52 protein-coding genes (2 of these 52 only partly in view) are annotated in these 57671 nt (G+C 67.8%); 25 read left to right on the forward strand and 27 right to left on the reverse strand.

What is annotated here, in order from left to right:
* The 7 genes from EEB19_RS10865 to EEB19_RS10895 form a co-directional block, all read right to left on the reverse strand.
* On the reverse strand, positions 1-630 hold the 5' portion of the coding sequence (locus EEB19_RS10865) for an MFS transporter (protein WP_187586038.1). It extends 747 nt beyond the left edge of the window; 630 of the gene's 1377 nt are visible here — the first part of the coding sequence; its start codon is at positions 628-630; its stop codon lies beyond the left edge, outside the window.
* A 115-nt stretch (positions 631-745) separates the two neighbouring features.
* Positions 746-1111 (reverse strand): L-rhamnose mutarotase, encoded by a 366-nt coding sequence (locus EEB19_RS10870; protein WP_187586040.1) that lies wholly within the window; start codon positions 1109-1111, stop codon positions 746-748.
* A gap of 147 nt (positions 1112-1258) precedes the next feature.
* Positions 1259-2365 (reverse strand): acyl-CoA dehydrogenase family protein, encoded by a 1107-nt coding sequence (locus tag EEB19_RS10875; RefSeq protein ID WP_262365571.1) that lies wholly within the window; start codon positions 2363-2365, stop codon positions 1259-1261.
* A complete protein-coding gene (locus EEB19_RS10880) occupies positions 2362-3327 on the reverse strand; it encodes an acyl-CoA dehydrogenase family protein (RefSeq protein ID WP_187586044.1) in 966 nt (321 codons plus the stop codon). Before EEB19_RS10880 ends, EEB19_RS10875 begins: the two co-directional genes overlap by 4 nt.
* Before the next feature lie 5 nt (positions 3328-3332).
* Positions 3333-4499, reverse strand: a complete 1167-nt coding sequence (locus EEB19_RS10885) for an acyl-CoA dehydrogenase family protein (RefSeq protein ID WP_187586046.1) — start codon at positions 4497-4499, stop codon at positions 3333-3335.
* A 1-nt stretch (position 4500) separates the two neighbouring features.
* Positions 4501-5406: an enoyl-CoA hydratase gene (locus EEB19_RS10890; protein ID WP_187586048.1), complete on the reverse strand. Its 906-nt coding sequence runs from the start codon at positions 5404-5406 to the stop codon at positions 4501-4503.
* 59 nt (positions 5407-5465) lie between these two features.
* Positions 5466-6539 carry a beta-galactosidase gene (locus EEB19_RS10895; protein WP_262365572.1) on the reverse strand — a complete coding sequence of 358 codons (1074 nt, stop codon included), beginning with the start codon at positions 6537-6539 and terminating at the stop codon, positions 5466-5468.
* A 241-nt stretch (positions 6540-6780) separates the two neighbouring features.
* Between EEB19_RS10895 and EEB19_RS10900 the strand changes: the two genes are divergently transcribed.
* The 5 genes from EEB19_RS10900 to EEB19_RS10920 all read left to right on the forward strand — a co-directional run bounded on the left by EEB19_RS10900 (position 6781) and on the right by EEB19_RS10920 (position 9462).
* Positions 6781-7092: a WXG100 family type VII secretion target gene (locus EEB19_RS10900; RefSeq protein WP_187586051.1), complete on the forward strand. Its 312-nt coding sequence runs from the start codon at positions 6781-6783 to the stop codon at positions 7090-7092.
* The gene (locus tag EEB19_RS10905) at positions 7092-7388 is read left to right on the forward strand and encodes a WXG100 family type VII secretion target (RefSeq protein ID WP_187586052.1); all 297 of its coding nucleotides are present in this window, start codon (positions 7092-7094) and stop codon (positions 7386-7388) included. The genes EEB19_RS10900 and EEB19_RS10905 overlap by 1 nt, the downstream gene beginning before the upstream one ends.
* Entirely contained in the window at positions 7388-8668 is a 1281-nt protein-coding gene (locus tag EEB19_RS10910; protein WP_187586054.1) for a colicin D family protein, read from the forward strand. Before EEB19_RS10905 ends, EEB19_RS10910 begins: the two co-directional genes overlap by 1 nt.
* A gap of 36 nt (positions 8669-8704) precedes the next feature.
* Entirely contained in the window at positions 8705-9061 is a 357-nt protein-coding gene (locus EEB19_RS10915; RefSeq protein WP_187586056.1) for a hypothetical protein, read from the forward strand.
* A 92-nt stretch (positions 9062-9153) separates the two neighbouring features.
* Entirely contained in the window at positions 9154-9462 is a 309-nt protein-coding gene (locus EEB19_RS10920) for a hypothetical protein (protein WP_187586058.1), read from the forward strand.
* Between the two features lie 155 nt (positions 9463-9617).
* Here EEB19_RS10920 and EEB19_RS10925 read toward each other — a convergent pair whose 3' ends face one another.
* Both EEB19_RS10925 and EEB19_RS10930 read right to left on the reverse strand, forming a co-directional pair.
* A complete protein-coding gene (locus EEB19_RS10925) occupies positions 9618-10088 on the reverse strand; it encodes a hypothetical protein (protein ID WP_187586060.1) in 471 nt (156 codons plus the stop codon).
* A 227-nt stretch (positions 10089-10315) separates the two neighbouring features.
* A complete protein-coding gene (locus tag EEB19_RS10930) occupies positions 10316-11227 on the reverse strand; it encodes an IclR family transcriptional regulator (protein ID WP_187586062.1) in 912 nt (303 codons plus the stop codon).
* A gap of 50 nt (positions 11228-11277) precedes the next feature.
* Here EEB19_RS10930 and cysD point away from each other — a divergent pair, with 50 nt between their 5' ends.
* The 3 genes from cysD to EEB19_RS10945 are packed head-to-tail and all read left to right on the forward strand — an operon-like array spanning position 11278 to position 14828.
* Positions 11278-12222, forward strand: coding sequence for a sulfate adenylyltransferase subunit CysD (gene cysD, locus EEB19_RS10935; protein ID WP_262365573.1), 945 nt, complete (start codon positions 11278-11280; stop codon positions 12220-12222).
* Positions 12222-14060, forward strand: a complete 1839-nt coding sequence (gene cysC / locus EEB19_RS10940; RefSeq protein WP_187586064.1) for an adenylyl-sulfate kinase — start codon at positions 12222-12224, stop codon at positions 14058-14060. Before cysD ends, cysC begins: the two co-directional genes overlap by 1 nt.
* Positions 14061-14069: 9 nt before the next feature.
* Positions 14070-14828, forward strand: coding sequence for a 3'(2'),5'-bisphosphate nucleotidase CysQ (locus tag EEB19_RS10945; RefSeq protein WP_187586066.1), 759 nt, complete (start codon positions 14070-14072; stop codon positions 14826-14828).
* Positions 14829-14918: 90 nt separating this feature from the next.
* Here the strand turns inward: EEB19_RS10945 and EEB19_RS10950 are convergent, their stop codons facing one another.
* The 3 genes from EEB19_RS10950 to eccA are packed head-to-tail and all read right to left on the reverse strand — an operon-like array spanning position 14919 to position 17630.
* On the reverse strand, positions 14919-15404 hold the full coding sequence (locus EEB19_RS10950; RefSeq protein ID WP_187586068.1) for a GAF domain-containing protein: 486 nt from the start codon (positions 15402-15404) through the stop codon (positions 14919-14921).
* 52 nt (positions 15405-15456) lie between these two features.
* Positions 15457-15855 carry a hypothetical protein gene (locus tag EEB19_RS10955; RefSeq protein ID WP_187586071.1) on the reverse strand — a complete coding sequence of 133 codons (399 nt, stop codon included), beginning with the start codon at positions 15853-15855 and terminating at the stop codon, positions 15457-15459.
* Positions 15852-17630 carry a type VII secretion AAA-ATPase EccA gene (gene eccA / locus EEB19_RS10960; RefSeq protein ID WP_187586073.1) on the reverse strand — a complete coding sequence of 593 codons (1779 nt, stop codon included), beginning with the start codon at positions 17628-17630 and terminating at the stop codon, positions 15852-15854. The genes EEB19_RS10955 and eccA overlap by 4 nt, the downstream gene beginning before the upstream one ends.
* 137 nt (positions 17631-17767) lie before the next feature.
* Here eccA and purL point away from each other — a divergent pair, with 137 nt between their 5' ends.
* Positions 17768-20089, forward strand: coding sequence for a phosphoribosylformylglycinamidine synthase subunit PurL (gene purL, locus EEB19_RS10965; RefSeq protein WP_187586075.1), 2322 nt, complete (start codon positions 17768-17770; stop codon positions 20087-20089).
* Positions 20090-20105: 16 nt separating this feature from the next.
* On the opposite strand, the gene EEB19_RS10970 is transcribed toward purL, so the two are convergent.
* Positions 20106-20960 carry a glycerophosphodiester phosphodiesterase family protein gene (locus EEB19_RS10970; RefSeq protein WP_187586077.1) on the reverse strand — a complete coding sequence of 285 codons (855 nt, stop codon included), beginning with the start codon at positions 20958-20960 and terminating at the stop codon, positions 20106-20108.
* A 108-nt stretch (positions 20961-21068) separates the two neighbouring features.
* On the opposite strand from EEB19_RS10970, the gene EEB19_RS10975 reads away from it, so the two are divergent.
* Positions 21069-22148, forward strand: a complete 1080-nt coding sequence (locus EEB19_RS10975) for a diacylglycerol kinase (protein ID WP_187586079.1) — start codon at positions 21069-21071, stop codon at positions 22146-22148.
* Between the two features lie 46 nt (positions 22149-22194).
* On the opposite strand, the gene EEB19_RS10980 is transcribed toward EEB19_RS10975, so the two are convergent.
* Together EEB19_RS10980 and EEB19_RS10985 are read right to left on the reverse strand one after the other, a co-directional pair.
* Positions 22195-25257, reverse strand: a complete 3063-nt coding sequence (locus EEB19_RS10980) for an MMPL family transporter (RefSeq protein WP_316245467.1) — start codon at positions 25255-25257, stop codon at positions 22195-22197.
* A gap of 143 nt (positions 25258-25400) precedes the next feature.
* Positions 25401-26909, reverse strand: a complete 1509-nt coding sequence (locus tag EEB19_RS10985) for a glutamate-cysteine ligase family protein (RefSeq protein ID WP_187586083.1) — start codon at positions 26907-26909, stop codon at positions 25401-25403.
* 25 nt (positions 26910-26934) lie between these two features.
* On the opposite strand from EEB19_RS10985, the gene EEB19_RS10990 reads away from it, so the two are divergent.
* Entirely contained in the window at positions 26935-27321 is a 387-nt protein-coding gene (locus EEB19_RS10990) for a sterol carrier family protein (RefSeq protein ID WP_262365574.1), read from the forward strand.
* A gap of 79 nt (positions 27322-27400) precedes the next feature.
* Here EEB19_RS10990 and EEB19_RS10995 read toward each other — a convergent pair whose 3' ends face one another.
* The gene (locus EEB19_RS10995) at positions 27401-28168 is read right to left on the reverse strand and encodes a CPBP family intramembrane glutamic endopeptidase (RefSeq protein WP_187586085.1); all 768 of its coding nucleotides are present in this window, start codon (positions 28166-28168) and stop codon (positions 27401-27403) included.
* Positions 28169-28363: 195 nt separating this feature from the next.
* Between EEB19_RS10995 and purF the strand changes: the two genes are divergently transcribed.
* A complete protein-coding gene (gene purF / locus EEB19_RS11000; RefSeq protein WP_187586087.1) occupies positions 28364-29950 on the forward strand; it encodes an amidophosphoribosyltransferase in 1587 nt (528 codons plus the stop codon).
* A gap of 206 nt (positions 29951-30156) precedes the next feature.
* Positions 30157-31278 carry a phosphoribosylformylglycinamidine cyclo-ligase gene (gene purM, locus EEB19_RS11005; protein WP_187586089.1) on the forward strand — a complete coding sequence of 374 codons (1122 nt, stop codon included), beginning with the start codon at positions 30157-30159 and terminating at the stop codon, positions 31276-31278.
* Between the two features lie 56 nt (positions 31279-31334).
* Here purM and EEB19_RS11010 read toward each other — a convergent pair whose 3' ends face one another.
* The 4 genes from EEB19_RS11010 to EEB19_RS11025 form a co-directional block, all read right to left on the reverse strand.
* Positions 31335-31478: a hypothetical protein gene (locus tag EEB19_RS11010; protein ID WP_187586091.1), complete on the reverse strand. Its 144-nt coding sequence runs from the start codon at positions 31476-31478 to the stop codon at positions 31335-31337.
* A gap of 354 nt (positions 31479-31832) precedes the next feature.
* Positions 31833-32012, reverse strand: coding sequence for a DUF3073 domain-containing protein (locus EEB19_RS11015; protein WP_187586093.1), 180 nt, complete (start codon positions 32010-32012; stop codon positions 31833-31835).
* Positions 32013-32182: 170 nt separating this feature from the next.
* Positions 32183-32833 carry an MOSC domain-containing protein gene (locus EEB19_RS11020; protein ID WP_187586095.1) on the reverse strand — a complete coding sequence of 217 codons (651 nt, stop codon included), beginning with the start codon at positions 32831-32833 and terminating at the stop codon, positions 32183-32185.
* Entirely contained in the window at positions 32830-34014 is a 1185-nt protein-coding gene (locus tag EEB19_RS11025; RefSeq protein WP_187586097.1) for a folate-binding protein YgfZ, read from the reverse strand. Before EEB19_RS11025 ends, EEB19_RS11020 begins: the two co-directional genes overlap by 4 nt.
* Positions 34015-34096: 82 nt before the next feature.
* On the opposite strand from EEB19_RS11025, the gene EEB19_RS11030 reads away from it, so the two are divergent.
* The 6 genes from EEB19_RS11030 (at position 34097) to EEB19_RS11060 (ending at position 43420) form a co-directional block, all read left to right on the forward strand.
* Complete coding sequence (locus EEB19_RS11030) at positions 34097-34966, forward strand: aminodeoxychorismate lyase (RefSeq protein ID WP_187586099.1); 870 nt, start codon at positions 34097-34099, stop codon at positions 34964-34966.
* Positions 34967-35221: 255 nt separating this feature from the next.
* Positions 35222-36787 (forward strand): cytochrome ubiquinol oxidase subunit I, encoded by a 1566-nt coding sequence (locus EEB19_RS11035; RefSeq protein WP_187586101.1) that lies wholly within the window; start codon positions 35222-35224, stop codon positions 36785-36787.
* 11 nt (positions 36788-36798) lie between these two features.
* Positions 36799-37881 carry a cytochrome d ubiquinol oxidase subunit II gene (gene cydB / locus EEB19_RS11040; protein WP_187586103.1) on the forward strand — a complete coding sequence of 361 codons (1083 nt, stop codon included), beginning with the start codon at positions 36799-36801 and terminating at the stop codon, positions 37879-37881.
* On the forward strand, positions 37878-39614 hold the full coding sequence (cydD, locus tag EEB19_RS11045) for a thiol reductant ABC exporter subunit CydD (protein ID WP_187586105.1): 1737 nt from the start codon (positions 37878-37880) through the stop codon (positions 39612-39614). Before cydB ends, cydD begins: the two co-directional genes overlap by 4 nt.
* The gene (locus EEB19_RS26890) at positions 39604-41601 is read left to right on the forward strand and encodes an ATP-binding cassette domain-containing protein (RefSeq protein WP_262365575.1); all 1998 of its coding nucleotides are present in this window, start codon (positions 39604-39606) and stop codon (positions 41599-41601) included. The genes cydD and EEB19_RS26890 overlap by 11 nt, the downstream gene beginning before the upstream one ends.
* 484 nt (positions 41602-42085) lie before the next feature.
* Entirely contained in the window at positions 42086-43420 is a 1335-nt protein-coding gene (locus EEB19_RS11060) for a hypothetical protein (RefSeq protein WP_187586107.1), read from the forward strand.
* A gap of 16 nt (positions 43421-43436) precedes the next feature.
* Here the strand turns inward: EEB19_RS11060 and EEB19_RS11065 are convergent, their stop codons facing one another.
* On the reverse strand, positions 43437-44102 hold the full coding sequence (locus EEB19_RS11065; protein ID WP_187586109.1) for an FABP family protein: 666 nt from the start codon (positions 44100-44102) through the stop codon (positions 43437-43439).
* Between the two features lie 163 nt (positions 44103-44265).
* On the opposite strand from EEB19_RS11065, the gene EEB19_RS11070 reads away from it, so the two are divergent.
* A complete protein-coding gene (locus EEB19_RS11070) occupies positions 44266-44712 on the forward strand; it encodes an SRPBCC family protein (protein WP_187586111.1) in 447 nt (148 codons plus the stop codon).
* Between the two features lie 109 nt (positions 44713-44821).
* Here EEB19_RS11070 and EEB19_RS11075 read toward each other — a convergent pair whose 3' ends face one another.
* From EEB19_RS11075 to EEB19_RS11085, 3 genes are all read right to left on the reverse strand, one after another.
* The gene (locus tag EEB19_RS11075) at positions 44822-45127 is read right to left on the reverse strand and encodes a DUF1416 domain-containing protein (protein WP_187586113.1); all 306 of its coding nucleotides are present in this window, start codon (positions 45125-45127) and stop codon (positions 44822-44824) included.
* Positions 45128-45132: 5 nt separating this feature from the next.
* Entirely contained in the window at positions 45133-45972 is an 840-nt protein-coding gene (locus EEB19_RS11080) for a sulfurtransferase (RefSeq protein WP_187586115.1), read from the reverse strand.
* A gap of 342 nt (positions 45973-46314) precedes the next feature.
* Positions 46315-47235, reverse strand: coding sequence for a DUF2993 domain-containing protein (locus EEB19_RS11085; protein ID WP_187586117.1), 921 nt, complete (start codon positions 47233-47235; stop codon positions 46315-46317).
* A 150-nt stretch (positions 47236-47385) separates the two neighbouring features.
* On the opposite strand from EEB19_RS11085, the gene EEB19_RS11090 reads away from it, so the two are divergent.
* The 5 genes from EEB19_RS11090 (at position 47386) to EEB19_RS11110 (ending at position 52598) form a co-directional block, all read left to right on the forward strand.
* The gene (locus tag EEB19_RS11090; RefSeq protein ID WP_187586119.1) at positions 47386-48180 is read left to right on the forward strand and encodes a response regulator transcription factor; all 795 of its coding nucleotides are present in this window, start codon (positions 47386-47388) and stop codon (positions 48178-48180) included.
* On the forward strand, positions 48158-49084 hold the full coding sequence (mshD, locus tag EEB19_RS11095) for a mycothiol synthase (RefSeq protein ID WP_262365576.1): 927 nt from the start codon (positions 48158-48160) through the stop codon (positions 49082-49084). The genes EEB19_RS11090 and mshD overlap by 23 nt, the downstream gene beginning before the upstream one ends.
* A gap of 68 nt (positions 49085-49152) precedes the next feature.
* Complete coding sequence (locus tag EEB19_RS11100; RefSeq protein ID WP_187586124.1) at positions 49153-50106, forward strand: endonuclease/exonuclease/phosphatase family protein; 954 nt, start codon at positions 49153-49155, stop codon at positions 50104-50106.
* A 162-nt stretch (positions 50107-50268) separates the two neighbouring features.
* A complete protein-coding gene (locus EEB19_RS11105) occupies positions 50269-51336 on the forward strand; it encodes a glycosyltransferase family 2 protein (RefSeq protein WP_262365577.1) in 1068 nt (355 codons plus the stop codon).
* A gap of 281 nt (positions 51337-51617) precedes the next feature.
* Positions 51618-52598: a glycosyltransferase family 2 protein gene (locus EEB19_RS11110; protein ID WP_262365587.1), complete on the forward strand. Its 981-nt coding sequence runs from the start codon at positions 51618-51620 to the stop codon at positions 52596-52598.
* A 51-nt stretch (positions 52599-52649) separates the two neighbouring features.
* On the opposite strand, the gene EEB19_RS11115 is transcribed toward EEB19_RS11110, so the two are convergent.
* The 3 genes in view from EEB19_RS11115 to EEB19_RS11125 are tightly spaced (at most 10 nt apart) and all read right to left on the reverse strand, a layout consistent with a single transcriptional unit that may run on beyond the window.
* Positions 52650-55313: an alpha/beta fold hydrolase gene (locus EEB19_RS11115; RefSeq protein WP_262365578.1), complete on the reverse strand. Its 2664-nt coding sequence runs from the start codon at positions 55311-55313 to the stop codon at positions 52650-52652.
* Complete coding sequence (locus tag EEB19_RS11120) at positions 55310-56743, reverse strand: lipopolysaccharide biosynthesis protein (RefSeq protein ID WP_262365579.1); 1434 nt, start codon at positions 56741-56743, stop codon at positions 55310-55312. The genes EEB19_RS11115 and EEB19_RS11120 overlap by 4 nt, the downstream gene beginning before the upstream one ends.
* Positions 56744-56753: 10 nt before the next feature.
* Positions 56754-57671, reverse strand: the 3' portion of a protein-coding gene (locus EEB19_RS11125) for an LLM class flavin-dependent oxidoreductase (protein ID WP_187586186.1). 267 nt of this gene lie beyond the right edge of the window; only the last 918 of its 1185 coding nucleotides appear in the window; the start codon falls outside the window, past its right edge — the gene reads right to left on this strand; it ends in the stop codon at positions 56754-56756.

The following is a 57671-nucleotide window of genomic DNA, read 5'->3' on the forward strand; positions in this document are numbered from 1 at the left end:
CGAGGAGCGGAGCGCGCGGGTCTCGTCGACCGCCTCGTCCTTCCAGATCTTCGATTCCGCCAGGCCTTGGCGAATCCACCACACGACGGCGGCGACGACGAACAGATGCAGGAAGATGAGTCGCGACCCGAGTAGGCCCAACGGAGCAAGAGCGGCGGCGAGGGCGAACCCGATCAATGGGCCGACCGACCAGGCCAACTGGGCCGTGCCGACGTGCTTTGCCCGTTCGACGGACGGGGCCTGTTCGGCGATGTAGGTCCACGACGCCGGGACACCTGCGCCGACGGCGAGTCCGGTGATGATGAACGCGATCAGCAGCATCGTGAAGTTCAACGCGAAGGCCGCGATGAGCACGCCGACCATGTAGACCAGCAGGTCGTAGGTGTAGATCGCCTTGCGGCCGAAGCGGTCACACAGTGGACCGCCGACCGCAGCGCCGACGGCCGCACCGAAGGCGTTGGCGCTCAGTGCGGCGAGCAAGCCCACGGCGAAATTGCTGATGCCGAACTCGTCCTGCCAGAACGCCAGGCTCGTGGCGATGGCGATGATGGATCCGGCCTCGATGTAGTTCGACATGGCGACCGAGATGGTCGCCCGCCAGCCGGTGGTGGAGCGCGCTCCTACTTTCATGGTGCTTCCTTGCGTCGGTTCTCAGTAGAGAGGGTGTGGATCGGTGAGGTCAAGCCGTGGGGGCGGGTATGGGGTCCTCCGATCGAGGCGGGGCGGATCTCGGGTCGGGATCTCATCAGTCGAGGTGGAAGTACTCGATGAGCTCGGTGCGGATGGTGTCGGGGTTGGCCCCGGCGGCGGAGGACGCCGGGTCGGATGCACCGCCGGCGGGCGGGAGGAAGAACTCCGCCATGTGTGCCTGCCAGCGTGCGTTGACGTCGGTGGCCTCCATGGCCTTGGTGGTCCGTTCGAAATCGTCGGTCTCCACGTAACCGATGACCATGCCGTCCTCGGGGCGCAGGAACAGTGAGTAGTTGTGCCACCCGGTGTCGCGGAGTGCGTCGAGCATCTCGGGCCAGACGGTCGTATGAGCGTCGAGGTAGTCGTCGACCCGATCGGGACGGAGCTGGAGGACGAAGCACGCGCGCTGTCGGTCGGTCATGAGCGCTCCTTCGGGGGTAGCGGCGTTCACAGAGCCGAAAACGGTCGCTTGAAACGTTTCAATTTGTGATTGCGGCAACAGTAGATGCAAAGGTGTGAGCGAGTCAAGGGCTCGTGCGGATGCCGGGTTGGCGGTGCGGGTGTGATCTCAGCCGAATGCGTGTGCCGAGAGTTCGGCGACCACCTCGTGCGGCTGGCCGAAGAGCTGGGCCGATCCATGGGCCCGCTTGAAGAACAGCTGGATGTCGTGCTCGGCGGTGATGCCGATGCCGCCGTGCAACTGGATGCCTTCCCCGGTCACCGAGGTGAAGGCCTCCGAGCAGTAGACGTGCGCGGCGGCGGCGAGGTCACCGGCGTCGGCTGAGCCGGTGGTGGCCGCAGCCACGGCGGCCCGTGAGATCGACCGGGCGGTCTCGACCGACGCGTACATGTCGGCCATCCGGTGTTTGAGCGCCTGGAAGGACCCGATGGTCCGTCCGAACTGTTTGCGTGATCGCGTGTAGTCCACGGTGAGTTCGAGAGCCGCGGTGGCGCCCCCGACCTGCTCGGCGGACAGCAGCGCCCAGCACAGCGAGCGCAACCGCGTGGACAGGTCCGAGTCCGAGGCGATCGCGATGCCGGATGCCTCGTCGAAGGCGACCCGGGCCAGCGGCCTACTGGGATCGACGACGGGCAGCGGCGTGACCGTAACGCCCTCGGCATCGGCGTCGACGGCGTGCAGGGTGAGCGCCCCGCCGCCGCCCGCAAGCACCAGGAAGAGATCCGCATTCTCGCCGTCGATGACGTATTCCGCTGTGCCGGAGAGAAGTCCGGCGTCGGCGGTCACACCGGGAGTGATCCACCCGGTATCGCCCGCCCAGCACAGCGTCGCGATGCGCTCGCCCGCGGCCATCGCGGGCAGGAGCTGCCGGTTGACCTCCTCGTCGTCGGCGAGCAGCAGCGCTGCCGTGGCGAGTGCGGTTGCGAACACGGGTACCGGACTCAACGTGCGGCCGAGTTCCTCGAGAACGGCGGCGGTCTCGGCGAACGTGGCGCCCGCCCCGCCGAACTCCTCTGGTATCGGCAGCGCGGCGACGCCGATCTCGCTGCACAGGGTCTGCCAGAGCTGGCGGTCGATGCGCGGGGTGGCGCGCATCGCTGCGCGGGCGGACGCGGGGTCGGCGCGACGACGGACGAGGTCGCGGATGGCCTCGGACAGCGCCTCGCGTTCCTCGGCCGAGATGGCGGATGGCGCGGCGGCGGGGGAAATGGTCACAGTGACTCCAGAACTCGCTGTCGCAGGGCGGCGGGGGTGCCCCATGCGGTCAGCAGTGCACGCGTCTTCGTCAGGTAGAGCGACAGGTCGTGTTCGGTCGTGTAACCGATGGCGCCGAGCACCTGCAGGGCCCGACGTGATGCGAGGTGGGCGGCGTCGCCTGCGGCGACCTTTGCTGCTGCGACATCACGGCGGACGTCGGTGCCCTCCGGCACGAGTCCGTCGATTCCGAGGGCGGCCGCGTGGACGAGTGGCCGTGCCATCTCCACCGCGATCGCGACGTCGGCGAGGTGATGTTTGACCGCCTGGAACGATCCGATCGCGCGACCGAACTGGTGGCGGGCCTGCGCGTAGTCGGCGGCCAGGGTGAGCATGGCCCCGGCCATGCCCAGGAGCTGGGCGGCAGTCGCCAGGGTGCCGATGTCGAGGGCGTCGTCGACCGGGACGCCCTCGGCGATGGTCTCGGCGGGATCGAGTTCGGCGACGTGCCGTGTCGGGTCGACGGTGGCGACCGCGGCGGCCGCAGTCGCCGTGCTGAGCACACCGTCCTGCACGAGATAGGCGATGTCGGAGACCGGGGCGAGCGGGGCCACCGGTGGGATCGCGCACGTCGCGAACGCGCCCTCGGCCAGCGCCGACAGCCGCTCGCCGGTGATCCCGCCCGATCGGAAGAGCACCGGGAGGACGGCGATGCTCTCCACCACCGGCCCCGGCAGCGCATGACGCCCGATCTGCTCGAGCGCGACCACCATCTCGATGGCGCCGGCCGACGAGCCGCCCGACGACTCGTCGATCAGGAGGCCGTTGACGCCGGTCTGGGCGAGCGCGGTGAAGACCTCCTCGACCGGCCCGCGATCGCCGCCGATCCACGCGCGTGTGCGGGCGGGCACGTCGGCCTTCGTGAGCAGCGCATCCACCGTCGACGCGAGGTCGTCGTGTACATCGGAAAGCAGGAACTCCATGCGTCTCACCTGTCCCCACGCGGCAGGCCGAGCAGGCGTTCCGCGATGACGTTGCGTTGGATCTCGTTGGTACCGGCGTAGATCGGGCCCGACAGGGAGAAGAGGTAACCGTCCATCCAGGCGTCGTCGAGCTCGGCGTCGGTGCACTGCAGGTCCAGTGCCGTCTCGTGCGCGGCGATGTCCCACTGTGACCAGAAGACCTTGTTGATCGACGATTCCATCCCGAGTTGTCCGCCGGCCGCCAGTCGGCTGACCGTCTGATACGTCGACAGCTCATAGGCTCGTGCACCGATCCACGCGTCGGCCACCCGGGCGTCGGCGTTGGCGGTCGGCCACACGCCGTCGCGGTTCTGCTTCCACAGCCGGACCAGGCGGTCGGTGGTCGCCAGGAAGCGTCCGGGTGACCGCAGTGAGAGTCCGCGTTCGTTGGCCGCGGTGCTCATCGCCACCTTCCAGCCGTTGTCGACGGCCCCGATCACGCCGGAGTCCCCGCGGTTGTCCGGGTCGTCGGGCACGAAGACGTTCTCCAAGAACAGTTCGGCGAAACCTGCCTCGCCGTCGAGTTGGGCGATCGGACGTACCGTGACGCCCGGGCTGCGCAGATCGAACATGAAGTAGGTCAGGCCGCGATGGCGCTGGGCCTCCTTGTCGGTGCGGAACAGCCCGAATGCCCAGTCCGCGAAGCTCGATCGCGAACTCCACGTCTTCTGTCCGTTCAGCAACCAGCCGCCGTCGGTGCGGGTGGCCGTCGACCGCAGGGAGGCCAGGTCGGACCCGGCCTCGGGCTCACTCCACGCCTGACCCCAGATGTCGTCGGCGCGCGCCATCCGAGGCATGATCCGGGCCAGCTGATCGGGGTGGGCGTGCTCGAACAGGGTTGGGGCCAAGAGGAAGATCCCGTTCTGACTGACGCGCCCGGGCGCGCCCGAACGGTAGTACTCCTCCTCGAAGATCACCCAGTGCAGCAGGGGGACGTCGCGACCGCCGTACTCCTGCGGCCAACTCACCACCGACATCCGGTCGGCGGCCATCGTGCGCTCCCATTCGCGGTGAGCCTCGAATCCCTCGGCGGTGTCCATCGAGGGGAGTGGTTGCGCGGGAACGTGTTCGGCCAGCCACGACCGGATCTCGCCGCGAAACTTCTCGGCTGCGTCGTCGAAGAAGAGATCCATGTCAGCTCCCCTGTCCGGACGAGGCCTTCATCGACTTGGCATCCATCCCGCCGAGCGAGTCACCACCGGATTCGGCGTTGGCCGCATGGGCGAAGTGGTGCCAACCGAACACCGAATCCATCGAGTTGCGCAGTCCCATCTGGTCTTCGCAGATGTTGACCGCCTTCTTGCTGAGGAACAGGCCCTGCAGGGGCATCGCGACCATCTTCTCCGCGATCGCATCGACCTTCGCCGACAGATCGTCGCGCGGGACGACGTGGTTGACCATGCCCCACTCGGCGGCCTGCGCTGCGGTGAACCGTTCGCCGGTGAACAGGATCTCCTTGGCGCGACGGGTGCCGAGCGCATAGGCGTGCGCGAAGTACTCGACTCCCGGGATGCCCATGCGCGCGACGGGATCCGAGAAGAACGCGTCGTCGGAGGCGACGATGAAGTCGCAGACCCAGGCCAGCATGAGCCCGCCGGCGATGCAGGCCCCGTGCACCTGCGCGATCACCGGCTTCGGGATCTCTCTCCAGCGGCGGCACATGCCCATGTACACCTCGGTCTCGCGGGCGAGACGCTGATCGGCACCGGACTTGTCGGTGTGATCCCAGTGCAGTGAGGCGACGTTGTCGTAGTAGGTGTCGAAGTCGCGCTCGGGGGTGCCGATGTCGTGGCCGGCCGAGAAGTGCTTGCCGTTGGCGCGGAGGACGACGACCTTGACGGCGGGGTCGTCGACGGCCTTACGGAACGCCGCGTCGAGCGAATACGTCATCACCGAGTTCTGCGCATTGCGGTACTCGGGGCGGTTGAGCGTCACGTAGGCGACGGCGTCGTCGGGCCCACCGACCTCGTAGGCGATCGGGGCGGTGTCCGGGCCGAGGTCGTCGGGTCCGAGTGCAGGCGGGATGACGGCATCACTCATGCGATCGAGAGTAACCTAGCAAGTGCTTGGTTGGTAGGGAGGGCTGCGTCGGGGCGGGATCACGACGCCATGTGTTCGAAGAACGTCTTCCGTTTCCAGTCGGTGGTGTACAGCGCCCCGAAGTTCGCCTCACCCTGCGTGCTCCGCGTGTTGGTGTCGCGGATGGAGTAGACGAACGCGGGGCCCGCGTACTCGAGGCCGGCGATGGCGCTCATCACCAGCTCGATCTGTCGTGCCTGCTCGGCCTGGGTCACGTTGAACGCGCCGCCGAGTGTCGCCAGCCAGGCGGGACCCCACCGCGGCCCGGTCGGCGCACCGAACTCGGTGAACCAGATCTTCTTCGACGCGTCGCCCCTCGCGACCATGAGCGAGCGCACCGACGCGACGTCGAGCCAGCCTCGTGATCTCGCCCCGGCGAGGGTGCCGTCGCCGCCGGCGATATAGGGATGCATGGCCAGGGCGTCGAAGAACCCGTGTGCGCCCGCGGCGTACATCGCGGTGACGAAGGCAGGCGGGGCGTCGGCACCGTCGCCGCGCGACAGCCCGGCGGCGATCACCGGTGTCGTCGGCGCGACGGACTTCAGAGCCGGATATGCCGCTCGGAGGATCTTGGTGTAGCTCGCCGCACGATTCGACCACTGCCCGCCAAAGAAGGTCGGCAGGTTCGGTTCGTTCCAGATCTCGTAGGCATCGGTCTGGGAGCCGTAGCGCTGTGCGTACTGACGGGCGAAAGTCGCGAATGTGGCGGGATCGCGTGGCGGCGCGGTACGGCCGACGACGCCGGCGCGGCCGTTCGCCCACGTCGGGGCGAACGTCAGGTTGGCGAGGATCCTGATGCCGCGGGCCTGCGCCTGGTCATAGATGTAGTCGAGGGTCGACCAGTTCGGTTTGCCCCGCTGCGGCTCGATCCGACTCCAGTCGACGCCGAGCCGCATCCACGAGCCCCCTGCCTCCCGGATCGCGTCGAGTTCGCGTGTCGTGTCGGCGCGTCCGTTGGTGAAGATCATCGCGCCGCCGTCGCTGAACCCGTATCCGGCGGCCGGGATCGTCGGCCTGGCCTGGGCGGGAGCCGCCGACCACGACACAATCGCGAGCGTCATCGCGATCACGAAGATCAGACTTCTGCTTCTCATGGAGCTCCCCGACGTCGGCACCGTCTGCTGTGCAGGTCACCCGCCATGCCAGCGGTTCTCCGGCCGTTGCGCGAGGGATGTCGATGATCTGTGACGAAGACGTGATGGTGGGGCAGGTGTCCTTCGGGTGATCGATGTCTCATTTCGAGAGTGGAACCTGCGCGTGTTGTGCCGCGTCCAATGTGTGACCGGCCATTGAGAGCCATGCTGTCGAACCAATGATGTGGGGGCGTTGAGTCAGATGGGTTCACCGGATTCAGAGGTCTCGGTCGACCTCGATGATGTCGCGACGATCGCCAGGGTCCTCGCCTCGATGGGGGAAACCTCGCGGGATGGATGGAACGTCCTGCACAAGACCGCGGACCTGTTGCGCGAGGGGTGGATCGGTCGACGCGGAGATACTTTCGAGACCGAGTTCGCCGAACTGCGCAAGCGTGTGGAGAGTGCGCTCACTCGGCTCGACGAGATTCCTCCAAAGTTGACGAACGCGGCCCGGACCTTCGAAGCGGAGGACTCTCGCTCCGCCTACGAACTCGAACGACTGGTGTTGTGATGGCCGGCCGGTTGGTCTTCGATCTCGAACAGATCCGCGACGGCAAGCGGCGATTCGACTCATTCCGGTCGGAACTCGAATCGGCGACGAAGCGGGTACGGGGAGAGTCGGTGCGGTCTGAGGTCACTTTTCGCGGTGAGTCGGGCGACAGATTCCGCGAACTGGCCGAGGAGTGGCTCGGTTTCTCCAAGGAGCTCGACGCGGCGCTGGGCGCGCTGTCGGATTGGCTCGGCGACGTCGGCGACGGTTACGAGAAGGCGCACAAGATCAACCGTTCGATGTTCGGCGGTAGCTGATGCCAACGGACATCGTCTACGAGCGGTACTTCCAGATCGCACGCGCAGCCGATGACGCCTCCAGGCATCTTGCCGATGGCGCAGCGGTTCTGACCTTGTCACTCGCGGGAACCGGGTCGATGGCGGGCTCCGACGTCGCAGGCAGGCAGTGGGGGACCGAGTACGACGCCGGCGCAAGGACGATGATGTCCGGGATCACCGGCACGTCAGCCGCACTGGTGTCGTTCTCCTCCAGGGTGAAGCAGACGGCCTACAACTGGGCGGAGTCGGACGGCCTCACCGCGGCGCCGGGTGAACACCATGTCACCGGTGTGACACCGATCGTGGCGGATTCGCTGCCACCGCCGAGTGCTGTCGGTGACTCGGGCGCGGGATTACAGGGTGTGATCGATCTGGTCGGTGAGATCGGTGTACCGGTTCCGAACGGCGACACCGGAAAGCTCGTCAGTGCTGCCGACGCGTGGAACGCGTATCTCGGAGGCGGTGTCGCTTCGGCGATTCGCTCGATGGAGAGCGGGAGCCGCGTCATCGCGGATGATCGGAGCCCCGAGATCGACCTGATAGAGGGGGAGTTCACCACTCTCACGGCCGCGGTCGCCGAGGTCGACGCCGGCGTACGGCACCTCGGGGTGGCGAGCGGCGAGTTCAAGAAGACACTCGACGACCTTCGCAATGACATCAAGGACGCCGTCGAGCAGATGATCGTCGAGCAGGTGGCGGCCACCGCGGTCGGCATCGCGCTCAGTTTCGTGACTGCCGGTATCGCGACTGCGGCGGGTGTCGGAGTGGCAGCGTCGAGAATCGCGTCCACCGCACGCAAGATCAAGGGCTTTATCGACCTGATAAAGAACACCGCCAAGCTCTCGAAGACCGGGAAGAAGGTGGGGCACGGGCTGTCTGAGCTCAAGACCAAGATCGACGAGATCGCAGGGCGATCCCCGAAGACCCTGAGTGGGAAAGCAGACGATCTGCCCAAGCCGGTTCCGAAGTCGGTGCAGGACACGATCGACTATGCGCGGAACCCGAACAATTACAAGCACGTGACCGACAACCCGGAGCACGGATTGCAAGACCTGATTGCGCAGTACTCGTCGCCGGCCGACTTTGTCGAGGAGTTGTCGGTGAAGGCTCGAGAGCTGCCAGGCCTTACGCCGGGGACACCGTATGGTAGGTCGAACCCGCTGACCGTGGTCATGAACGGGACACCAGTCACGGTGCGTGGCTATCTCGATCCGACAGGCGCTTTCAAGATAAGTACCGCGTTCATTCCACCCGCATGAGTATGACGAACATTCGCACCGAGGGAGAGAGGGAACATGGCTGCACGGCCGCTCGACGCTCGTGAGGCAGCGATCCTTGATCGGATCGTCCAGTTGGTGCCAGGCGGCGCCGGAAAGGATCTTGCAGCGCAACTCGGTGGACTGAGAATTGTCGAGAGCGAAGATCCGACGCACCGCTTCTGGCAGTTCGACAATAATGCGACTCGGCGTGCCGAGATCTCTGATGGGCCGCTGCCGGTGTCGGCTGAGGTGTGGGAGGCGCAGACGTTTGAGGGAGAGATCATTGTGTTCGTGAGGGAGGGACTTCTCAGTTCATTCGAGTTTGCCTGGGTCACACAAGATCCACCCAGTGGCCTGCCCGATGCAGATTCTGTCAGGTACTACGCGGGATGAAACGAGAACCTGCGCCAGAACCGAGGCGAAGGTGTGGAGTCATCGACCGCACACGTGAACTGACTCCCGACAAAAGGCGTCTGGTCAACTGATTGATCGACGTGCTGCGCCAGTCGGAGCGTGGTGTGCTTCGAAATCAGCTGGCAGAGGCGTCGGTGGTCGGCGGCGATTCGCCGGTTCAGCTGCCGATCGCCGTCGACTCGGTTGACGAAACTGACTCGTCGTCCGACGGACTGTTGCCGGTCGCCGCTCAGGTCCGTGATGGAGGGCGCTACCTCGGCGATGTGCTGCTGTACGTGATGGATGGTCGGATGTCGTTACTGGAGTTCGCCTGGGTGACCGATGTAAGGCCCTCCGCCTTCCCGCGTCGCGACTCGATTCTCATCGAGGCTGCGAAGTAGCTCGTCCTCGTCCGGTCGCCCGCATGAGGATCACCCCAGAGCGGAGGTAAGTGGATTATCCACTTATCGGCGCTCTCTGGTGACTCTCATGCGGCCGATGGGTTGCCCTCACTTCGTCGACGTATCGATGAGGGAAGTCGGCCCTGCAGCTCGGGTCACCCCACCCGCATGGTGCCGCTGCACGCTGTACTGGGGATGGCCCACAATGCATTCCGGTTCACGGCACTGAACGTGACGCGTACTGTGCCCGGTCCGGTGTTCACATGGAACGTCGGGCCGCCGACGTAGAGGCCGATCGATGCGGCGTTGACGGAGGTGCCCTTGCGGCCAGTGGTCAGGTTGTGCCAGTCCAGCCGTCCGACCGACTGATAGCCGCCGGTGGGAATCCAGAAGCTCGACACATCTCTCACTCGGGCGACGACCCGGCCACGGCCTTCCGGACTGACGAAGAGGCGGGCCGTGCTGAATGGCTGGTCGACGATATTCGGGCTGACTCCCCAGCAGCGCTCGAGGGGGACCACGGTCTCCGCGGACGCGGTACCGGTCCCGGCCGTGGCGAGGCCGATCGCCGCGGTGGCGGCCAGTAGGGCGCCGGCGAGCCGGGTGCGGGTGGGCCGTGATCGCATGTCTGTGTCCTTCCGTGGGAACGGGTGCTGCCCAACGATTCGTGACGGATGCGTCCCATGTTTCACGACTGCCGGAAACGTGATGCTTCTGTGGCCTGGATGTCGTCCTGTTGACGGACACGGTCATGCGATGTGCATCTGTCCCAGATGACACGTCGGCGAGGCGCCAGGCCCGCACCGTGCGCCGATCGGTCGCTGAGGTGTCAGTGGGGACAGCGGCGTCCCTGTCACGCCAGGTGCGCGGAGATCTCGTCGGCCGCCGACCGTGTCGCGGCGGCGAGGTCGCCGAGGTCGCCGACGGACAGGGTCGTGTTGGGGCAGGCGACGATCGACGCCACCACCCGCTGCGTGGCGTCGACAATGGGTGCGCCGACGGTCACCGCAGCGATGTCCCCGTGGAGTTCGTCGGGCAGGTAGTCGGTGACCGACAGCTCGGTCAACAAGTCACCGACCCGCGCGCGCAGGCTCTCCGACATCGTGTCCAGCGAACTGAGGGCCTCCACCATGGCGACATGATCGTCGGTCATCCGCTCGATCGAGTAGCCGCGCTCGGCGATCACATCGAGGACCATCCGCAAGCGGGTGCGCGTCGGCTCCGGAGCCTGTGCGATCCAATCAGCCCGGGCCTGCGCCGGCTCCCAGGCGATGAACTCACGGCAGATGGGTGGGCGCAGTCGGATTCGGCTCCCGTGACGGAACCACGGCGAGGGTTCGGAGCCGTCGGACAGATGTGCCGGCACCGCGTGCGCGGCGACGGTGATCATGTCGGCCGAGGTCCGTCGCGCCACGAAGCAGGCGATGCCGAAGCGGTCGCTCAACTCGTGTGCGGCCGACGACGCCCAGCGGTTGAGGAGATCCGCGCTGCCGGCGGTCCGGGCGAGGGCGACGAATCCCGGTCCGATGCCGAAGGTCCCCGCCGCCGGTTCGCGGATCAGCCAGCCCCTCTCGACGAGTTCGCCGACGATCGCGTGTGCAGTGGCGCGCGAGAGTCCGGTCTGACGGACAATCTCGGCAAGGGTCAGCGACGGCTGGTCCGCACCTGCCAGGAGTTCGACGATGCGCACGACCCGGGTCGTCGGAGGTGAGGCGGCGCGCGATGGTTGACGCGCGTCGGAGGAGTCACCTACGGTTTGTGTCACATAGTCAATACTTAGTGTCGAATATTCGACATGTCAAGGAGATGGTCACGGTGCCGAGCACGACCGACGCGGGAGATCACCGCGTGCACCACGGGTATGAACTGACGCACCTGGCGGCCCTCGAGGCCGAGTCCGTGCACATCATGCGAGAGGTCGCGGCGACCTTCGAGCGGCCGGTGTTGCTGTTCTCCGGCGGTAAGGACTCGGTGGTCATGTTCCACCTGGCGCGCAAGGCCTTCTGGCCGGCGCCCGTCCCGTTCCCGCTGATGCATGTCGACACCGGCCACAACTTCGACGAGGTCATCGAGTATCGGGATCGAGTCGTCGAACAGACCGGTGTGCGTCTGGTCGTCAGTTCAGTGCAGGACGACATCGACGCGGGTCGCGTCGTCGAGGACACGGGGCCCGGCGCCAGCCGCAATCGTCTGCAGACCACCGCCCTGTTGCGCGGGATCACCGACAACCGGTTCGACGCGGTGTTCGGCGGCGCGCGCCGGGACGAGGAGAAGGCCCGCGCCAAGGAGCGGGTCTTCAGCTTCCGCGACGAGTTCGGCGCCTGGGACCCGCGTGCGCAACGACCGGAGCTGTGGCGGCTGTACAACGGGCGCCATCACAAGGGTGAGCACATCCGGGTCTTCCCGTTGAGCAACTGGACCGAACTCGACATCTGGCAGTACATCGGCACCGAGGACATCGAGCTCCCGCCGATCTACTACGCGCATGAACGCGAGGTGATCCCCCGGGACGGCATGTTCCTCGCGAAAACTCGTTTCCTGCAGCAGTATCCGGGTGAACAGGTGCAGACGGCGACGGTCCGGTTCCGCACCGTCGGTGACGCGACGTGCACCGGCTGTGTGCTGAGTGACGCAGATACCAATGACAAGGTGATCTCGGAGATCGAGATCACCCGGGTCACCGAGCGGGGGGCGACACGCGCCGACGATCGGATCTCGGAGGCGGGTATGGAGGATCGCAAGAAGGAAGGCTACTTCTGATGCCGAAGGAACTGTTGCGGCTGGCCACGGCGGGGTCGGTCGACGACGGCAAGTCCACTCTCATCGGACGCCTGCTCTTCGACTCCAAGAGCATCTTCACCGATCAGCTCGAGTCCATCGAACGGACCAGTGCCGAGCGTGGCGACGAGTATGCCAATCTGGCGTTGCTGACCGATGGGCTGCGTGCCGAACGGGAGCAGGGCATCACGATCGATGTCGCCTACCGGTACTTCACCACGCCCCGACGCAAGTTCATCATCGCCGACACCCCTGGTCACGTGCAGTACACGCGCAACATGGCGACAGGGGCGTCGACCGCGGATCTCGCGATGATCCTCATCGACGCCCGCAAGGGTGTGCTGGAACAGACCCGGCGACACGCCTTCCTGTCGTCGCTGTTGGGCATTCCGCACCTCACCATCTGCGTCAACAAGATGGACCTGGTCGATTGGTCGCAGGATCGGTTCGATGAGATCGTCGACGACTTCGTCTCGTTCGCAGCCAAATTGAACGTGACCGATCTGACCTTCATCCCGTTGTCGGCGCTGGCGGGGGACAATGTCGTCGAGCAGTCGGTGAACATGCCGTGGTACGAGGGCCGACCGCTCCTGAGTCACCTGGAAAACGTCTACATCGCGTCGGACCGCAATCTCATCGACGCCCGCATGCCCGTGCAGTACGTGATCCGTCCGCAGCGCAGCGACGGCGCAGACCACCGCGCGTACGCGGGCACGGTTGCGGGCGGGGTGTTCGCGCGCGGAGACGAGATCGTCGTCCTGCCAGGTGGTTTCAGCACCACGATCACCGAGATCTGGGGCCCGGGCGGTACGAAGGTCGACGAGGCGTTCGCGTCGATGGCGGTCTCGATGGAACTCGCCGACGAGATCGACATCGTCCGCGGTGACATGCTCGCGCGCCCGAACAACCGCCCGTATGTGGGCCGCGACCTCGACGCGATGGTGTGCTGGTTCTCCGACGACACGGAACTGCGGAGCGGTAACCGTTACCAGCTGATGTGCGGGACCCGGCTGACGAGGGCGCAGATCGGCGGGCTCAACTACCGCCTCGACGTGAACAGTCTGCATCGTGACGAGTCGGCGGACTCGTTGAAGCTCAATGAGATCGCCCGGATCACCCTGCACACGCAACAGCCGATGCTGTTCGATGCCTACCGCAAGAACCGTGAGACCGGGAGCTTCATCCTGATCGACGAGGCGACGAACAAGACCGTCGCCGCCGGGATGATCACGGCGCCGGTCAGTATGGACAGTCATGTGGTGTGGCAGACGACGAAGGTGGCCCGCGATCAGCGCGCGCACCAGGGCGCGACGATCTGGCTGACCGGTCTGTCGGGGTCCGGGAAGTCGTCGTTGGCCACCGAACTCGAGCGGCGGCTGGTCGCCGAGGGGCGCCCCGCATATCTGATGGACGGGGACAATCTGCGTCACGGCCTCAACTCGGATCTCGGCTTCTCCGACGACGACCGGCGCGAGAACATCCGACGGACCAGCGAGGTCGCCGCCCTCTTCGCAGACTCGGGAAGTGTCGCCATCGTCTCGCTGATCAGTCCCTTCGCCGAAGAGCGTCAACGCGCTCGGGAGATCCACGCGGAGCGGCGCCTGCCGTTCTTCGAGATCTTCGTCGACACCCCGCTCGACCTCTGCGAACAGCGTGACCCGAAAGGGTTGTATGCCAAGGCTCGTCGTGGTGAGATCAGTCAGTTCACCGGCATCGACTCGCCATACGAACGGCCGCAGAATGCCGACATCGTCGTGTCGCCGTCGGATGGATCACCCGCGGAGGTGGCCGACTCGGTCATCCGCAATCTGGGACTGTAGAGGAGAGACGTGGCGACCGACCGTGCACTCGCCGGTGAACTGGCAACGGCTGCAGGCGAATTGTTGATGGACATCCGCGCCACGAGCGGGCTGACGGGCAAAGAGCTCGGCAAGGCCGGCGATCTGCGGTCCAATGAGCTGTTGCTGGAGAGACTGGCTGCCGAGCGGCCCGACGACGCGGTGCTGTCGGAGGAGTCCGCCGACGACAAGAACCGGCTGTCGGCGGACCGTGTGTGGATCGTCGACCCGGTGGACGGCACCCGCGAGTACGGCACCGACGGCCACACGGACTGGGCCGTGCACGTCGCACTCTGGTCCGCGGCCGACGGCCTCATCGCGGGGGCGGTCGCGCTTCCGGCCCTGGGCATCACCTATCTCGACGACGACACGACGGTCGCTCCGGTGGAGGGGCTCGCGGCCTCACCCCGGACCGACCGGCCCCGTGTGGTGGTGAGTGCCTCTCGGCCACCGGCGTTCTCACAGGCGGCCGCCGACGCCATCGGGGGCGAGGTGCTGCAGATGGGATCGGCCGGCGCGAAGGCGATGGCCGTCGTCCGCGGTGAGGCCGACGCCTACGTCCACGCGGGCGGTCAGTACGAATGGGATTCCGCTGCACCGGTGGCCGTCGCGCAGGCCAAGGGCCTGTGGTGTGGTCGCATCGATGGTTCGCCGCTGGTATACAACCAGGACGACACCTACTTGCCCGATCTCGTGATCTGCAGGCCGGAGTACCGCGACGCGATCATCGCGGTCACCGCCGCGGGGTGATCGGGTCTGGGGCGGGACCCTTCGTGACAGCCCTCCGCTGGCGCTTCGGGCTTCCTCAGGGATCGGGTTGGGCTGCTGGGGAGCGGGCGGTCAGCTGATCGACTCGACGAGAATCTGCGCGATCGATTCGAGGCCGCGCTGATCGCTCTCGAAGAACCGGTCCGTGATCGGGCTGTCGAGATCGAAGACGCCGATCAGCTCGTCGCCGCGCACCAGCGGGACGACCACCTCGGAACGGCTCGCCGCGTCGCACGCGATGTGGTCGGGTACGGCATGGACGTCGGCGACCCGTTGTGTGGCGCGCGTCCGGGCCGCGGCTCCGCAGACTCCGCGGTCGAGTGGGATCCGTACGCACGCGGGCTGTCCCTGGAAGGGACCCACGACCAGCTCGGTGCCGTCGAAGAAGTAGAAGCCCACCCAGTTGACCTGCGGCAGAGCGTGATACACGAGGGCTGACAGATTGGCGGCATTGGCCACGAGATCGGTCTCGCCGGCCACCAGGGCGCGTGCGGCGTCGGCGAGTTCGGTGTACTGCGCGCTCGGGTTCCCGGCGAGGGTGGGGACGTCACTGCTCATGGGACCAGGGTAATCATCTCGATCATGCCCGGGACCGTTGTGTGCGCGGTGATCAGTTCGGGCCGCCACGGCGGAGCATGTCCGCGAGGGTGGTGTCCGGCTGCCCGGTGCACAAGACCGAGAAGATCCGGGCGACGGGAACGAAGTTGCGCGTCGCACCCAGCGCCTTCAGCACGGCGACCTGCGTGGACAGGTCGAGGTCGACGAACTCGCGGCAGGTCATCGTCGCCGAATTGGCCGGAGCGGGTACGTCTCGCACCGTGTCGTCGGGCGGCGGTGCGAACGACGGCGGCCGGGTGGGATAGCTGGGGTTGGAATAGCTCGGAACAGACGAGTATGTCGTCGTGGAGGTCGGCGGTGCCGGGTCGGCGATTGGCGTGCCGTCGACGGTGCACCCCGCGATCAGCAGGGCCATACCGAGAGCGGACGTGAGCGCCGCGCCGCGCCTCATCGCTGCAATCCCGACAGCACGCTGCGTATCGCGGTGCGCACGTCGTCGACCTCGATACGCATCAGGTCGTCCTGGGTGAGCGACTCGAGGTCGCCCATCGTGGAGAGTCGGTACTCGCGCTCCTCCTCCGCCGCCTCCACGACGTTTCGGATGAAGCGTCCGTTGCCCGCGATGTCGGTGGCGCGTCGGGAACCTGAGATGTCTTCGCGCACATCGTGGTACAAGGGAGTGCAGGCCTGTTCGAGCTCGCTCATCGCCTCGGGTGTGAGGAGTGAGTCCCGTCGCTTCGCGATGAAGTCGCCGATCCGTGCCAGTTCGTCGGGGGTGTAGGACTCGAACCGCACCCGGCGGGCGAACCTCGAGGACAGTCCGTCGTTCGAGCGCAGGAACCGGTCGATCTCCCCGTCGTACCCGGCGATGATCACGACCAGCCGATCCCGGTCGTCCTCCATCCGCGCCAGCAGCGTGTCGACCGCCTCCTTGCCGAAGGCGTCACCGCCGGTCAGTCCCTGCTGGATCAGCGTGTAGGCCTCGTCGATGAACAGCACCCCGTCCATCGCCGAGTCGATCACCGCCGACGTCTTCGGGGCCGTCGAACCCAGGTGCTCACCGACCATGTCGCGTCGCGTCGCCTCGATCACCTTGTCGGTCTTGATGAATCCGAGTCCGCAGTAGATCTTGGCGACGATGCGCGCGACCGTCGTCTTGCCGGTGCCGGGCGGTCCGGTGAACGCGAGGTGCAGGCTGCGGGCCGAGGTGGTGAGTCCACGGTCGGCGCGCACCTTGGCGAGCGTGGCCGCCGACTGCAGTTTGGCCACCTGCTCCTTGACGGAGTCGAGGCCGATCTGGTCGGCGAGCTCGCGCTGGGCCGCGGTGACCATCTCGGTCATCTCTGGCCCACCGGCGTTGTCGGCGACGAGGGTGTCGGCGGCGTCGGCCGCCGATGTCGGGTCCCATGGATCGCGACGGTCGGCGATCTGGTCCGGGGTGGTGATGACGAGGCGGAAGCTGGGAGACTTCAGCGCCTGGCCGGCCGCCGAGTTGGGGTTGCGCGCGTACGCCTGCTCGAACATCATCCGGGCTTTGTCTTCCTGACCTTGTTCGCGGAGCGCCATGCCCATGACGAACATCGCGTCACCGACGAGCGAGGGCAGTGGACCGTCGATCGCGGTCTGTAGGCGGCGCGTCGCCTCACCGAACATCCCGAGTTGCGCGCACGCCGCTCCGGCCATGAAGTCGGCGGCCACACCGAGGAAGCCGTCGTCCCATCGATCGGAGCGGTGCAGAGCGGTCAGGACGTCGGGCCATCGCTGTGCACGCGTGAACAGATACCCCTGCACGTACTCCACGATCGGAACCCGGTGCGCGGCCGGGATCTCGTCGAGCACGTCCTGGGCGCCGGCGAAATCCTCCCCGCGTGCCAGCGACGATGCGTACGCCGCGGTCGCGGTGGTGGCGTCCGACAGCGGGTAGGTGATGAACGGGTCCACCGTCCACCGGCCCGCCAACGTCCGCTGCGGCAGCCCGAGACGACGCTGCTCGTGCCCTATGCCCGATCGGGTGCGGTAGAGGGCCAGCAACACCTCGTCGGTGTTCTCCCCGCACGCCAGACGTCCCAGCCAGGCGTCGGCCATCGACGGGTCCCACTCGCTCGCGCGGGTGAACGCCTTCGCCGCCTGTTGCGGGTTGTTGACCGGCTCCTGACCCTCGACGGCGATGCCCAGCGACAGCACACCCAGTTCGAACAGTTGCCGGGCCTTGCGGACGTCGGCCATCTATGGTCCCCCCAGACGCATCTTTCGTGCAGGTCACGTCGTCACCGGCGACCTGACCGTGTCAGGGGCCCAGCCTAGCGTCGAGCCCGATCACGCCACCACACGGCCATGCGGGTGCCTCACCTACACTTGTCAGAGTGAGTGCGCAGGTGGATACCGTTTCAGCCGCAGCCGGCAGCCCCGATCAACCCCAGCCGTTCCGAGAACTCGGACTGAAGGACGACGAATACGCGCGGATCCGTGAGATCCTCGGCCGTCGACCCACCGACGCCGAACTCGCGATGTACTCGGTGATGTGGTCGGAGCATTGCAGCTACAAGTCGTCGAAGGTGCACCTGCGGTACTTCGGTGAGACCACCACCGAGGAGATGCGTGCGAGCATGCTCGCGGGCATCGGTGAGAACGCCGGCGTCGTCGACATCGGCGACGGCTGGGCGGTCACCTTCAAGGTCGAGTCGCACAATCATCCGAGCTACGTCGAGCCGTATCAGGGCGCGGCGACCGGCGTCGGCGGCATCGTCCGCGACATCATGGCGATGGGCGCCCGCCCGATCGCGGTCATGGATCAGCTGCGGTTCGGTGCGGCGGATGCGCCGGACACGCGTCGTGTCGTCGACGGCGTCGTCCGCGGCGTCGGCGGCTACGGCAACTCCCTCGGCCTGCCCAACGTCGGCGGCGAGACCGTCTTCGATCCCAGTTACGCGGGCAACCCGCTGGTGAATGCGCTGTGCGCAGGCGTCCTGCGCACCGAGGATCTCCACCTCGCATTCGCCTCGGGCGCGGGCAACAAGATCATCCTGTTCGGTGCGCGTACCGGACTCGACGGCATCGGCGGCGTGTCGGTGCTGGCGTCGGAGACGTTCGACGACGCGGACGCCGGGAGCGAAGCGAGCGGGTCCAATGACGCAGGGAGAACTCGACCTAGTCGCAAGAAGCTGCCGAGCGTGCAGGTGGGCGATCCGTTCACCGAGAAGGTGCTCATCGAGTGTTGCCTCGAGCTCTACCACGCCGGGCTCGTCGTCGGCATCCAGGATCTCGGCGGTGCCGGTCTGTCCTGCGCCACATCTGAGCTGGCCGCCGCCGGCGACGGCGGCATGCACATCGACCTCGAGAAGGTGCCCATGCGCGCCGAGGGCATGACCCCCGCCGAGGTGCTCTCGAGCGAGTCGCAGGAGCGCATGTGTGCGGTGGTGACGCCGGAGAACGTCGACGCCTTCCTCGCCGTCTGCCGGAAGTGGGATGTGCTCGCGACCGTGATCGGTGAGGTCACCGACGGCGACCACCTCGTGATCACTTGGGACGGAGAGACCGTCGTCGACGTGCCGCCCCGCACCGTTGCGCACGACGGCCCCGTCTACGAGCGGCCGGTTGCCCGGCCGGAGTGGCAGGACGGCGTCATCGAGTCGACGTCAACCCCGCTGGAGCGGCCCGACACCCCGCACGCGCTGCGCGACACCGCCCTGCAGATGCTGGCCTCGCCGGCACTGTGCAGCCGCAAGTTCATCACCGAGCAATACGACCGCTACGTCCGCGGCAACACCGTGCTCGCCGAGAACGCCGACTCCGGCATGGTCCGCATCGACGAGTCGTCGGGACGCGGCATCGCACTGGCCACCGACGCGTCGGGCCGCTACACGTTCCTCGACCCGTATCGCGGTGCGCAGCTCGCGCTCGCGGAGGCCTACCGGAACGTCGCGGTCTCGGGTGCCGCGCCCAAGGCCGTCACCAACTGTCTCAACTTCGGGTCACCGGAGGACCCGGCCGTGATGTGGCAGTTCCAGCAGGCCGTGCGGGGACTCGCCGACGGTTGCGCGCAGTTGGGCATCCCGGTCACCGGCGGCAACGTCAGCTTCTACAACCAGACCGGTTCGACGGCGATCCTGCCGACGCCCGTCGTCGGAGTGCTCGGTGTGATCGACGACGTGCACCGTCGCGTACCGACCGGATTCGGCACCGAACCGGGGGAGACCCTGATCCTGCTCGGCGAGACGCGCGATGAGTTCGACGGGTCGATCTGGGCGCAGGTCGCACACGACCACCTCGGCGGCGTTCCGCCGCAGGTCGATCTCGAGCGTGAGCGGCTGCTCGCCGACATCATGGTGGCGGCCTCGCGCGACGGACTCGTCTCGGCCGCGCACGATCTGTCCGAGGGCGGGCTGTTCCAGGCTGTCGTCGAGTCGGCGCTCGCCGGTGAGACCGGCTGTCGCATCCTGCTTCCCGAGGACGCCGACCCGTTCGTGTGGCTGTTCTCGGAGTCGTCGGGACGTGCGGTCGTCGCCGTCCCACGCACCGAGGAGTCGCGGTTCACGTCCATGCTCGACGCCCGCGGGATGCCGTGGGTCCGCATCGGTGTCGTCGACCAGGGCAGCGACTCGGTGTCGGTGCAGGATCAGTTCGAGGTCACCCTCGACGAGCTCCGCGAGGTCCACGAGGCCACCCTGCCGGCTCTGTTCAGCTGAGTGCGGTTCGCCACGCTCAGGCGATCAGCGGCTCGACCGCGGCGAGAATCCCCTCCGCGTCGTCGGTGGTGATCTGGTCGACGCGCAGCTCGACGAGCCGTAGCACGTCGCGGATCGACGCGTCGTCGGCGGCGTACACGGTGTAGGCATCGACCGTGCGTCCGCGGCCGTGGAACGCCTTCACGAGGTCGTGCCCACGCCGGTCGGCGTCCAGGACGAGCCGTCGTTCGAGATAGACCATCTCCGCACGGGGCGAGGCGGCCACCGCCGCGTCGGCGAACTCGTCGAAGCGTCCGGAGCGCAGCACGCGGTCGACGGCACCGCCGTGGCACGGGTCGAAGCCGATGCGGATGTCGGGGACGGGGTCGGTGAGCAGGGCGACGGCCTCGGCGTCGCCGCAGGACAGTATCGCGCTGCGTGCGAAGGGTGTGACGGCGTCGGCGAACGTCGCGATCGCGCGCTCGTCGAGGTCGGCTGCGGTCTCCTTGAAGTCCAACTGCAGCAACGCATCCCGATGCACGTCGACGTCGGACAGGACCTCGGCGAGGTCCTCGATGAGCAGCACCGGCTGGTCGAGGGGAGTGCCGTCGTCGGACCGGAGGAAGAGCGCTCGTATGTGGTCGGCGGAGAGCTGCGAGATGGTGCCGCGGCCGGTCGTGCCGTGGGCGACGTCGCGGTCGTGGAGGACGGCGAATCCGCGGCCGGCGTGGATCACGAGGTCGATGTCCACGGAGGCGCCGACCGTCATGCCCTCGACGATGCGGCGCGTCGTGAATGCCGGGTCGCCGGCCCGACGACGGGCACGGTGCCACTTGAGTGCGGTCGAGTGGCCGTCGCGGACGATCGCCACCGGAGCAGAGGAGTCGGTCACGGTCCTCGACGCTACGTGAGCTCGGCGAACAGCGGGTGTCGTGGAAGGGCAGTCGTCGACCGCGCGAAAACACCTCCCGAGAATTGAAACATGTTCTACTTTGGGGGCATGACTCTTCGTGTTGTCGAGTGGTCGACAGGAACCGTGGGACGCCATGCCATCGCCGGAATCGACGCCCACCCCGATCTGGAACTCGTCGGCGTGTGGGTCTCGGACCCCGCGAAGGTGGGCCGGGACGCCGGGGATCTCGCCGATCTGGGGCGCGAACTGGGCGTGACGGCCACGAATGATCGCGACGAGCTGTTGGCGCTGCGGCCGGACTGCATCGTGCACACCGCGATGACCGATGACCGCATCTTCGAGGCCATCGACGACCTGATCTCCTTCGTCGAGGCCGGGATCAACGTGGTGTCCAGCGGTCCCGTCGTGCTGCAGTTCCCCCAGGGCATCCTGAACCAGGACCTGCTCGACCGCGTGGCCGCCGCCGGGCGGACGGGCAACGCGAGCCTGCACGTCAACGGGATCGATCCCGGATTCGCCAACGACGTCCTGCCGCTGGCGATGACCAGCCTCTCGCAGCGCATCGACGAGATCCGATGCCTGGAGATCGCCGATTACTCCACCTATTACCAACCCGTGGTCATGAAGGACATCTTCGGTTTCGGGCAGCCGATGGACGCCACGCCGCTGCTCCTGTTGCCCGGGGTCCTGTCGATGGGCTGGGGCAGCGTCGTCCGTCAGCTCGCAGCCGGGCTCGGCCTGACGCTCGACGAACCGCTGATCGAACGGACCGAGCGCGTGGCCGCCGACCGCGACTACCCGACGGTGTCGGTGGACATCGCCGAAGGAACCATGGCCGCTCTGCATTTCGAGGTCGTCGGACAGGTCGACGGTGTCGATCGCATCGTGCTCGAGCACTACACACGCACTCACCCCGATCAGTGTCCGGACTGGCCGACGCCGGCCGAGGGCGACGGCTGTTACCGCATCCTCATCTCGGGCGAGCCCGAGATGAAGGTGGAGTTCTCCCACCACGGCGAGAACGGTGACCACAACGTGTCGGGCATGATCGTGACCGCGATGCGGCTGGTGAATTCGGTTGCCGCGGTGGTGGATGCCAAGCCCGGACTGGTGACCGCGCTGGACCTGCCGATGGTGTCGGGGCGGGGGTTGGTCGCCGGCGGGTGAGGCCGTTGCCGGCGTAGCGAATATCGTCGCCCGCAGACGGTTTCCGCTACGTCTGGCGGGGCGCTGACGTCGACGGCCACCAGATCCGGTCACCGACGACGGCCATCGCGGCCGGAACGAGGATGGTCCGGACGATCGCGATGTCGAGCAGCAGTCCGACGGCGATGGTGAAACCGATCTGCACGAGGTTGAGCACGGTGCCGCTCATGAGTGCGAACATGGTGAGCGCGAACACGATTCCGGCGGTGGTGATGACGCCACCGGTGCTGCCGAATCCGCGGATGATCCCGCGGACCATGCCGCCACGCGCGGACTCCTCCCGGATGCGTGAGGCGAACAGCATCGAATAGTCGGCGCCGACCGCGATCACCGCCATGAACGACACCGGGATCACCGACCAGTCCAGGTCGACACCGATGATGTGCTGCCACACCAGGACACTCACGCCGACCGCCGATGCGAAGGACAGGATCACCGTGGCCACCAGCAGGACCGGGGCGAGCACACTCCGGAGCAGCACCATCAGGATGAGCAACACGGCCAGAACGGCGACGGTCGCAAAGAGGAGGAAGTCGCGTCGTACCTGATCCTGCATGTCGGCAGACAGCGATGCCAGACCTGCGGTGGAGACGTCTGCGTCGTCGAGGACCGTCCCGGACAGCGCGCGCGCCGCGACGACAGGCAGTTCGCGGCTGGCCCGAAGTGACTCCTGCCCATACGGATTGACATTCCAGGTGACCAGCATGCGGGCGGTGCGGCCGTCCGGGGAGATCAGCAGTTTGCTGCCCTCGACGAATCGTGGATCGGTCAGTGCCTCGGGTGGCAGATAGAAGCCGGCACCGGGCCCGGACCGGGTCGCGTGCCCCATCGTCGACAGGTACTCCGATGCGCGCCGCAATCCGTCGTTCAGCTGCCCGGTCAGGGCCACGGTCTTGTCGGTACCTGCCTTCACCTGCCGCAGTCCGTCGGCGAGACGGCCCATGCCGCCGGCGAGTTCGGAGACACCCGCGGACAGGCGGGTCAGATCGGCGCGGATCTCGGTGCTCGAACGTCCGCCGAGCTGTCGCGTCAGGGAGTCGACTGTCTGCAACCCCGCCCGCAGCTCGGGCAGTAGCGCTCGCAGGCGTTCCACTGTGGTCGGTGCGGCATCTGCTGCGACGTCCAAATCGGTGAGCGCGGCCGACGCGCGACCGCCCAAGGCACGGTCGAGGGCGGCGAACGCCACGCGCGCCGCCATGCACTGTGCGTCGGAACGACATGCCGCCGTGGGACTCCCACCCTGAAGAGGACCGAACGTCGTCTGCACCTGACGGAGCGCCGAAGTGGCGACTCGATCACGCCCGTCGAGTGCCGCCACGATCGTGGCCAGCGATCCCAGCGTGGTCCGCAGGGTCGGCAGGACCTCACTCAGCGACTTCCCGTCGGTGGAGAGGGCGACGATGCGTTCGGTGCGGTCGAGTCCGTCGAGCACGGTGGACGCCATCGAGGTGACCTCGCGAGTGCCGTCGACGAGTTCCGGCATACGCGTGACGGCCGACTCGGCGCCGGTCGCGAGTTCGTCGACTCCCGCCGCGAGACGCTTGAGTTCCGGTGTCGCGGCGGTCATCTGACGATGTGCGTCGCCGAGTTGGGCGCCGACGACCCCGCTCTGGAACCCGGTGGCGGCCTCGGGAAGAGGCTTGCCGTCGGGTCGGGTGATCGAGCGCACGATCGCCACCTCCGGCATCGACGCCACGGACATCGCTGCCAGCTCGAGTGCGGCCAGGTCGCGGGTGTTGCGGACGTCGTGATCGGCTCGCACGGTGAGGTAGTCCGGCGCGATCTCGTTGTGGCCGTAATGCTGGGTCACAGCGTCATAGCCGCGCGTCGAGTCAGTCGGCCGGATCGGCATCGCCGACTCGTCCCAGTTCATCCGGTAGGTCGTGCTGATCAGGGCGGTCCCGATCAGGAAGAGCAGGGCCGCGGCGGTGTACACCCCGGCATGCCGGATCACTCGGGCACCTCGACGGCGCCAGGCGCGCTCGGTCGACGCCCGGGGTTCGGCCCAGCCGCGTCGCCCGGCGAGTGAGAGCAGTGCCGTGGGCAGGGTCAGGGCGATCGCCAGGGTGATCAGGACCGCCAGCGCGGTCGGCGGCCCGGCCGTGGTGAACATCCCGATCTTGGTGAAGATCATCGACCCGCACGCCGCGGCGATGGTCAGTGCCGAGGCGATCAGGATGGGTGCGGTCCGCCCAGAGCTGCGGGCAACGGCGTCACCGACGGAGGCGCCCGCCCGACGCCCCTCGTGATAGTTGGCGATGGTGAAGATCGCGTAGTCGGTTCCGGCGCCGAGTACCAGGGCGGTCATGATCGCGATCGTGAAGTTCGAGATCGACAGTGCGCCGGTCGAACCCAGCGCAGAGATGATCGGTCTCACCACCGCCAGGGTGATGCCGATCGTCGCGAGCGGGATGAGCGCGGTCACGAGGTCGCGGTAGGCGACGAGCAGCAGCAGGGTGATCAGCAGGATCGAGACGCCGGTGATGATCAGCAGTGACACGTCGATGGCGCTGAAGAGGTCGGCGAGCGTGGCGGTCGGGCCGCTGTAATGGACCCGGAGCGATTCCGGCTTTCCGATGGCCTCGATGTGCGCCCGGATCCCGTTGGTGGAGTGATGCGCCCGCGTCGAGCCCACCGAGCCCTCGGAGGCGATGAAGAGGGTCACGGCCTTGCCGTCGGGACTCAGCGCGATGCTGCGCGTGACCGGGTTGCCGAACGTGTCGAGGACATAGGCGACGTTCTCCTTGTCACTCACCAGGCGCGCCAGCAACTCCCGGTAGTAGCGCTCGTCGTCGGCGTCGATCCCGCTCTCGTCGACGAGGACGACGCTGCTGACCGCATTCGACGGCGGCACACCGAAATCGGCTGCCATGCGTTCGAGGCTCTGATTGGCGGGCAGGTCGCGCGGCAGGAAGTCGGCGGACCGGCTCGCCACGGTCTGTTCCAGTTGCGGCACGGCGAGGTTGAGGCCGGCGGCGACGGCGATCCAGAGGAGTAGGACCATCCCGGCGTGCCGGTGAATCCATCCTCCCGCGACGGTCAGTGCGCGACTCTGTGTCGATGCTGCCACCTGATCTCCCCTCCGCGGACTATGTATGCAGGACGACATAGTCGATAGAGGCAAGCTATCTGTGACTCGAAGTAACGGTCAACCACCTCGGGGTGGATGGCGTTGTGCGTTGCGCTACCGCAGGGGAGGCGATGTGGTGCAGGTCATATCGACCAGGTATGCACTGGTTCGCCCTCGTGCATGAGGTCGACGTAGTCGCGCAACATCCCCGTGAGCGCGGCCTCGCGGCTGTCGCCCGCCGTCTCGCGGGCCAGGACGGCCTTGCGCTGCCAGGCCGATCCGGTCTGCCGGTTGATGCAGCGGCCCTCGATCACCGACAGGTAGCGCGAGCGCGCCTTGCCGGACACCCCGAAGGACTGGAGGCCGGCGTCGGCGAGGGGGAGCAGTCGGCGCAACGTCAACTCGTCGGGCCGTACCCAGCCCACATTCGGCCAGTAGAGCTGGGCCTCCAGTCCGGCACGGGCTCCCGACTGCAGGTTCTCCGCTGCGGCGTTGAACGACATCTGCGACCACAACGGGCGATCGGATTCGACGAGCCCGCGGACCGCCCCGTAGTAGAACGCCGCGTTGGCCATCGTGTCGACGACGGTCGGACCGGCCGGCAGGACCCGGTTCTCCACCCGCAGATGTGCATGCCCGTCGACGACGTCGTAGACGGGCCGGTTCCATCGGTAGACGGTGCCGTTGTGGAGTCGCAGCTCGTCGAGGGTCGGTGTGCGGCCCGAGTCGAGTTCCTCGATCGGATCGATGTCCGAGCAGACGGGCAGCAGTGCCGGGAAGTAGCGGGTGTTCTCCTCGAACAGGTCGAAGATGGTGTTGATCCATCGCTCGCCGAACCAGACCCGCGGTCGCACCCCCTGGTTCTTCAGCTCCAACGGTCGGGTGTCGGTCGCCTGCTCGAAGACGGGGATGCGACTCTCGTGCCACAGGGCCGTGCCCGCCAGGAACGGCGAGTTGCCGGCCAGCGCGACCTGGATACCTGCGATGCTCTGCGCGGCATTCCAGTGCGCGGCGAAGTCCTCCGGCGCCACCCGCAGATGCAGCTGGAGCGAGGTGCATGCGGCCTCGGGGAGGATGGAGTCGATGGCGGTGTGCAGCCGCTCGGTGGAGTGGTTCTCGCTCAACGGGATTCCGCTGATGTCGATCTCGATGTCCTCGCCCCGCGCCGCGAAGATCTGCTCGTTCAGCAGGTCGTAGCGTGGATTCGCCGAGATCCATTGATGGGCAAAGTGTTCGGAACGCAAGGTCGGCAGCATGCCGATCATGACCAGGTGATTGTCGGTCTGGGCCGCGCGCTTCTCCGCGCGGTTGAGCGACGTACGCAGTGCCTGTTCGAGAGAGATCGTGTCGTCGGTGACGAACGGCCGTGGGGAGACGTTGATCTCGATGTTGAACTGTCCGAGTTCGGTCTGGTAGTCGGGGTCGGCGATGGCGTCGAGAACGGTCGCGTTGGCCATCGCCGGGTTCATGTCGTCGTCGACGAGGTTGAGCTCGACCTCCATGCCCAGCAGCGGTTCCGGTGGCTGCCCGTGGTCGGTGAACAACCCGTCGGCCAACATCCGGGCGATCGCCTCGGTCCCGCGGCCGACCTGTCGGCGGAACCGCACCCGATCCTCGCCGGTGAACTCGCGTTTGCCCACGTCGGTGCCCATGGACCCATGGTGCATGATGGTCGGCGTGACAGCGCGCAAACCGATCGATCCGGGCGAGGCCCGCGCTGCGATCGTCGCCGTTGCCGAGTGGATTCGCGACGACTCGCTGCCGGCACCCGCTCGGCCCGCCCTCGCCGCCGCCGTACGGATGAGTGCGCGCACTCTGGCGCAGATCGCACCGGGTTCGTCGGTCGAGGTGCGTGTCCCGCCGTTCGTGGCCGTGCAGTGCATCGAGGGTCCGCGACATACCCGTGGGACGCCCCCGAACGTCGTGGAGACCGATGCGCGCGCATGGCTTCAACTCGTGATCGGCGACGCCGAGCTGTCGGATCTGGTCGAGCGGGGAGCCGTCACCGCCTCGGGGTCACGCGCCGGCGAGGTGGCTCGCTGGATGCCCCTGTTCCCCCTGTGACCGTTGACCCTGTGACCGTTGACCCTGTGACCGTTCCCCCCGTGACCGTGTTTCTGTCTTGCGGCCGTCGTCCGTCCGGTCAGGTGGCGGGCTCGATCCTGCGGCGCCGCACGACCAGGACGACCGCGAGAACGACATAGAGCACGATAGCGGCGAACGATCCGGGATAGCCCGCCTGGTCGACGAGGATCGCGGTCCCGCTGAGCAGTGCGAAGTCGAACAGGCCGTGGAGCACGGAGTTGAGCACGTTCGTCCCGGACACCCGCCGGATCAGATAGAAGAAGTAGCCGGCGACGGAGACCACGAGCGCCTGCGGGATCGCGGTCAGCCCGTGGCCGATCGCATTGGTCAGATGCACCGCCCCGAAGATCACGCTCGACCAGAGTGCGACCCGGCCCTCGCCGAGCCCGTGCTCGCGCAACACGGTCACGCCGAGGCCGCGGAACATCAGCTCCTCGCCCCAGCCCACGAGCTGTGTGGCGATCAGCAGGGTGAGGACGAAGCCGGTGGTCGTGTCCGCCAGCGCGCCGTAGTCGATGGCGATCAGGATGGCGACGACGAACGCCACCGGGATCACCCACACCCATCGCGACACACGCCGGTCGTCGCGCAGGACCGGTCGCCACCACCCGAGGTAGGTCACGACGCCGATCACGAAGACCAATGCGACACCGAGCGGGATGATCATCCCGACGACGACGCCCCGGGTCGTCGTCGTCGAGTCGACGTCGGTGAGTTTCTGCAAAAGCAGACCGCCACCCTGGATGATGACGAGGTAGACGAGCACCACCGCGGCGAACCCGGCGTAGGAGAGTCGTCGGACGCCGGACGTCGCTGGGGTGGTCATGTCGGACAACCTAATGCGCTGCGGCACCACGGTATCGGCCGGTGGTGGCCGCGTGGTGCACCTCACACGGGGAATATCCGGGCTCGCCCCGCCGCTGCATGATTCGCAATCGGCGTCTACCGACCGGTAAACTGGGACTCCTCCCAGCCCACCGACGTCGCGACGTCTCTCGCAGCCCCCAGGGAGCGCACCCGTATGACCGACTTGTCGATCAGCAGCAAGAACCTTCTCGCACCGGCGCGTACCTGCGGTACCGCCTCCCCGATCGACGAACCGGAGAACGAACCGCGCGAGGAATGTGGTGTCTTCGGCGTGTGGGCGCCGGGTGAGGACGTCGCGAAACTCTCGTACTACGGCTTGTATGCGTTGCAGCATCGCGGCCAGGAGGCAGCCGGGATCGCCGTCGGCGACGGCTCTCAGGTCCTGGTCTTCAAGGATCTCGGTCTGGTGAGCCAGGTGTTCGACGAGCAGACGCTCGGCGCGATGTCGGGACACGTGGCGATCGGGCACTGCCGGTACTCGACCACCGGCTCCACCACGTGGGAGAACTCACAGCCGATCTTCCGGACGACGACGGCGGGAACGGGTGTCGCCCTCGGACACAACGGCAACCTCGTCAACACCGCGGATCTCGCCAGCAGTGCTCGTTCGCTCGGTGTGATGAGCACGGCGGCGACGTCGGATTCGGACCTCGTCGGTGCCCTGCTGGCGCATGGCGCCGCCGACAGCACCCTCGAGCAGGCCGCCATGGACCTGCTGCCGACGCTGCGCGGAGCGTTCTGCCTGACATTCATGGACGAGCACACGCTCTACGCCGCCCGTGACCCGCACGGTGTGCGCCCTCTCTCGCTCGGTCGTCTCGACCGCGGATGGGTCGTCGCGTCGGAGACCGCGGCACTCGACATCGTCGGTGCCTCCTTCGTGCGTGACATCGAGCCCGGCGAGTTGCTCGCGATCGACGCCGACGGCGTGCGGAGCTCGCGCTTCGCCGAGCCCACCCCGCGCGGCTGCGTCTTCGAGTACGTCTATCTGGCCCGTCCGGACAGCGTGATCCACGGCCGTTCGGTGCACTCCACCCGCGTCGAGATCGGTCGTCGGCTGGCCCGTGAACATCCCGCCGAGGGCGACCTGGTCATCCCGGTGCCCGAGTCGGGGACCCCGGCCGCCGTCGGCTTCGCCCAGGAATCCGGAATCCCGTACGGCCAGGGCCTGATGAAGAACGCGTATGTGGGACGCACGTTCATCCAACCGTCGCAGACCATTCGTCAGCTCGGCATCCGGCTCAAACTCAATCCGCTCAAAGAGGTCATCCGCGGCAAACGACTTGTCGTCGTGGACGATTCGATCGTCCGCGGGAACACTCAGCGCGCGCTGATCCGCATGCTCCGTGAGGCCGGGGCCGCCGAGGTGCACGTCCGGATCGCCTCCAGCCCGGTCCGCTGGCCGTGCTTCTACGGCATCGATTTCGCGTCGCCGGCCGAGCTCATCGCCAACGGCATGGAATCCGAGGCGGGGATGGTGGAGGGTGTGCGTCAGGCCATCGGCGCCGATTCGCTCGGATACATCAGCATCGACGAGATGATCGCCGCGACCGACCAGACCTCGGACAACCTCTGTGCGGCGTGTTTCGACGGCGAGTACCCGATCGAGCTGCCCAAGGAGACGTCGATGGGCAAGGCCGTCCTCGAGCAGATGCTCGCCAACGCAGCCGGCGACAACAACAATCGCGTCGATCCGCTCACCGCGACCAACGACAACGTGAGCGCGGTGATGCGGCCCTGAACTCGGGGCCGTCGCATCCCACACCGCAGTGTTCACATGCATCCACACCGAGCCGTACGGCCGCACCGACGTCGGGTAGCGTATTCGCCGTCGGGGACTCGTGTGTGACCGCCAGAGCGCGAGCCTGCCCGATCACGCGACGACGGAGCCTGGGGAACCATCCGAGGATCCGACCATCTGGATTTCGACAAGGGGTGCTCAGCTAGATGACCGATCGGGATTCGGCTGCCGACAATCAGGCCAACCACTCGCACACCTCTGGTGACCCGGTGTCCTACGCCACGGCGGGCGTCGACATCGACGCGGGTGAGCGGGCCGTCGAACTCTTTGCACCCCATGCCAAACGTGCGTCGCGACCCGAGGTCATGGGCGGACTGGGCGGTTTCTCCGGTCTGTTCGCGCTGAAGGGCAACTATCGCGAGCCGGTCCTGGCGGCGGCCAGCGACGGGGTCGGCACCAAGCTGGCCATCGCGCAGGCGATGAACAAGCACGACACCGTGGGCCGCGATCTGGTCGCGATGTGCGTCGACGACCTCGTCGTCTGCGGCGCGGAGCCCCTCTTCCTGCAGGATTACATCGCCGTCGGCAAGGTCGTGCCCGAGACGGTTGCGCAGATCGTCGCGGGCATCGCCGACGGCTGTGTCGACGCAGGGTGCGCGCTGCTGGGCGGGGAGACCGCCGAACACCCCGGGCTGATGGACGAGGATCACTACGACCTCTCGGCCACGGCCGTCGGTGTCGTCGAGGCCGACGCCCTGCTGTCGCCCGAGCGGGTCCGTCCGGGGGATGTGGTCATCGCCATGGGATCGTCGGGCCTGCACTCCAACGGGTATTCGCTCGCGCGCAAGGTGCTGCTCGAATGGGGCCACATGGACCTCGAAGGGCATGTGGAGGAATTCGGTCGGTCCCTCGGCGAAGAGCTGTTGGAGCCGACCCGGATCTACGCCCGCGACTGCCTCGCGCTGGCCGCCGAGACCGATGTGCGGACATTCGCGCACATCACCGGCGGCGGACTCGCCGAGAACCTGGCCCGCGTCATCCCGGCCGGCCTCGTCGCCGAACTCGAACGCGGTACGTGGACGCCCGCGCCGGTGTTCGCCCTCATCGCGCAGCGTGGTCGTGTGGCGCGTGAGGAGATGGACCGCACCTTCAACATGGGTGTCGGCATGGTCGCCGTCGTCGCACCCGAGGACACCGAGCGCGCGCAGGCAGTCCTGACCGCCCGCCACGTCGACAACTGGGTCCTCGGATCGGTGAAGCGGTCGTCGGAACCCAAGAACCACGAGCTGCCGCGCGTCGCACTCACCGGGGAGCACCCGCGCTTCTGACGGGTCCTCCGGCCGCGTCGTCACGGCCATCGCGATGTCGCGCACCCTCGACGTCTTCAGGCCTCGACGGCACGCACTGTCGACGTCACCCGCGTTCGACGGCACGCCCCCTCGACGTCTCCCGCGTTCGACGGCACGCCCCCTCGACGTCTCCCGCGTTCGACGGCACGCACCGTCGACGACGACACGTTGTCGGCCATCGACCGACGGCACATCGACCGACGATCCCATCACCCGTCGACCGTGCCCTGTATCGCGCCGATCGTGCCCGGCTGTCGTCGAACGAGGCGCCGCGAGAGATCAACTGCCGCTGCGGGTCTCATGCCACGACCGGTAGGCGGTCCAGCTCGGACCCGATCGGCGTGATTCCGGGCACGATCGGCGGAATTCAGGGCACGATCGGCGTGGGAGGCTGCCCGATCAGGGCAGCACACAACCACACCTGAGGGCTCGACGGGGCGACAGTGCCCACAGCGAACCGCTCAGGTGTGGCTTACGGTGATGTGCACCGAGATCGGTGCAAGAACGGGAGGGTGATACCGACGTCGGTGGCGTCAGGCTCGACGCCACTCGTCCTCGTCGGCCCACTCATCCACCGGATCACGGCGATCCGGCGCCGTGTCCTCCGACCCGGACAACTCGCGCTGCAAGCTGTCGAAGTCGGTGTTCGGAGTGGAGTACTTCAGCTGACGAGCAACCTTCGTCTGCTTTGCTTTTGCCCGGCCGCGGCCCATCTGGGACCCCCTCGCACAATGACGGGGCGGCCAAACACTTGGCGGCCCCGTTCTCTAGGTAATGATTCTGTCGTGGGACCCAGTTTAGCGCGCTCGTCTCGATAATGCGGATCGCCCTGCCGACGACGCCACGACCAGTTGTGACGACATGATCACGATGGGTCGAACCCTCAGACCCGGGCGAGTTTGCGCGACGCCTCTCGCCGGACCTTGGCGGGCAGGTCCGTGGCCGACAGCAACGCCGACAACCCGTCGTGATCGGCCTCGACCGTCGGCAGCAGATGCCGGACCCGCACACCGTGGTCGGGCCGGGCGACGACACGTACCGAGTCGCCCACGCCCACCGTTCCGGGACGCAGAACGCGCAGGTAGGCGCCGACATCGGCGCGATCCATGAACCGCTTGACCCAGTGCGGTTCGCCCGACCACACGGCGAAGGTGCGGCACGGGGTCCGCGGGATCGTCGTCTCGAGGAGCAGCCCGTCGTCGCCGACGGCCCACTGCTCACCGACGACGGCGTCGGTCACCGGCATGCCGTCGATGCGCAGATTCTCGCCGAACCAGCCGTGGGGGAGCGGTCGTCCGAGTTCGTCCGCCCAGCGGAGTGCTTCGCGTTCGCTGTAGGCGTAGACCGCCTGGTCGATACCGCCATGGTGCTTGGTGTCGACGCTGTGGTCGGGTGTCAGACCGAGGTCGCTCACGGGCACCCGGTCGGCGAAGGGACGTTTGTCGATTCCGCTCGCCCCGATCTTGTCGAGGACCACGTCGTCGGTCGCGGCGCACACGGCCAGTACCACGCCGGTGTCATCTGCGGTCGTCACGAATCGGCCGGTCCACGCCGGAGACGTTCGATGGCGACGCGCCCGGCCTGTGGACGATCGTCGGCACGGATGGAGTCGGGATCGATCCGGGCGCTCATCGGGTGCTCGCCGTCGACGAGGAGATCGACGTCGGCGCCGACGGCACGCTTGACCAGGGCCAACGCGATCGGTCCGAGTTCGAAATGGTCGACGACGGTGCCGACCCGTCCGACGGTGCGCCCGGCGGCGGTCACCGGGTCGCCCGGGGCCGGTCGTTCGTCGGCGCTGCCGTCGAGATGCAGTAGCACCAGCCGTCGTGGCGACTTGCCCAGGTTGTGCACGCGCGCGACGGTTTCCTGTCCGCGGTAGCACCCCTTGTCGAGATGAACCGCACCCTGCTCGGACGGGTCGCCGATCCAGTTCACCTCGTGCGGGATGGTGCGGTCGTCGGTGTCGACGCCCAACCGCGGGCGAAGTGCCGCCACTCGATGGGCCTCGTACGCCCAGGTGCCGGCCATGCGCGCCCCGGCGTCGGTCAGCTGAGTCCACCAGGTGTCTGCCGAGGACTCGGGGATGACGAGGTCGACGACGGGAATCCGTCCGCCCTCGCCGATCGGTGGCATCAGTCGCCAGAAACCGAGCGGCTCCTCCTCGTGGTGGAGTTCGGGCAGGTCGCCCGCGGCGTACACGGGTGCGTCCGGGGTGAGTTCGAGGAGCTCGGCGATCGGGCCGCGGACGACGTCGGGCCCGACGACGGTGAGCACAGTCATGTCCGGCCGCGCGCCGGGTTGCACCTGGGCCCAGAACACCATCTTGGTGAGGAAGTCGAGCAGCGGACCGCCGCGAACTCCCTCGGTGTCGATCCAGGTGACGCCGTCGACATCGGTCAGGATGAAGTGTTCTTCCACCCGGCCGTTCAGGTCGAGCGACAGGTTCTCGGCGCTCATGCGGTCCGGGAGGCCCTGGACGTGCTGGCTGGAGATGGTGTGCAACCAGGTGAGGCGTTCGGGTCCGGGGAGTTCGATGACGGCCCGGTCGGATCGGTCGACGATCACCGCCGAGCGTTCGGCGGTGCGCTGTTCCCCGAGCGGATCTCCGTAGTGCCAGGCGACCTCGACGAGGTCGTCCGGGCCGTCGGCCGCGGTCGGGCCGGGAACGGCGCCGTGAGTGGATTGCCTGGTCAGAATGGGTGACGCGGTCACGTGTCGATTCTACGGGTCGACACGCCCACGCGGCCGCGGGTGATGACAGCCACACGCCGCGCCGGCCCGTAGCCTCGACGTCATGGCGCAGCAGATCCTGGTGACCCTCGACGGTACGGTCCACGATTCCGACGCCCCGTTCCTGCACGCCGACGACCTGGCGGCGCTGCGTGGCGACGGGGTGTTCGAGACGCTGTTGATCCGTTCCGGCCGGGTCAGGCGCGTCGGTGCCCACCTCGATCGCCTCGAGCGCAGCTCGGACATGATGGGATTGCCCGCGCCCGACCGCGAGGCATGGCGCTCGGCCATCGAGGTGGCCGAGAAGCAGTGGTCGGCGAGCTCCGGTGGAGAGGGCGAGGCGTGGCTCCGGCTCGTCTACTCGCGCGGCCGGGAGAGCGCACCCGACGCGGGCCCCACCGCGTATGTGATGGTCGGTCCGGTCGCCGAGCGCATCCGATCCGCGCGCGCCGACGGCATCTCGGTGGTGACCCTCGAACGCGGATTCTCGACCGACCTCGCCGACGCGGCGCCCTGGCAGTTGCTCGGCGCCAAGACGCTCAGCTATGCGACCAACATGGCGGCGTTACGGCATGCCGCCGCACAGGGTTTCGACGACGTCATCTACCTCAGCAGCGAGGGATCCGTCCTGGAGGGGCCACGATCGACCGTCATCGCCGTCACCGGTCGGACGCTCGTCACGCCGCCCGCGGAGATCGGCATCCTGCCGGGGACCACCCAACGCGCGGTGTTCGAGACGGCCGCCCAGGAGGGATGGACGACGAGGACCGAACCGCTGCGCCGCGCCGACCTCATCGCCGCAGAGTCCGTCTGGCTGGTCAGCAGTGTGGCGCTGGCGGCCCGGGTGACCTCGTTGAACAGATATGTGATGCCGGAGTCGACGAAGAACGACGAATTCGCCCAATTGGTGGACCGCGCCATTTGCGTTGATTGAGAATGTGTACGTCCGTGCAATCGGAGATGATCGACGTCGGGTGACCGGCGTCGCACATCGGCGCGGTCAGTATTCATCCCACAATTCAATCGCGGTGCGATGAGGACTTTGGTCGCTTGAACTGTTCGATCGGTGCAGCGTAGCGTCGGAGGGGTATTTCTACTACTTTGTGTAGTAGGAACGGTTCGGCAGTCATTTCGCACACCGGCCCAGCCGTGTACCGCAGCCCGGTGCACCGACTCTGATAGAGGCGACATGGACGCTCTTGATGTCTCCCGATGGCAATTCGGGATCACCACCGTCTATCACTTCATCCTGGTCCCGCTGACCATCGGTCTCGCGCCGATGATCGCGGTCATGCAGACCGTCTGGCATGTCACCGGAAACGAACAGTGGCTGCGTGCCACCAAGTTCTTCGGCAAGCTCTTCCTCATCAACTTCGCGCTGGGTGTCGCCACCGGAATCGTGCAGGAGTTCCAGTTCGGGATGAACTGGAGCGAGTACAGCCGTTTCGTCGCCGATGTGTTCGGCGCGCCCCTCGCGCTCGAGGGCCTTGTCGCGTTCTTCCTCGAGTCCACGTTCATCGGTCTCTGGATCTTCGGGTGGGGAAGGCTGCCGCGCCGGGTGCATCTCGCCTGCATCTGGCTGACGGCGATCGGCGTCAACGCATCCGCGTACTTCATCATCGCGGCGAACTCGTGGATGCAGCATCCCGTCGGCGTGGAGTGGGATCCTGTCCGAAACCGCCCTGCCATGAACGACTTCTGGGCGGTCATCACCAACAACACCACCCTGGCGGCCTTCCCCCACGTGATAGCCGGGGCATTCCTGACCGCGAGTACGTTCGTCGCCGCGATCGGATGCTGGTGGATGGCCCGCAACATGTGGCGCGCCAAGAAACTCCGCGAGGCGATCGAGACCGGCGACACATCGGACATGCCGAAGACGACCTCGCCGAGCCACATCGACGCCACGCCGGAGGATCTCGAACGAGACGCCCACCAGCTGTGGCGCCCGGTGACGCGATTCGCGTTGTGGCTCACCCTGGTCGCCGGTGTCGCGCTCTTCATCACCGGGGACACCCAGGCGCAGATCATGTTCAAGCAGCAGCCGATGAAGATGGCTGCGGCCGAATCGCTCTGCGACACCGAGACCGGTGCGGGCTTCTCCGTCCTGTCGATCGGCCGCCAGAACAACTGCGACAACATCGAACACGTCATCGAGATCCCCGGCATGCTGTCGTTCCTCGCGACGCACACCTTCGACTCCACGCTGCAGGGTGTCAACCAGTTGCAGGCGCAGTACGAAGAGGCGCTGCAGATGCCGAATCAGAACTTCGCGCCCAACCTCTTCGTCACCTACTGGGGATTCCGGGCGATGATCACCTGGGCGCTCGGGTCCGTGGTGGTGGCGCTCGGCGGGCTGTGGTTCACCCGACGCAAACGGGTGGTGGAGTCCCGCAGATTCGGCCTGTTGGCGCTCTGGATGATCCCGACGCCGTTCTTGGCCAACAGTTCTGGCTGGATCTTCACCGAGATGGGTCGCCAGCCATGGGTCGTCGCACCCAACTGGCAGGACGATCTCGATCCGACGCAGATCCACATGCTGGTCCAGGACGGTGTGTCCAACCATGTCGCGGCCACCGTGTGGGTGACGTTGATCGGGTTCACGGTGCTCTACGGAGCGCTCGGTGTGGTGTGGTTCTTGCTGCAGCGCCGCTACATCATCGAAGGCCCGGCGACGCACGACGCGGTGCCGCCGGACGAACCATCGCCCGACGATGATGCCGATGAGTCCAAGAAACTGTCGTTCGCGTACTGAGGAGATCACCGATGGGACTGCAGGAGTTCTGGTTTCTACTCATCGCCGTGCTGTTCGTGGGCTACTTCGTCCTGGAGGGCTTCGACTTCGGGGTCGGCATGCTCATGCCGTTTCTCGGACGGAGTCACACCGGTGGGGACGAGCAGGTGGCCTCGACCGACGACATCGCCGATCCGGACCGGCGGCGCAGAGCCATCCTCAACACGATCGGTCCCGTCTGGGACGGCAACGAGGTCTGGCTGATCACCGGTGGCGGCGCGCTGTTCGCGGCCTTCGGCGGGTGGTACGCGACGATGTTCACCGCGTTCTACCTGCCGCTGTTCCTGATCCTCATCGGACTCATCACCCGCGTGGTGGCGATCGAGTGGCGCGGCAAGATCAACGATCCGAAGTGGCGCATGTGGTGTGACGTCGGCATCGGGCTCGGATCGTGGATACCGGCCATCCTCTGGGGTGTGGCCTTCGCCAATGTGGTCCGCGGCCTGCCGATCGACGCCGACGCGCAGTACACGGCCGGCTTCTTCAATCTGCTCAACCCGTACGCACTGCTCGGCGGTCTGACCACGCTGCTGGCGTTCCTCACACACGGTGCAGTGTTCTTGGCGCTCAAGACCGGTGGTGTCCTGCAGCAGGATTCGATGAAGTATGCCTCTCGCCTGGCGATCCCCACACTGGTGGTCGCCGCGGTGTTCCTGCTCTGGACGCAGTTCGCCCACGGCAACGGGTGGACCTGGATCCCGGTGCTCATCGCGGCCGTGGCCGCGGTGGTCATGGTGGCGGCGACCCAGCTCAAGCGCGAGGGCATCGCATTCCTGGCGACGTCGATCGCGATCGCCGGCACCGTGGCGACGCTGTTCTCCGTGCTCTATCCCAATGTCCTTCCCTCGCTGACGGACCCGGCCTACAACCTCACCATCGACAACACGTCGTCGAGCCACTACACCCTGACGATCATGACCTGGGCGGCGGTGTTCATGACGCCGGTCGTCATCGGCTATCAGGCATGGAGTTACTGGGTGTTCCGCAAACGGATCTCGGTGGAACAGATCCCCGCGCCCGGTGGCCTGCCGTCGCTGCGCGTGCCCACTGAATGACTCGGGCAACGGTCGCCGACGACACATCCCGCGACGACGAGGAGCGCACGTCCGTCGGGCCCCGCACCGGGCCGATCGATCCGCGACTGCTGCGGCACTCGTCGCAGGCGCGCGGCTACGTGATCGTCACGGCGGCGTTCTCGGCGGCGACCGTCGTCGCGATCATCGTGACGGCGGCGATGGCGGCGTCCATCGTCTCCGAGATCATTGTCGAGCCGTCGGCACGGTCACTCGCGGCCCAACAGGCACACCTGACCGTGCTGGCGTGTGCCCTCGCCGCGCGCGTCCTGATGAGCTTCCTGCACGATCGGTACGCGCAGCGGGCGTCGGCACGCGTGATCGCACAGCTGCGCACCGGCGCGCTCGAGGTGCTCACCGATCCGGCCCGGACGTCGCCGCGGGAGCTGCTCGCGCGCCGCGACCACGCGACCACGGTCCTGCTGCGCGGCTTGGACAGCCTCGGGCCCTACCTGTCCGGGTATCTGCCCGCGCTGATCGTCACCGGCACCGTCACTCCGACGGTGGTCGCGGTGATCGCACTCACCGACTGGCCATCGGCGCTGATCATCCTGATCACCCTGCCGCTCATCCCGCTGTTCATGGTGCTGATCGGTCTGATGACCAGGGATCGGACGGCCCGCAAACTCGCGACGATGAGCCGATTGACGGCCCAGATGCTCGACCTGATCGCCGGCCTGCCGACGCTACGGGCGATGAACCGCTCCCGGGGACCCGCCGACCGGGTCGCCGTGCTCGGGCAGGCGCATCGGCGCAGCACGATGTCGGCGCTGCGTGTGGCCTTCCTGTCCGGGGCCGTTCTCGAACTGCTCGCCACCCTGTGCGTGGCACTGGTGGCCGTCGGCATCGGCCTTCGCCTCGTGTATGGCGAGATGAGCCTGTACGCGGGAATTCTCGCGTTGATCCTGGCGCCCGAGGCCTATCATCCGCTGCGCCAGGTGGGTGCCCAGTTCCACAACTCCGCCGATGGCGTGACGGCCGCCGGTGAGGTGATCGACCTCATCGAGGGCACGGGCGCCGCCCCCGCGCCGGCACCGGGGCGGCGTACCTGCACGGTCGCGGGAACGCCGATCACGCTGCTCGATGTCGGCGTGCACGGCCGCGACGGCTGGGCTCCCTACCAACTGAGTGCCGTGATCCGCCCCGGTGAGCTGACCGTGCTGACCGGTCGTAACGGCTCCGGGAAGTCGACGACGCTGCTGGCCGTCATGGGTCTGCTCCATCCGGACGAGGGGTCGGTGCTGGTCGGGTCGATCTCGGTTGCCGAACTCGCGCCGGATGCGCTGCACGAGCAGGTGGCGTGGTTGCCCCAACAGCCGGTCGTCGTGCCGGGCACGGTCACCGACAATCTTGCGCTGTTCGGCACACTGGACCCGGTGGCCATCCGGACTGCCGCGGCGGCAACGGGTTTCGACAGCGTGCTGGAAACGCTGCCGGAGGGACCCGACACCGTGCTCGGTGCCGGCGGGGTGGGGCTCTCGGCCGGTCAGCGGCAACGTCTCGCGCTCACCCGCGTGCTGGCCTCGCCGTCGCCGTTGGTGCTGCTCGACGAGCCCACGGCGCATCTCGACGACGTCTCGGCGACCCGGGTTCTGGACGCCCTGACTGCGCGGGCTCGTGCCGGCGACACGGTCGTCGTGATCGCGCATCAGCCGATCGTCCGGACCTTCGCCGATCAGATCATCGAGGTGGGCGGGGGAGACGATGTCGCCTGACGACGGACCGACTCGAGGCCGCGGCGCCCGCGACCCGTTGCGCCGTGCGTTCACCTTTCTCGGACTCCGTGGCCGCCCGGTGGTGTCGTCGGTGCTCCTCGGGGTCGGCGGGTCGTTGTCCGCTCTGGGACTGGCCGCGTTGTCGGCGTGGCTGATCACCCGGGCCTGGCAGATGCCGCCGGTCCTCTACCTGTCGGTCGCCATCACCGCGGTCCGCGCGCTCGGCATCTCGCGCGGTGTCTTCCGCTATCTCGAACGTCTGGCCACCCACGACCTGGCGCTCGGGGCTATGGCGACCGCGCGCGAACGCATCTACCGGACACTGGCCGCCGGGTCGCCCGCGTACTCGGTGACGTTACGACGCGGCGACCTGCTCGCCCGCACCGGCGACGACATCGACGAGATCGGCAATGCGTTGATCCGCGGGGTCATCCCCATCGCGGTCGGCGCGGTGACCAGCGTGGCGGCGGTGGTCATCATGGCGTTGGTGTCCTGGTGGGCAGCAGTCGTTCTCGCGGTCGCACTCGTCGTCAGCGGCCTGGTCGCCCCGTGGCTGGCTGCCCGCGGGGCCGCGACGGCGATCGCCGACGGTGCGATCGCGTCGACGCGGACCTCGGATGCGGTGATGGCAGCCCTCTGGCATGCGCCCGAACTCACCGTCGCCCGGCGCCGCGAACAGGTGCTGGCCACCGCCGCGCAGGCAGATCTCGCCGCCCGTGCGGCCGCCGACCGCGGTCTGCGTCACGAGGCGGCGGCCGCCGCGGCCACCCCGCTGTCGCTGGGCGTCTCGCTCCTCGCGGCCTGTCTGATCGGTGTGCATCTGGCCTCGGCGGTGCCGGGATCGCTCGCGTCGGTGGCGTCCGGTGAGGGCCTCACCCCGATGATCCTGGGTGTGTTGATCCTGCTGCCGCTGTCCGCATTCGAGTCGACCGCCCCGCTCACCGAGGCGGGCATTCAGCTCGAACGCAGCCGACAGGCCGCCGCGCGGGTGATGGCGCTCGTCGATCGGGCCGGCGCCGGGAGCGAAGCGAGCGGGCCGAATGATGGCGGCGCCGGGAGCGAAGCGAGCGGGCCGAATGATGGCGGCGCCGGGAGCGAAGCGAGCGGGCCGAATCACCGTGGCGCCGGGAGCGAAGCGAGCGGGCCGAATCACCGTGGCGCCGGGAGCGGAGCGAGCGGGCCGAATGTCGCCGTCGCGCCCGCGACCGCCGGGTCCGGTCCGGAAGTCGGACCTTGGGACGTGCCGCCACACACCGGGCCGGTCACCGTGTCCACCGAGGCGCTGCACTGGGGCTGGCCGGGCGGGCCCGATCTGGCCGACCCCGATCGCGGCGGCTCCGATCTCGTCGGCCCCGATCTCGCCCCCACCGATGGACTCACGACGCGTCTGACACCCGGCGCACGGATGGTGGTGACCGGGCCGAGCGGGTCGGGCAAGTCGACGTTGCTGGTCACGATCGCCGGTCTCCTCGATCCGCGCGCCGGCCGGGTCATCGTCGTCGACGACGCCGGCGGCCCGGTCGACCCACGATCCGCGGTCTGTTATTTCGCTGAGGAGGGGCACGTGTTCTCGACGACGGTCCGCGAGAACTTGCTGCTCGCGCGCGGGGATGCGACCGACGACGACCTGATGGCGGCCCTCGACACCGTCGGTCTGCGGCCGTGGGTGCAATCGCTGCCCGAGCGACTCGACACCGATCTCGTCGGGGGCGGGGAGGCCGTCAGCGGCGGCCAACGTCGTCGGCTGCTGCTCGCGCGGGCGCTGCTGCACCCGGCGCCCGTCGTGCTGCTCGACGAACCCACCGAACATCTCGACGCCGACGACGCGTCGGCGGTCATGCGTCGTCTCCTGGCCGCCGACGGCGGGTGGTTCGGTGGTGACCGGACGGTCATCGTCGTCACGCATCACGTTGCACCGCACGAGGTTTCCGCGATGAACCCCGACTGCCTACTCCTCGACATCGCGCCTGCTGCGGCAGATCGGTAAATCCGTTGCCGGTCGTCGTCGGCGAGCGTATCTTCGGCTGTACACGAGGAAGGAGGTGGTTCGAAGTTGTATGACTGTTGGACACGTGAGGTGACCATCCGCTAGCGCGGACCCCGTGGCATTCACTGCACGGTGGTGTGCCGGAGGTGTTCGGATACCGGACCCGTACCGCACTCCCCGCGCCGGCGAATACCCGATGGTCACCCGGCCCCCGCACCTCGATCCTGTCCGATCGACGTCGCCCGTCCCCACGGGTGGTGCGGGGGCCGTTTCATGTCCGGAAGGGTCCGTTCGCACCACATCGGCGGCGTAACGCAGGTCACTGCGGATGCGACCACCAAGTCAAGTAGTCGACTACTCGTGCTCGAGCACCGGATCTGACGTGAACTTGCCTCAGAGGCGTGATCGACCCGATCACCCATCCCATCCGCGACGGCGCGGGATGCGAATCACTGACACGAGGATCACTTCCGAGGAGACCGACATGACCACGACACATGCACACGTGGTGTCCGCCGACGACACGGCGCTCGCCGTGCCCGCACCCGTGCACGAGCTCCCGAGCGTCGACCGGCACGTCTCCGACGGCCGTGCCGACGACAGTGTCCGCGGTCGGTTCCTCACCCCCGACGACGCCGACTGGACCGACGACGGTGCGGCCACCTGGATATCCGGCCACATCACCGGCATCACCTACAGCTATTCCGCCGGGTCCGGCCGGGTCGTCCTGCACAACCGCGGTCACCGCGACCTGGGTGTCCTCTCGACGCCGGAACTGCCGGGTACCGACGGCACACGCTTCACCCATGTGCCGGTGGGTGATTCGGTGGAACTGCCGGCCGCCGAGTTCCACATCCTGCAGACCGAGAGGTGCAGCGGCCGCCCGGTCTGCGTCGGGCAGATCACCGCGGCGCCCGACCCGTACGGCGACGAGCCGCTGTTCGTGCTCGACGGTCCGGGACCTGACGAGGTGCGCTGGTCCGACCGGGATCCGGACGGGTTGTTCTGGAAGCCGGGTGACGTCGACTTCGGGGTCCCGACATCACCGTCGTTCGTGTTCGCCGATCCGATGGCGGCAGGCGTGCACCACACGCGCGTCGACGGCGAGGTGGCCATCCACAACCGCGGTACGGGAACGGTCGGTGTGCTCACGGTGGGGGCAGACGGGCCGCTGGACCTGGTGATCGCCGCGCCGGGCGAGTCGGTTCCGGTGCCGCCGGGCGACTCGGTGTGCTACGTCCAGGCGCCGCGGACCGACGGCAGCCCCACCCTCCTTGGGGTCATGTGGCTCGCCGGCGGTGAGCTGATGCCCAGCGTCCTGCCGGTCCCCGGACGTCGGGAGTATCTCGATCATCACTTCCTGACGCCGTGGAGCGCCGACTGGGACTGTGGTTATCCCCAGCAGATCCACCTCGACGCCGAGGCGTCCGGGGTGACCTATCAGTACCGGACGGGCGCGGAGTCGATGACCATCCGCAACACCGGCGACGAGTCCGTCGCGGTGCTGTTCAATCGTGGCGAGGAGCGAGCCGTCGCCGAGATCGGGCCGCGCACGGCGATGACGTTTCCGGTACGGGCCGACGCCGACACCGGGCAGGTGTTCTCGGTGGTCGGTGAACGGGTCGACAGCAGGCCGGGGCGGTCGGCGTCGTTCGCGACGTCCGGTTCCGTGATCCCGGGCACGAGTGGAAAGCCGGGCACCGCAACGAATTACGGCTCGGTGGTGATCATGCTGGGGACGGTCGTGTACAGCGCGATCCCAAAGAAGAATCTCTATCTGGCGTGGTCGGATCGCCGCTGGTTGCGCCGCGGCCGGTGAGGCGGGGCGACGCGGTTCAGCCCGCGTAGCGACGGAGTTTGGCCGACAGTCGCGGGATGAGATCGCCGTCGGCGTCGACACGTTCCTCGACGTAGGCGAGGTCGCCGTCCTCGACGAGACCGTAGAGCCGTTTGGCCCCGCCGGTCCGCCGTCCGGAATCGGCCTTGATGACGACGTCGGTCGCCAGTTCCCAGGAGGTCTGAGTCAGCGGCCGTCCGTAGAACAATTCGATCGACCCCTCGGCGTGCGCGAGGAGGAGCTCGATCGTGTCGTCGTCGCCGATGCGCCAGTAGCCGGTCTCGCGGAGGTCGGGTCGCACGAACCGGGCGTCCTCGTCGATCACCCAGGAACGCGACTGCCAGTTCAGGAAGCTCTGGCCGTCGTGACTGATGATGATCTGCTGCGCGAAGTGGTAGTCCTCGCCGGTTTCCGGATCGTTGCCCTCGCCCTCGCCCTGCCAGACCCCGACCATCGGCAGCAGTGCCAGCAGGCCCGAGTGCAGATCGGCGCCGTGACGCAGGTTGGCGGTGTCGTGGGGGAGGGGGAGCTCACCCCACTCCGGGAGGTTGCGATCGGCGGTCTCCTTGGCGCGCTCGGCAGCCTGATTGATCGCCTCGTCGCCCGATCGGCGGATGTCCGGCCGACCGTTCTCGTCGTTGCTGTCCGCGTCGGCGGAGGTCACGACTCGTCGTTGATCAGACGGTAGAGGACGTAGACACCGAACCAGGCGATCAGGATCGATGCCAGGATCAGGAGGATCTCGAAGAATATGACCACGCCGGCGAGTTTACCGCGCGCGTCGGACGCTCTCGACCCGAGGTCGGCCGATGCGATTGGATGGGCAGATGACCGATGACACGCGCGTCTCGACGGCCTCCCGGTTCATCTCCGCGGCGCCGGAAGAGATCTTCGAACTGATCGCCGACCCGACCCGGCAACCGGAGTGGGACGGTAACGACAACCTCGCGGAGGCGGCCCCGGGCCAGCGGGTGACCGGCGTCGGCGACGTCTTCGCGATGACCCTCACCAACGGTCAGGTGCGCGAGAACCACGTCGTCGAGTTCGAGGAGGGACGGCTCATCGCGTGGCGGCCGGCCGAGCCGTCGTCGGCGCCGGTCGGTCACCTGTGGCGATGGGCTCTCGCCCCAGAGGAAGGCGGCACCCGCGTGGTCCACACCTACGACTGGACCGACCTGCACGACCCCAACCGCCTGCCCACGGCGCGCGCGACGACCGCCGAGCGCCTGCGGGCCTCGCTGGACCGTCTCGCGGAGCGCGCCGAGCGCGGCTGAGCAGGACGCGCAGCGCCGGAGCGCAGGGGTACGACTCGACGACGCAGACGATTCAGGGCCCGGCCACCATGTGGTGACCGGGCCCTGAATCTCCTCAGATGTCCGGAGGTTACTTCGCGACGACGATGTCGTGCTCGTGGACCCCGGGGCCGTCCGGCGTGATGGTCACGTCGCCGTTGCCGACCGAGGACAGCGCACGCAGTGTCCAGGTGCCGGGCGCGGCGAAGAACCGGAAGTCGCCGGTCGGGCTCGCCACGACCTCGGCGGTGAACTCACCGGTCGAGTCGAGCAGCCGGACGAAGGCGCCGGCGACCGGGGTGCCCGACGAGTCGTTGACCTGGCCGGTGAGGACGGTCTCCTTCTCGACGTCGACGCCTGCCGGCAGCTTCTGTCCCTGCTTGGGTGCAGCACACATGATGGTTACTTTCCTTCTCCGAGCTCGATCGGGACGCCGATCAGCGAACCGTACTCGGTCCAGCTGCCGTCGTAGTTCTTCACGTTCTGCTGGCCGAGCAGTTCCTTCAGCACGAACCAGGTGTGGCTCGAGCGCTCGCCGATGCGGCAGTACGCGATGGTGTCCTTGGAACCGTCGAGGCCGGCCTCGTCGTAGAGCGCCTTGAGGTCCTCGTCGCTCTTGAAGGTGCCGTCCTCGTTGGCCGCCTTGCTCCACGGCACGTTGATGGCGCCGGGGATGTGGCCGGGACGCTGGCTCTGCTCCTGCGGCAGGTGGGCCGGCGCGAGGATCTTGCCGGAGAACTCGTCGGGGCTGCGGACGTCGACAAGGTTCTTGACACCGATGTCGGCGACGACCTCGTCACGGAATGCGCGGATGGTGAGGTCGGGCTCGCCGGCCTTGTAGGTCGTTCCCGGACGGCTCACGGAGTCCGTGCTCAGCGGGCGTCCGTCGAGCTCCCACTTCTTGCGGCCGCCGTCGAGGAGCTTGACGTCGTTGTGGCCGTACAGCTTGAAGTACCAGTACGCGTACGCGGCGAACCAGTTGTTGTTGCCGCCGTAGAGCACCACGGTGTCGTCGTTGGAGATGCCGCGCTCGGACAGCAGCGTGCCGAACTGCTCGGCGTTCACGAAGTCACGACGGACCGGATCCTGCAGATCGGTCTTCCAGTCGAGCTTCACGGCGCCGGCGATGTGGCCACCGTCGTAGGCGGAGGTGTCCTCGTCGACCTCGACGAAGACGACGCCGTCGGTGGTGAGGTTCTGCTCAGCCCAATCGGCGCTGACCAGGACGTCGGAACGTGCCATGGTTGATCCTTCCCGGATTCCTTGTAGGACATTGATTTCGATGGGGATTCGAGGTGATGCCGACCGGTTGATCCGTTACGCACCGCGCTCACCGACGAAGACTCGGATCAGTCGCGAGGTGGGAGGAGGACATGCAGAGAACCGCACCGGCCGCCATCGTCGCAGTGAACGCGCCGACCAGGCGCCACGTTCACGGTCTAACGACAGCAACAATCGGCGACGCGACAGAAGTCGATCGCACGACGGCGAGTGAGCATGAACTCACGGCGCGTTTGCATGCCGACCAGCGTACAAGAGACCGACCGTGGGCCCCAACCCCGGTCCTGGCCGCGCGGGCGTGCCTCAGAAGGCGTCGGGCCGCAGGTCGCGGGGCCCGACGTGGCCGGCGAGCAGGACGTCGCTGCCCTCGCTGTGCGCCTCGGTGGGGGCGAGGTCCCAGGGCAGGGGCAGGACGGGGAGTGTCGCGGTGAACGCGGACAGCACGAGATCACGGAGATCCTCAGCCACCTCGGCGTCGGCGTGACGTTCCGGACCTCGATAGAAGTCGGTCGCCTCCAGATGCAACCGCCCGTCGACGACCGACAGGTCCACGAGAACACTGACCCGCACGGTCGGTCCGTCGTACGTCGACGCCGACGGCGCGACGTCCGTGGACGCGCTCGACGACGGCAGCGGCACCGTGCCGGTCAGCACGACCCCGGTCGATCGCCGGAGCAGTCCGTCGCCCGGGCCGCCGCCACCTGCCTTGTCGGCCGGGGCGGGGGTGTTCACGGTGAGATCGACGATCCCGAGCATCCGTCCCAGGTTCACCGAGTCCAGCCGCGTGTATGCGCTCAGGGACTCGGTGTGCACGATGTCACTCGGTTCGATCGAGAAGCCGTCCGGGACGGTCATGGGGCCGAGGGTGGCGCCGAGTTCGGCGTGACACCCGTCGCGTGGCGGACACGCCACCGACACCCCGCGGGCGGTGATGACCGCACCGCTGAACCGCCCGTCACGCGCATGAGTGAGAAACGGAAAGCCGCTGATGGTGACCTCGGGTTCGTACGTCAGGCCCGGCGACGTCAGCAACGCGCGGGAGAACCCGTGCTCCGTGCGCATCGCGGCGACGGTGTCGGTGACAAGCGCGGCAACTGTGACGACGATCACCACGATGATGCCGACCCCGAGGATGCGACGTCCGAGGTGTGACCGACCGTGCGCGGCCCGGGTGCGCGTGTCTCGGCCTCCCCTGAGCGCCTTGTTGACAGCGGATCCCGACATTGGCGCTATTCTGTCACCTATCGCGCACACGTTGGTAAGGCGGCGTAAACAATGCGTCGCCGCGCGAACCGCGACGGAACGGTCGGAGCTCATGGGCCGAAACGCTGCGGAGACGACCGGACCGGGGAACGAACGAGATCGGAGTGGTTCATGGATCTCTTGCTGCTGACAGCCGATCCGAACCCGGAATCCGTCCTGCCCTCGCTATCCCTGCTCGCGCACACGGTTCGGGTGGCGCCTACCGAGGTCTCGTCCCTGATGGAGGCTGGCAACGCCGACGTCGCCATCGTGGACGCCCGTACCGATCTCGCCGCTGCCCGTGGCCTGTGCCGTCTGCTCGGCAGCACCGGATCGTCGGTGCCCGTGGCAGCGGTGCTGACCGAGGGCGGTCTCGTCGCCGTGAACGCGGACTGGGGACTCGACGAGTTCCTGCTGCCCGGCACCGGACCTGCGGAACTCGATGCGCGCCTTCGGTTGCTGGTCGTCCGCACCCGCGGGATGACGACCGAGGAGGCCAGCGGGAAGGTCACCCTCGGCGAACTCATCATCGACGAGGGCACCTACACCGCCCGACTGCGCGGGCGGCCGCTCGACCTCACCTACAAAGAGTTCGAGCTGTTGAAGTACCTCGCGCAGAACGCCGGCCGCGTGTTCACCAGAGCTCAACTGCTGCAAGAGGTCTGGGGATACGACTTCTTCGGTGGCACCCGCACGGTTGACGTACATGTCCGGCGCCTCCGCGCGAAACTCGGCGCCGAGCACGAATCCCTGATCGGTACCGTCCGCAACGTCGGCTACAAGGCGGTGCGTCCGAATCGTGGCCGCTCGGCCGGCGGCGGGGGCGATCTCGACGTCGTCGTCGACGATGCGGATGACGATCTCGATCCAGACGATCTCGACGGCCCGTTCGACGAGGAGTTCAGTGCCAGCGCCAACGGAAACTGATCCGGCCGGGGCCGCCCCGGTGGTCCATGATCGACTGACCCCTGATCTCGCGGACTTCGCCCGCGGTCTCGTAGCGGCGGCAACCGCCGCGGACGGGGTGTCGCCGCTGGCCGAACAGGCGGTGCACGCCATCGACTCCGGTGTGGAAGACGGTGTGCGACATGTTGTCTCCGACGTGGGATATGCCAATGTGTTGGCCGGTCGGGGCGGTGAACCGGCGATGGTCGAGGCCGTGGTGGGTCCGGATGCGCGACGTCGCGGACATGGCCGGGCGCTGCTGACCGTGGCACTCGACGTGGCTCGCGAGCTCGTGGCCGATCCGTCGCCGCGTGCCTGGGCCCACGGCGATCTGCCCGGCGCGGTCGCCCTCGCCGCGTCGTTGGGACTGCGTCGTCGGCGCGAACTGCTCCGGCTGCGACGGCCGTTGGGTCCCGAGGCCGACGAACTCCCGGCGCTCGAGGTCGACGATTCGCTCGTGTTGCGGACCTATGCCGGTTCGGCGGACGACGCGGAGATCCTGCGGGTCAACAACGCGGCCTTCGACTGGCACCCTGAGCAAGGCGGGTGGACGACGGCGCAGATCACCGAGCGGGTGAACAGTTCATGGTTCGATCCCGACGGTCTCTTCCTGGCGTTCGACGCCGGGGATCCGCAGCGCCTGCTCGGATTCCACTGGACCAAGCGTCATGATGCCGAACTCGGCGAGGTCTACATCGTCGGCGTCGACCCCGATGCCCAGGGCCGCGGGCTCGGCCGCCTCCTGACCCTCGCCGGGTTGCATCACCTGGCCGACCGCGGCATGGCCGAGGTCGAACTCTACGTCGAGGGCGACAACACCGCCGCGCTGCACACCTACCACCGACTCGGGTTCACGCAGTACGCCATCGACGTCGCCTACGGCTGACCGGGCGCAGGCGACGCGGCGCCGACGCGGTGGACACCGCCGACGGCGCCCATGACAGGATCGACCGCATGCGTGGACTGCTACGACTGTTCGGGTGGGGTGCGGTCCTCGTCGCCGTCGCCGGGATCGCGGCCCACTACTCCGGTCTGGTCAGCAATCTCGCGTCCCGCGTGGCGTCGTTCACGCCGGTGCTGATCGTCGTCGGCGCACTCGGCCTGGTGCTGTTGCTGTTCGCCCGCGCCTGGATTTCCGCGACGATCGCCGTGCTCGTGCTCGCCGTGGGCGTCATGGCGCAGGCCCCGCTCTATCGGGGTGTGGACGAGCAGGTTTCGGACACCGACCTGACCGTGATGCAGGCGAACATCTTTCTCGGACAGGCCGATCCGGACGCGCTGGTGTCCCGGGTGCGTGACTCCGGCGTCGACGTCCTGACGGTGATCGAGCTGACACCCGAGGCGGTGGGGGCACTCGAGCGGGCGGGGTTGCGCCAAGAGCTGCCGTTCGCTTTCGTCCATCCCCGCGACGGTGGAGGTGGGGCCGGGATCTATGCGCGGGCGCCGCTGACCGACGGGCAACTCCTGCGTGGATTCGAACTGTCGAATCTTCATGCGCGACTCACACTTCCGAACCGCTCACCCATATCGGTCTATGCCCTGCACCCGTTGCCGCCGTACCCCGAGCCGTCGTGGCGCTGGGATGCCGAGCTCCGTGAGTTGCGCTCGATCCTCTCCGCCGACGCGGCTCCGCTGATCATCGGTGCCGACGCCAACTCGACCTACGATCACCGCGCCTTCCGGCAGCTGCTCTCGGGCTCGGACGCACCGGATTCACCCCAGCTGACCGACGCCGCAGAGCATCTCGGCTCGGGCATCGTCGCGACCTACCCCGCGAGTCGGCCCTACCCGTCCCTGCTCGCGCTGGATCGGGTGCTGACCCGCAACGGTCCGACACCGACATCCTTCCGGCGGATCGATCTGCCGGGCTCCGATCATCACGGTGTGCTCGCGACGGTTCGGCTGTGACCGCTCGGGCGTGATCGTCGCGCGCGGAACGGCGACGGTGTCGTTCGCTGCGCCCGCGGGCCCCGCCCGGTGACCGGTCTCACCGGCCCCGAGCTGGGACGATGTCGCAGGTTAGGTTACCCTTTCTGCATCGGTGTCCGGCAGCGAGAAAGTGACCACGGCGTGCTCAATGGTGATCGGAGCGCGCGGACGATCCGTCCCTCGGGGCAGGTCCGGACGGGTCGACTCTCGCTGTCGGTCGTCATCCCGATTCATCGCAGCGAGCGGTACATCGGCGAGTGCCTCGATGCCGTCCTCGCCCAGGAGCATCCCGTCGAGCAGGTCGTGCTCGTCGACGACCTCGGCGGAGATCGCTCCATCGACATCGCCGTCGACATCCTGACCGCGGCCGGTGTCGACCACACTGTCGTCCGTCAGGACCGCAACCGGGGTGCCGGATGTGCCCGCAACGCAGGGGTGTCGGCGACCACGGGACAGGTCATCTGGTTCTTCGACAGCGACGACCTCGCCGACCCGGCGTTCACCCGTGTCATGGTCGACGCCCTTACCGAGCACGGCGCCGACGTCGCCGCCTGCCGCACCGCTCTGGTCGGGCCCGACGGCCGTGCGCGCGGAATCCTGGAGGACGCCGCGCCGCGGGGCGCGGTCACCGGACCGGGATTCGTCGAGTTCCTGGTGACCGGCACGGTGAAGGCGCTGCCCGGCGGCCACGTGTTCCGGCGGGAGGTACTCGGCTCGGCTCCGTGGGACGAGCGTCGGGCGTACGAGGACATGGTCGCGACGGCGCGCATGGCACTGCGTGCTGATCGCGTGGCCATGGTGGACGCTCCGCTCTATCGATACCGGCAACGCGCGGACTCGGTGTCGCGCACGGTGAACGGCCACACGCTCGGGCTGTTCGAGATGGGCGAGGAGATGTCGGAGGTGATCGGGTCGATCGCGGACGGGCAGCGTCGTCGCGGACTGCGACTCCGACGCCGCTTCAGCTATCGCGAGGTGCTGATCCCGGCTGCGCACATGGCGATGCGTGCGCGCCACGACGGTGCCGACGAGCAGGTGATCGACGGACTCCTCGTCGGCGCTCGCGAACGCAGCTCGCTGCGGGATGTCGTCCCGCTGCTGGTCGACCGGCAGTTCCGGTCGGCGGTGTTCGCCGCCGGGATCGTCGTCACTCCGAAGTTGTACTCGCGCATTCTCCGTCGGCGACCGGATCGCGTCCATCTGGGCTGACGTCGGCGGCCGAGGACTGTCGATGTGCCGGCACGTTGCTGTCGGCGTGGACGGGGTTGCCGTGGGCGTGGATGGGGTTGCTGTCGGTGCGGATCGGGTTGCCGTCGGCGTGGATGGGGTTGCCGTCGGCGCGAATGAGGTTGCCGTCGGCAGGTGAGGGTGATCCTCTGGACGCGAGGGTGAGCAGGCCAGGGTACCCTGATCCGGTTGGGGATTCCTGGGAGGCGCCTGTGAGTTCGGCAAGGGGGGCGTCGCACCGAGGTGCGGCTGCCCGGATCTCCGTGGTGATACCGGTGTTCCGCAGCGCGGACTACATCGCGGCCTGCGTGGAATCGGTGGCGGCGCAGCACCGTCCGGTCCATGAGGTCGTCCTCGTCGATGACTGCGGTGGGGACGATTCCATCGCGATCGCCGAGGCTGTGCTGACGTCCTGCGGAGTCGCGTCGACCGTCGTCCGGTTACCGGCGAATCGGGGAATCGGGGGTGCGCGCAACGCGGGGATGTCCGCGGTCAGCGGTGATCTCGTCTGGTTTTTGGACAGCGACGACCTCGCACACCCCGCGTTCACCGCGACGATGGTGGAGGCGATGATCACCCACGACGCCGACTTCGTCGCCTGCGGAACCGAGTTCATCGACGAGGACGAGACACCCCTGGGCGCGGTCGACGTCGGGCCGTCGGAGCCGGCGATTGCAGGACCGCGGTTTGCGCAACTGCTCGTCGACGGCAAGGTGAAGGCCTACGCCGGAGCCCGCCTGTTCCGTCGGGAGGTCCTGTCCGACGCTCCGTGGGATGCGCGGCGGGCCTACGAGGACATGGCCGCGACGGCACGGATGTCGTTGCGGGCGAACGTCGTCGCCATCGTCGGGTCGCCCCTGCTGCGCTATCGGCAACGGCCGAGTTCGGTGTCGAACTCCGTCTCTCCGAACAGCGTGGCGCTCTTCGAGATGGGTGAGGACATGGCCGGGCTCATCGACCGGATCGCCGAGCCCGCACGACGACGCCCGGTCGCCCGAAACTTCGCCTATCGCGAGGTGCTGATCCCGGCAGCCCATATCGCCATGCGCGCCGACCACGCCGGCCTCGGGGACGATCCGGTGGTCGCCGCGTTGATGACCGGGGCGCGACGCCGGAGTTCGTTGTCCGACGTCGTGCCGCTGCTGGCCGACCGGCAGTTCCGGTCGGCGGTGTTCGCCGCCGGGATCGTCCTCACCCCGAATCTGTACTCGCGCATCCTCCGACGGCGCCCGGATCGCGTATGAGCGGCGTCGACCACCGCGGTCGACGCCGACCGCGTTCACCCCGGCTGAGGCTCAGCGGAGGTCGAGAGACTCGCTCATCGCGTCGATGACCTCGGCGATGTGCGGTGCCCGGATGATCGACATGTGGTCGCACTCGAGACTTCGCACGGTGAGGTCCCCGAGGGTGATGTGCTCGGACCAGATCCGTGGGTCGTCGTGGTTCTCGCTGCCCTGGACCAGCAGCACCCGACCGTCGTACGGTCGCGGCCGATGGAGCAGACCGACTCGACGCCCGACCTCCTCCATCGCCGCTGCCGCGGCCACCGGTGACATCGGGACGATCCCGGCGAGTGGCAGACGTGCACGGCGGCGCCACAGTTCGGCGCGCGGCAGCGGAGCCTCGTCAGGCGTCACCGACAGATCGGACGCGCTGTCGCGGACGGCGCCCGTCACCCGCGGCGGGACGAAGGTGTCCAGGACGACCACCATGTCGACCTGTTCGCCGTCGGAGCGCAGTCGCCGAGCGGTCTCCAGTGCCAGGAAGCCGCCGAGCGAATGTCCCACGAGCACATACGGTCCGGTCGGTTGAAGTCGACGCAGGTCACGCAGATGCCGCCGGACCGCGCGGTCGATCGTCCAGTCGGGCAGCCCCCGATTGTCCAGTCCGTGGGGCTGGAAGGCATATACCGAGCCGACGCCGTCCAGTCGGGACAGGTGATCGGCGAACGGCACGAACGCCAGTGCTGACGCCCCGGCGCCCGTGTAGCAGAACACCTTCCGGCCGCCGGATTCGCGCAGGCGGATCGTCGTCGGCGCGAGGCCGCCGCGCGCCGGCCGGCGCGGGCCGTCTCGGTGCGCGCTCGCGGCGACCGCCATCTCGGCGACGGTCGGTGCCCCGGCCGCGTCCGCCTGGGTGAGGGCAATGCCCAGCTGATCGGTGATCTGCACCAGGATCTGCTGCACCGTCAGCGAATCCGCGCCCAGGGCATAGACGTTCTCGGTACGGCCGACGGTCTCGAGACGGAGTTCGCGCGCCCAGATGTGGGCGATCGCCGCCTCGAGGTGCCCTCGGGGTTCGTCGATGACACGTTGCGGGGCGGGTAGCGCAGCCCGGTCCACCTTGCCGCGCGCGGTCCGGGGGAGCTCCGAGAGCTCGACGATCGTCGCCGGGACCATCCACGTCGGCAGCTGCTCGAGCAAGCGCATGCGCAACTCCGTCGGTGCGGGAGTGCGTACTCGACCGTCGGGCACCACATAGGCGACAAGGGTTGCGTCCGGGGTGGGGGGCGCGAGCGTTCCGGCCGGCGCGTCGGTCGTGGTGTCCTCGGTCGAGTCCGGACGCTGCACGATCACCACGGCCTCGGCGATGTCCCCGTCGGCCAGCAGGGCCCGTTCGATCTCGGCGGGCTCCACCAGGTAGCCGCGGATCTTGATCGCGTTGTCCGCGCGTCCGCGCAGGTGCAGGACACCGTCGGTGAGTTCACCACGGTCTCCCATGCGGAAGATGGTGCGGCCCAGAGAGTCCCGGTCGAAGTGTCCGGTATCCGATGCGGCGTCGAGATATCCGAGCGCGAGGTAGGGCGACGACACCACGATCCGTCCGTCGGTGTCGATGGCGATGATCTTCTGCGGTGCGGCTCTCCCGGCGGGGAGGTTCCCGGCGGCGATCGTGTCGCCCGCTCGCACGTCGAAGTATGCGAGTGCAGAGGTCTCCGACGACCCGACCCAGTTGGTCACCGTGAGATGTGGTGCCCGGTCGAGCGCCGCGCGGGCGACCTCTCCGGTGAGCGCCTCGCCGGTGGTGATGACGCGTTCCATCCCGGTCCACGCGGCGAGATCCTGACCGCCGGCGCCGGAGAGGGTTCGCAACAGCGAGGGAGTCATGAACGCGATCGTCGCACCTGCGTCGAACATCCGGTCGAGCAACTGCCCCGGCGAGGTCGACCGTGGATCGATCGCGGTCACCTCGGCACCGTTGAGCAGGGAGCCGATGAGGACGTTGAGCCCGGCGCCGAAACTGATCGGCAGGCAGAGCGCCACACGACGACCGGGCGCGATCCCGAAGGGCCCGTTCATCAGATCGGCATCGCAGAGCCACATGGCGTTGGGATGCAGGACGCCCTTGGGGGTTCCGGTGGACCCCGAGGTGAATTGGATGCTGGTGACGGCACGTGACTCGTCGGGCGCCCGCGATTCGACCGCCACGGCAACGGGTTCCGTCACCAGTGAGCCGAGCGACAGGTCGTCGACCCGGATGATGCCGGGTGAGCCGTCGGCGGCCTGGCGGGCGACGGACAGGTGCGTGTCGTCGGCGATCATCATCGCGGGCGGACGTCCGTGTGTCCTCAACTGATCGAGGATGACCCGCAGACGATCGGCCGGTAGCGCCGGGTCGATCGCCACGAGGGGCCGCCGGGAGAGGAAGACGCCGAGGACGACGGCGACGGCATCGCCGGACATGGCCAGCTGCACGACGATCGGCTGCTCGCCCGGTGTCGCGGTCGATTCGATCGCCGAGCACACCCGTCGGGCGCGGTCGAGCAGGGTGCGATAACCGATGCCATCGGTGCCGTCCCCGGAGACGGTCCGCACCGCGATCGCGTCGCCGTACGCCGCCGCGGCGGCCACCAGCCGGCCGGCGACGCTCGCAGACGCCCCGCCGTCGTCACGGGGAAGCCGGGCCGTCGGATGCGCCGTGGGGATGTCGGTCTTCTCGACGGGAACGTGGGTCGTCACTCTGTCTTCTCCGGATGTACTGGATCATGCTCTGGTGTCGGGGATTCCGCAGCCGGGTATGGCCGCAGCACCTGAGCCGGGCGTGCCGGCGTGGCGCGGTGTCGTCCCGGCGCGACGGCGGCGGCCACGCCGTCCTGTTGACCGCTCATCGCGTCGTCGGCGGTGGTGGTGCGCAGCGCCCGTCGGATCATCCGGATGCCGGGGATGGCGACGATGGCGGCGATGATGACGTCGGCGGCGAGGTACACGTACGCGACACCGATGATCCCCCAGCGATCGGTGCTGAATGCGATGCCGGTCACGACGACGACGCCGAACACGACCTGGGTGATGACGGCGAGGCGCAGTCGGCGTTCCACACGCGCCAGCGCGGTGTAGATGGTGACGAAGGCGACCGTCGGCAACGTCAGTGCCATGAGTCGGATGAGGTCGGTTCCCTCGGCGGCGTACTGCGGACCCATGATCGAGAGGATCCACGGGGCGGTCACGACGAGGGCGATGCAGCCCACGATGCTCGCACCGCCACAGAGTGCGATGAAACGCAGAGTCGCGTGTCGCAGATCGGTGCCCGGTTCGGACGCGGTCGCCACGAACGGGGCGGCGGTCGCGTTGAGCAGGATCGCCGCGGTGCTGATGACGAGCCAGCAGATGGTGAAGTAGGCGTTCATCTCGGTACCGAGGCGTGCCACGATGACGAGCGGCACGACCAGTGGGACGACGACACCGACGGCGGTCATCGCGAACGAACCGGCGTAGAAGTGGACGATCTCGGTGCGGCGGGGCAGGATCGACGGTCCGGTCATGGCACGGGCGCCGTCGCGGATCGCGGTCATCCCGATCCACAGCGAGATCGCCGCAGCGGGCAGCACCCACGCCCACACGACCGCCGACCCGGTGCCGAGGGGGATCAGCGCGGCGACCAGGATCAGCTTGATCGTCGACTGCGTGATGTTCTTGGTGGCGACGGTGCGCGACCGGCCGAGACCGATGAGCATCGAATCCTGGATCGCGAAGATGCCCAGCACCACCACGAACGCCGGGTACAGCCACGCCTGCGTACTCGAGGTGAACAGGGTGTCGCGCGGTCCGAGGAGGACGAACCCGACGCCGAGGACGGCCGCGGTCGCGATGATGACCGACCTGCCGAGCACGAGCAGACGGTGCGCGCGGGCTCCGGCGACCGGCAGGAAACGCTCGTAGAGGCTGTTGATGCTGAGGTTCGAGAGCGTCGCCAGCAGGGTGGCCGAGGAGATGATGGCCGAGGCGCGACCGACCTCCGCGGTGGTGTAGCCGCGCGCGGCGATGGTCCAGAACACGAAACCGAGTGCGCCGGTGGCGAGACTCGACGTCATGATGGCGACGATGTCGACGCCGAGGCCGCCTTGCTCCCGGCGCAGCAGGGACCGGCCCCGGTTGTCCGTCGTGGTCATGGGATGGACGTCACTGGGCGCCGCCGGCGGCCCGCACCGGAACCGGCCGGCGGAGTAGGGGAAGCAGGAGGTCGGCGGCGATCTCGGCCTCGGCGGCCAGCGGCCAACCGGACAGGATCCACACGTCGATGCCGGCCTGGCGGGCGACCGCCGACATCGCCGCGGCGACGTTCTCGGCGCTGCCGACGAAGTAGGTGCCGGTGCCCTTGCCCGCGATGTCGAACGGCGGTTCGGCCGCTGTCCAGGTGGTGAGCCCGGCCGCCATGTTGGGGGCGAACTCGAGATCGGCGCGACCCGGCAGTCGGCCCGCGCGGAGGGCGTCGATCCGACCCTGCACCTGCGGATTGTCGCTGCGGATCTCGTCGAGGCCGGGATAGCCGAAGCTGCGCAGATTGCGATCGGCGGTGGCCAGCACCGTCTCCGGCCGGGTCCGGCCCAATTGCCACTCGAAGCGTTCCCACGCCTCGTCGTCGGTCTCCCGCACGATCACACTGGCGAGCACACCGAACCGCAGAGTTCGTCCCCGCTCCGCGGCGGCCAGCCGGACACGATCGAAAAGACCGGTGAGAGCGGCGGGTTCGGACATGAAGGACAGGTAGACGTCGAGGACCTCGGCAGCATGGGCGATGCCCTCGGGGGAGGCGCCGGTGCCCCACACCTCGATGCCGCCCGGTTGCCGTGGGCCCGGGATCGGCGGCTTGTATCGCGGTCCGTAGGAGAAGAACTCGCCGTCGAAGGGTTCGGCGTCGTCGAGGTAGAGCCGTTTGACCTGGGACCAGTATTCGGCAGACACCCGATAGCGCTCCGCCTTCGATCCGAATCGCCCGTAGCGATGCAGGACGGGATCGGCGCCGTTGACCTGGTTGTAGATCAGTCGTCCGCCCGAGTACTGATCGAAGACCTGCGCCTCCTCGGCGAGCAGCACCGG

This window comes from Gordonia sp. OPL2, assembly GCF_003797825.1.
Taxonomy (GTDB): Bacteria; Actinomycetota; Actinomycetes; order Mycobacteriales; family Mycobacteriaceae; genus Gordonia.

Excerpts from the sequence above, each read along its gene's own strand:
- EEB19_RS10955 (WP_187586071.1), bottom strand. The coding sequence starts at position 15,855 with ATGAGGCGCGGCGCGGCGCTCACGTCCGCTCTCGGTATGGCCCTGCTG.
- EEB19_RS11080 (WP_187586115.1), bottom strand. The coding sequence starts at position 45,972 with ATGGCACGTTCCGACGTCCTGGTCAGCGCCGATTGGGCTGAGCAGAAC.
- EEB19_RS11075 (WP_187586113.1), bottom strand. The coding sequence starts at position 45,127 with ATGTGTGCTGCACCCAAGCAGGGACAGAAGCTGCCGGCAGGCGTCGAC.
- EEB19_RS10910 (WP_187586054.1), top strand. The coding sequence starts at position 7,388 with ATGCCAACGGACATCGTCTACGAGCGGTACTTCCAGATCGCACGCGCA.
- EEB19_RS11085 (WP_187586117.1), bottom strand. The coding sequence starts at position 47,235 with ATGTCGGGATCCGCTGTCAACAAGGCGCTCAGGGGAGGCCGAGACACG.
- EEB19_RS10975 (WP_187586079.1), top strand. The coding sequence starts at position 21,069 with ATGACTCTTCGTGTTGTCGAGTGGTCGACAGGAACCGTGGGACGCCAT.
- EEB19_RS10995 (WP_187586085.1), bottom strand. The coding sequence starts at position 28,168 with ATGACCACCCCAGCGACGTCCGGCGTCCGACGACTCTCCTACGCCGGG.
- cydD (WP_187586105.1), top strand. The coding sequence starts at position 37,878 with ATGACTCGGGCAACGGTCGCCGACGACACATCCCGCGACGACGAGGAG.
- EEB19_RS11100 (WP_187586124.1), top strand. The coding sequence starts at position 49,153 with ATGCGTGGACTGCTACGACTGTTCGGGTGGGGTGCGGTCCTCGTCGCC.
- purF (WP_187586087.1), top strand. The coding sequence starts at position 28,364 with ATGACCGACTTGTCGATCAGCAGCAAGAACCTTCTCGCACCGGCGCGT.
- EEB19_RS11010 (WP_187586091.1), bottom strand. The coding sequence starts at position 31,478 with ATGGCCGACAACGTGTCGTCGTCGACGGTGCGTGCCGTCGAACGCGGG.
- EEB19_RS10880 (WP_187586044.1), bottom strand. The coding sequence starts at position 3,327 with ATGGAGTTCCTGCTTTCCGATGTACACGACGACCTCGCGTCGACGGTG.
- EEB19_RS10985 (WP_187586083.1), bottom strand. The coding sequence starts at position 26,909 with ATGGGCACCGACGTGGGCAAACGCGAGTTCACCGGCGAGGATCGGGTG.
- EEB19_RS11035 (WP_187586101.1), top strand. The coding sequence starts at position 35,222 with ATGGACGCTCTTGATGTCTCCCGATGGCAATTCGGGATCACCACCGTC.
- purM (WP_187586089.1), top strand. The coding sequence starts at position 30,157 with ATGACCGATCGGGATTCGGCTGCCGACAATCAGGCCAACCACTCGCAC.
- cydB (WP_187586103.1), top strand. The coding sequence starts at position 36,799 with ATGGGACTGCAGGAGTTCTGGTTTCTACTCATCGCCGTGCTGTTCGTG.
- EEB19_RS26890 (WP_262365575.1), top strand. The coding sequence starts at position 39,604 with ATGTCGCCTGACGACGGACCGACTCGAGGCCGCGGCGCCCGCGACCCG.
- eccA (WP_187586073.1), bottom strand. The coding sequence starts at position 17,630 with ATGGCCGACGTCCGCAAGGCCCGGCAACTGTTCGAACTGGGTGTGCTG.
- EEB19_RS10885 (WP_187586046.1), bottom strand. The coding sequence starts at position 4,499 with ATGGATCTCTTCTTCGACGACGCAGCCGAGAAGTTTCGCGGCGAGATC.
- EEB19_RS10905 (WP_187586052.1), top strand. The coding sequence starts at position 7,092 with ATGGCCGGCCGGTTGGTCTTCGATCTCGAACAGATCCGCGACGGCAAG.
- EEB19_RS10890 (WP_187586048.1), bottom strand. The coding sequence starts at position 5,406 with ATGAGTGATGCCGTCATCCCGCCTGCACTCGGACCCGACGACCTCGGC.
- EEB19_RS11030 (WP_187586099.1), top strand. The coding sequence starts at position 34,097 with ATGGCGCAGCAGATCCTGGTGACCCTCGACGGTACGGTCCACGATTCC.
- EEB19_RS10950 (WP_187586068.1), bottom strand. The coding sequence starts at position 15,404 with ATGAGCAGTGACGTCCCCACCCTCGCCGGGAACCCGAGCGCGCAGTAC.
- EEB19_RS10895 (WP_262365572.1), bottom strand. The coding sequence starts at position 6,539 with ATGAGAAGCAGAAGTCTGATCTTCGTGATCGCGATGACGCTCGCGATT.
- EEB19_RS11060 (WP_187586107.1), top strand. The coding sequence starts at position 42,086 with ATGACCACGACACATGCACACGTGGTGTCCGCCGACGACACGGCGCTC.
- EEB19_RS10925 (WP_187586060.1), bottom strand. The coding sequence starts at position 10,088 with ATGCGATCACGGCCCACCCGCACCCGGCTCGCCGGCGCCCTACTGGCC.
- EEB19_RS11090 (WP_187586119.1), top strand. The coding sequence starts at position 47,386 with ATGGATCTCTTGCTGCTGACAGCCGATCCGAACCCGGAATCCGTCCTG.
- EEB19_RS11120 (WP_262365579.1), bottom strand. The coding sequence starts at position 56,743 with ATGACCACGACGGACAACCGGGGCCGGTCCCTGCTGCGCCGGGAGCAA.
- EEB19_RS10915 (WP_187586056.1), top strand. The coding sequence starts at position 8,705 with ATGGCTGCACGGCCGCTCGACGCTCGTGAGGCAGCGATCCTTGATCGG.
- cysC (WP_187586064.1), top strand. The coding sequence starts at position 12,222 with ATGCCGAAGGAACTGTTGCGGCTGGCCACGGCGGGGTCGGTCGACGAC.
- EEB19_RS11015 (WP_187586093.1), bottom strand. The coding sequence starts at position 32,012 with ATGGGCCGCGGCCGGGCAAAAGCAAAGCAGACGAAGGTTGCTCGTCAG.
- EEB19_RS10870 (WP_187586040.1), bottom strand. The coding sequence starts at position 1,111 with ATGACCGACCGACAGCGCGCGTGCTTCGTCCTCCAGCTCCGTCCCGAT.
- EEB19_RS10900 (WP_187586051.1), top strand. The coding sequence starts at position 6,781 with ATGGGTTCACCGGATTCAGAGGTCTCGGTCGACCTCGATGATGTCGCG.
- EEB19_RS11070 (WP_187586111.1), top strand. The coding sequence starts at position 44,266 with ATGACCGATGACACGCGCGTCTCGACGGCCTCCCGGTTCATCTCCGCG.